This is a genomic window from Nonomuraea sp. NPDC050643, assembly GCF_040654715.1.
Classification (GTDB): Bacteria; Actinomycetota; Actinomycetes; order Streptosporangiales; family Streptosporangiaceae; genus Nonomuraea.
The window spans coordinates 1-50,877 of the sequence record NZ_JBFAIM010000093.1 but is presented as its reverse complement, the minus strand read 5'-3'; the positions used below and the strand labels follow the sequence as shown (position 1 = coordinate 50,877).

Annotated in this window: 36 protein-coding genes and 2 pseudogenes; 28 read left to right on the top strand and 10 right to left on the bottom strand. The window is 72.6% G+C overall.

What is annotated here, in order from left to right; genetic code table 11:
* From AB0I15_RS60490 to AB0I15_RS60475, 4 genes are all read left to right on the top strand, one after another.
* Positions 1 to 1,744, top strand: a 1,744-nt coding sequence (locus tag AB0I15_RS60490; RefSeq protein WP_358118390.1) for a glycosyl hydrolase family 28 protein, incomplete at its 5' end; no start/stop codon positions are given.
* Positions 1,741 to 3,783, top strand: coding sequence for a glycosyl hydrolase family 28 protein (locus tag AB0I15_RS60485; RefSeq protein ID WP_358118389.1), 2,043 nt, complete (start codon positions 1,741 to 1,743; stop codon positions 3,781 to 3,783). The genes AB0I15_RS60490 and AB0I15_RS60485, both read left to right, overlap by 4 nt.
* A gap of 13 nt (positions 3,784 to 3,796) precedes the next feature.
* On the top strand, positions 3,797 to 5,938 hold the full coding sequence (locus tag AB0I15_RS60480) for a discoidin domain-containing protein (RefSeq protein ID WP_358118388.1): 2,142 nt from the start codon (positions 3,797 to 3,799) through the stop codon (positions 5,936 to 5,938).
* On the top strand, positions 5,935 to 7,665 hold the full coding sequence (locus AB0I15_RS60475) for an alpha-galactosidase (RefSeq protein WP_358118387.1): 1,731 nt from the start codon (positions 5,935 to 5,937) through the stop codon (positions 7,663 to 7,665). Before AB0I15_RS60480 ends, AB0I15_RS60475 begins: the two co-directional genes overlap by 4 nt.
* Before the next feature lie 103 nt (positions 7,666 to 7,768).
* Here AB0I15_RS60475 and AB0I15_RS60470 read toward each other — a convergent pair whose 3' ends face one another.
* Positions 7,769 to 8,545, bottom strand: a complete 777-nt coding sequence (locus AB0I15_RS60470; RefSeq protein ID WP_358118386.1) for an SDR family oxidoreductase — start codon at positions 8,543 to 8,545, stop codon at positions 7,769 to 7,771.
* On the opposite strand from AB0I15_RS60470, the gene AB0I15_RS60465 reads away from it, so the two are divergent.
* The 15 genes and pseudogenes from AB0I15_RS60465 (at position 8,529) to AB0I15_RS60395 (ending at position 27,197) form a co-directional block, all read left to right on the top strand.
* The gene (locus tag AB0I15_RS60465) at positions 8,529 to 8,669 is read left to right on the top strand and encodes a hypothetical protein (protein WP_358118384.1); all 141 of its coding nucleotides are present in this window, start codon (positions 8,529 to 8,531) and stop codon (positions 8,667 to 8,669) included. The genes AB0I15_RS60470 and AB0I15_RS60465 overlap by 17 nt on opposite strands.
* Positions 8,670 to 8,753: 84 nt before the next feature.
* Positions 8,754 to 9,488 (top strand): GntR family transcriptional regulator, encoded by a 735-nt coding sequence (locus tag AB0I15_RS60460; RefSeq protein WP_358118383.1) that lies wholly within the window; start codon positions 8,754 to 8,756, stop codon positions 9,486 to 9,488.
* Between the two features lie 77 nt (positions 9,489 to 9,565).
* Positions 9,566 to 10,693, top strand: a complete 1,128-nt coding sequence (gene solA / locus AB0I15_RS60455; RefSeq protein ID WP_358118381.1) for an N-methyl-L-tryptophan oxidase — start codon at positions 9,566 to 9,568, stop codon at positions 10,691 to 10,693.
* Positions 10,690 to 11,742: an ABC transporter substrate-binding protein gene (locus AB0I15_RS60450; RefSeq protein WP_358118379.1), complete on the top strand. Its 1,053-nt coding sequence runs from the start codon at positions 10,690 to 10,692 to the stop codon at positions 11,740 to 11,742. Before solA ends, AB0I15_RS60450 begins: the two co-directional genes overlap by 4 nt.
* Entirely contained in the window at positions 11,739 to 12,770 is a 1,032-nt protein-coding gene (locus AB0I15_RS60445; RefSeq protein ID WP_358118377.1) for an ABC transporter substrate-binding protein, read from the top strand. Before AB0I15_RS60450 ends, AB0I15_RS60445 begins: the two co-directional genes overlap by 4 nt.
* Positions 12,767 to 13,939, top strand: coding sequence for an ABC transporter ATP-binding protein (locus AB0I15_RS60440; protein WP_358118376.1), 1,173 nt, complete (start codon positions 12,767 to 12,769; stop codon positions 13,937 to 13,939). Before AB0I15_RS60445 ends, AB0I15_RS60440 begins: the two co-directional genes overlap by 4 nt.
* Positions 13,903 to 14,787, top strand: a complete 885-nt coding sequence (locus tag AB0I15_RS60435; RefSeq protein ID WP_358118374.1) for an ABC transporter permease — start codon at positions 13,903 to 13,905, stop codon at positions 14,785 to 14,787. The genes AB0I15_RS60440 and AB0I15_RS60435 overlap by 37 nt, the downstream gene beginning before the upstream one ends.
* Entirely contained in the window at positions 14,784 to 15,590 is an 807-nt protein-coding gene (locus AB0I15_RS60430) for an ABC transporter permease (protein ID WP_358118372.1), read from the top strand. The genes AB0I15_RS60435 and AB0I15_RS60430 overlap by 4 nt, the downstream gene beginning before the upstream one ends.
* An 11-nt stretch (positions 15,591 to 15,601) precedes the next feature.
* Positions 15,602 to 16,744, top strand: a complete 1,143-nt coding sequence (locus tag AB0I15_RS60425; protein ID WP_358118371.1) for an FAD-binding oxidoreductase — start codon at positions 15,602 to 15,604, stop codon at positions 16,742 to 16,744.
* Between the two features lie 172 nt (positions 16,745 to 16,916).
* Positions 16,917 to 19,547, top strand: coding sequence for a rifamycin-inactivating phosphotransferase (rph, locus tag AB0I15_RS60420; protein WP_358118369.1), 2,631 nt, complete (start codon positions 16,917 to 16,919; stop codon positions 19,545 to 19,547).
* A gap of 167 nt (positions 19,548 to 19,714) precedes the next feature.
* A pseudogene (locus AB0I15_RS60415) lies at positions 19,715 to 19,846 on the top strand (SDR family NAD(P)-dependent oxidoreductase); the annotation flags it as partial.
* 36 nt (positions 19,847 to 19,882) lie between these two features.
* Positions 19,883 to 20,050 (top strand): annotated as a pseudogene (locus AB0I15_RS60410) (SDR family oxidoreductase); the annotation flags it as partial.
* 55 nt (positions 20,051 to 20,105) lie between these two features.
* Entirely contained in the window at positions 20,106 to 20,228 is a 123-nt protein-coding gene (locus tag AB0I15_RS60405; protein WP_358118367.1) for a hypothetical protein, read from the top strand.
* 82 nt (positions 20,229 to 20,310) lie between these two features.
* Entirely contained in the window at positions 20,311 to 27,015 is a 6,705-nt protein-coding gene (locus tag AB0I15_RS60400) for an amino acid adenylation domain-containing protein (RefSeq protein WP_358118366.1), read from the top strand.
* Positions 27,012 to 27,197: an MbtH family protein gene (locus AB0I15_RS60395; protein WP_358118364.1), complete on the top strand. Its 186-nt coding sequence runs from the start codon at positions 27,012 to 27,014 to the stop codon at positions 27,195 to 27,197. The genes AB0I15_RS60400 and AB0I15_RS60395 overlap by 4 nt, the downstream gene beginning before the upstream one ends.
* Before the next feature lie 71 nt (positions 27,198 to 27,268).
* Here AB0I15_RS60395 and fes read toward each other — a convergent pair whose 3' ends face one another.
* Positions 27,269 to 28,366, bottom strand: coding sequence for an enterochelin esterase (gene fes / locus AB0I15_RS60390; protein ID WP_358118362.1), 1,098 nt, complete (start codon positions 28,364 to 28,366; stop codon positions 27,269 to 27,271).
* A gap of 144 nt (positions 28,367 to 28,510) precedes the next feature.
* On the opposite strand from fes, the gene AB0I15_RS60385 reads away from it, so the two are divergent.
* Entirely contained in the window at positions 28,511 to 29,326 is an 816-nt protein-coding gene (locus AB0I15_RS60385; protein WP_358118361.1) for a siderophore-interacting protein, read from the top strand.
* A 221-nt stretch (positions 29,327 to 29,547) separates the two neighbouring features.
* On the opposite strand, the gene AB0I15_RS60380 is transcribed toward AB0I15_RS60385, so the two are convergent.
* Both AB0I15_RS60380 and AB0I15_RS60375 read right to left on the bottom strand, forming a co-directional pair.
* Positions 29,548 to 32,598 carry a BRCT domain-containing protein gene (locus AB0I15_RS60380; RefSeq protein ID WP_358118359.1) on the bottom strand — a complete coding sequence of 1,017 codons (3,051 nt, stop codon included), beginning with the start codon at positions 32,596 to 32,598 and terminating at the stop codon, positions 29,548 to 29,550.
* Positions 32,599 to 32,710: 112 nt separating this feature from the next.
* The gene (locus AB0I15_RS60375; protein ID WP_358118357.1) at positions 32,711 to 33,262 is read right to left on the bottom strand and encodes a DUF4440 domain-containing protein; all 552 of its coding nucleotides are present in this window, start codon (positions 33,260 to 33,262) and stop codon (positions 32,711 to 32,713) included.
* 76 nt (positions 33,263 to 33,338) lie between these two features.
* Between AB0I15_RS60375 and AB0I15_RS60370 the strand changes: the two genes are divergently transcribed.
* The 4 genes from AB0I15_RS60370 to AB0I15_RS60355 all read left to right on the top strand — a co-directional run bounded on the left by AB0I15_RS60370 (position 33,339) and on the right by AB0I15_RS60355 (position 41,714).
* On the top strand, positions 33,339 to 36,308 hold the full coding sequence (locus AB0I15_RS60370; RefSeq protein ID WP_358118355.1) for a DUF6493 family protein: 2,970 nt from the start codon (positions 33,339 to 33,341) through the stop codon (positions 36,306 to 36,308).
* Entirely contained in the window at positions 36,305 to 39,430 is a 3,126-nt protein-coding gene (locus tag AB0I15_RS60365; protein ID WP_358118354.1) for a DUF6493 family protein, read from the top strand. The genes AB0I15_RS60370 and AB0I15_RS60365 overlap by 4 nt, the downstream gene beginning before the upstream one ends.
* Positions 39,431 to 39,523: 93 nt before the next feature.
* Positions 39,524 to 40,363: an aminoglycoside phosphotransferase family protein gene (locus AB0I15_RS60360; RefSeq protein ID WP_358118352.1), complete on the top strand. Its 840-nt coding sequence runs from the start codon at positions 39,524 to 39,526 to the stop codon at positions 40,361 to 40,363.
* 121 nt (positions 40,364 to 40,484) lie between these two features.
* Entirely contained in the window at positions 40,485 to 41,714 is a 1,230-nt protein-coding gene (locus AB0I15_RS60355; RefSeq protein ID WP_358118350.1) for a TauD/TfdA family dioxygenase, read from the top strand.
* Positions 41,715 to 41,719: 5 nt separating this feature from the next.
* On the opposite strand, the gene AB0I15_RS60350 is transcribed toward AB0I15_RS60355, so the two are convergent.
* Positions 41,720 to 42,559 carry an SDR family NAD(P)-dependent oxidoreductase gene (locus tag AB0I15_RS60350; protein WP_358118348.1) on the bottom strand — a complete coding sequence of 280 codons (840 nt, stop codon included), beginning with the start codon at positions 42,557 to 42,559 and terminating at the stop codon, positions 41,720 to 41,722.
* Between the two features lie 123 nt (positions 42,560 to 42,682).
* Positions 42,683 to 43,273, bottom strand: a complete 591-nt coding sequence (locus AB0I15_RS60345; RefSeq protein ID WP_358118347.1) for a TetR/AcrR family transcriptional regulator — start codon at positions 43,271 to 43,273, stop codon at positions 42,683 to 42,685.
* Between the two features lie 167 nt (positions 43,274 to 43,440).
* Between AB0I15_RS60345 and AB0I15_RS60340 the strand changes: the two genes are divergently transcribed.
* Positions 43,441 to 44,262 carry an alpha/beta hydrolase gene (locus tag AB0I15_RS60340; RefSeq protein ID WP_358118391.1) on the top strand — a complete coding sequence of 274 codons (822 nt, stop codon included), beginning with the start codon at positions 43,441 to 43,443 and terminating at the stop codon, positions 44,260 to 44,262.
* Positions 44,263 to 44,396: 134 nt separating this feature from the next.
* Here AB0I15_RS60340 and AB0I15_RS60335 read toward each other — a convergent pair whose 3' ends face one another.
* The 4 genes from AB0I15_RS60335 to AB0I15_RS60320 form a co-directional block, all read right to left on the bottom strand.
* Entirely contained in the window at positions 44,397 to 45,041 is a 645-nt protein-coding gene (locus AB0I15_RS60335; RefSeq protein ID WP_358118345.1) for a response regulator transcription factor, read from the bottom strand.
* A complete protein-coding gene (locus AB0I15_RS60330; RefSeq protein WP_358118343.1) occupies positions 45,029 to 46,270 on the bottom strand; it encodes a sensor histidine kinase in 1,242 nt (413 codons plus the stop codon). Before AB0I15_RS60330 ends, AB0I15_RS60335 begins: the two co-directional genes overlap by 13 nt.
* Positions 46,271 to 46,336: 66 nt before the next feature.
* On the bottom strand, positions 46,337 to 47,020 hold the full coding sequence (locus AB0I15_RS60325; RefSeq protein ID WP_358118342.1) for a GntR family transcriptional regulator: 684 nt from the start codon (positions 47,018 to 47,020) through the stop codon (positions 46,337 to 46,339).
* 28 nt (positions 47,021 to 47,048) lie between these two features.
* Positions 47,049 to 47,930: a dihydrodipicolinate synthase family protein gene (locus AB0I15_RS60320; protein WP_358118340.1), complete on the bottom strand. Its 882-nt coding sequence runs from the start codon at positions 47,928 to 47,930 to the stop codon at positions 47,049 to 47,051.
* Positions 47,931 to 48,006: 76 nt separating this feature from the next.
* Between AB0I15_RS60320 and AB0I15_RS60315 the strand changes: the two genes are divergently transcribed.
* The 3 genes from AB0I15_RS60315 to AB0I15_RS60305 form a co-directional block, all read left to right on the top strand.
* Positions 48,007 to 49,317, top strand: coding sequence for an MFS transporter (locus tag AB0I15_RS60315; protein WP_358118338.1), 1,311 nt, complete (start codon positions 48,007 to 48,009; stop codon positions 49,315 to 49,317).
* Positions 49,314 to 50,345, top strand: coding sequence for a dihydroxyacetone kinase subunit DhaK (locus tag AB0I15_RS60310; protein WP_358118336.1), 1,032 nt, complete (start codon positions 49,314 to 49,316; stop codon positions 50,343 to 50,345). Before AB0I15_RS60315 ends, AB0I15_RS60310 begins: the two co-directional genes overlap by 4 nt.
* On the top strand, positions 50,342 to 50,877 hold a 536-nt coding region (locus AB0I15_RS60305; RefSeq protein WP_358118334.1), incomplete at its 3' end, for a DAK2 domain-containing protein. The genes AB0I15_RS60310 and AB0I15_RS60305, both read left to right, overlap by 4 nt.

The window sequence follows — 50,877 nt, the reverse complement described above, 5'->3', positions numbered from 1 at the left end:
GGCCGTCCCGGACGAACCGGCGGCGGCCGGCGGCGGCCTCTCCCCCTCCACGGGCACGGCCGCGGCCTCGCCCTGGGACGAGGTGCCGTCGATCCTGGCCAGGATCGTCCCGCCGGTGTTCCCCGACCGCACGTTCGACATCACCGATCACGGCGCCGTCGGGAACAACAGCACCGACTGCACCGCCGCGTTCCGCGACGCGATCGCCGCCTGCAACGCCGCCGGCGGCGGCCGGGTGCTGGTGCCGGCGGGCACGTTCCGCACCGGCAAGATCCACCTGCTGTCGAACGTGAACCTGCACGTGACCGGCACCATCCGGTTCCGCACCGACCCGGGCTCCTACCTGCCGGCCGTGTTCACCCGATGGGAGGGCATCGAGTGCTACAACTACTCGCCCTTCATCTACGCCAACGGCAGGACGAACCTCGCGATCACCGGCACGGGGACCATCGACGGCAACGCCCCGGCGGGCGACTGGTCGTCCTGGGGCGGCGGGGGAGACGACCGCGACCAGCTCCGCGAGTGGGGCGCGGCCGACCACCCGGTCGAGCAGCGCCAGTTCGGGGCCGGGCACCGGCTGCGGCCCAACATGATCGGCCTGTACGGCTGCGCGAACATCCTGGTCGAGGGCGTCAACCTGCGTAACCCCGCCATGTGGACCCTGCACCCGGTCTACTGCCAGAACGTCACGGTCAGGAACGTCACCTTCTACAGCACCAACTCCCAGGGCGACGGCTGCAACCCCGATTCCTGCACCGACGTGCTCATCACCGGCTGCAGGTTCGACACCAACGACGACTGCGTTCCCATCAAGTCCGGCCGGGACCGGGACGGCAGGAGGGTGAACCGGCCGTCCCAGAACATCGTGGTCCGCGACTGCAGGTTCTCCGGCCGCTGGGGCGGCGTCACCGTCGGATCGGAGATGTCGGGCGGCGTCAGGAAGGTGTTCGCCGAGGACTGCGTGTGCAACGCGGCCGACTTCCCCGGCCGCTACCCCGTCAAGTACGCCCTGTACGTCAAGACGAGCTTCAACCGCGGCGGCTACGTCGAGGACGTGCACCTGCGCCGCATCACCGGCCGCAACCTCGAGCGCGACGCCCTCTACATCACCATGAACTACGAAACGTCAGGCAACATCCCGCCGACGGTCCGGAACTTCACCGTCGACGGCATGACCATCGCGGGCGGGCGCTCGGCGTACGCGATCGACGGCCGGAGCGCCAGGCACATCCAGAACGTGACGATCACCAACAGCACCTTCACCGGCATGACCAATGCCGGAAATACCGCCACCTATGTTGATGATCTCCGGCTGACCAACGTGTTCCACAACGGCCGGGACATCTCCACCCAGCCCTCGACCGGGATCCGCTACGAGGCCGAGGACGCCACGATCTCCCAGGGCGCCGTGGAGTCCAACCACGCGGGCCACTCCGGCACGGGGTTCGTCAACAGCGACAACGTGGCGGGCGCGTACGTCGAGTTCGCCTTCGACCGGCCGTCGGCCGGATCGCGCTCGCTCCTGGTCCGCTACGCCAACGGCACCACGGCCGACCGCCCCTTCGACGTGATCGTCAACGGCGGCTCGGCCGGGATCCAGAGCGCACCCGGCAGCGGCGCCTGGACCACGTGGGTCTCGGCCGTCCGGGCCGTCCCGACCGTCGCGGGCCGCAACACGGTCCGGCTCACCGCCACCACCGCGGGCGGCCTGCCCAACCTCGACTACGTGGAGGTCCAGCCATGACCGCCGCCCGTTCAGCCGCCCGTTCAGCCGCCCGTTCAGCCGCCCGTCTCGCCGCCTGGGCGTTCGCGCTGACCCTCGCCGCACCCGCCGCCGCCGTGCCGACGGCCGCGCTCGCCGCGCGGGCGGCGGAGTTCAACGTCCGCGACCACGGCGCCACCGGCAACGGCTCCACCAACGACGACGACGCCATCGACCGGGCCATCAACGCGGCCAGCGCGGCGAACGGCGGCATCGTCGTCTTCCCCTCGGGCACCTACCGCGCCCGCACCATCCACCTCAAGAGCAACGTCACGATCCGGCTCGACGCCGGCGCCACGGTACGGGCCGCGAGCAGCGGCATGGACACCCCCGAGTCCAACGCGTACGACGACTACCAGGACTTCGGCCACAGCCACTTCAACAACTCGCTGTTCGTCGGCCGCGGCGTCAGCAACGTGCACTTCGCCGGATCGGGCACCATCGACGGCGACGGCAACCTGTCCACCAGCAACTCGCCGCCGTCCGGCGCCGCGAACAAGGCCATCGCACTCACCGAGTGCGCCGACGTCAGCATCACCGGCATCTCCATCCGCCGTGGCGGCCACTTCATGGCCCTGCTCAACGGCTGCCACGACGTCCTGATCGACGACCTGCGGACCTACTACGCCGAGAACGGCGTCCGCGACGGCATCAACCTGATCAACAGCTGGAACGTCACCCTCCAGAACAGCCGCATCGAATCCAGCGACGACGCCATCGCGCTGAAGAGCGACTACGCCCTCGGCCACACCTACACCAGCCAGAACATCCGGGTCAGGAACACCACGGTCTACTCCCACGAGAACAACGCCCTGCAGTTCGGCTCGGAGACCTGCGGGAGCTTCCGCGACATCCGCTTCGACGACATCACCGTGCTGGGCGGCGGCAAGGCCGGGATCGGCATGGTGTCCATGGACGGCGCGATCATCGAGGACGTCCACTACACGAACATCTCGCTGACCAGGACCACGACGCCCATCTTCATGAAGATCGGCGAACGCCGCCGCTGCCCCGGCTCACCACCCGCCGGCCGGATCAGGGACATCCACCTCACCAACGTCACCGGCACCGACCTGACCGCGCCCGAACCGTCGGGCACCACCGGCGGGCCCGAACTCACCAGCACCATCACCGGCACGCCCGCGGTCGACATCGGCCCCGGCATCACGCTCGACAACGTCCGGCTGACCGTCCCCGGCGACCATCCCGCCTCCGACGCCGACCGCGTGCCGGGCGAGTTCCTGACGACGTATCCGCCGCGCGACTACGGCACCCGCCCGGCCTTCGGCATCTGGGCCCGCCACGTGCGGGGCCTGACCGTCGGCAACGGCTCGGCCGTGCGCTTCGACGACAACGACAACCGGCCGGCGTTCATCGTGGACGACGGCTCGGACGTCCGGCTCGACGTGAGCGCCCAGCGCGGCTCCGGCAGCGCGTACGACGTGGGCGTCAGCGGCGTCACCGGCTACACCGTGACCGGCGCGAACACCTCCGGCGGCGCGCTGCGCGTGCGGGCCACCAACTCCACGCCGACCCCCGGCGACCCCGTCACCCTGTACGGCGAGGCCGAGTCGGGCGCGGTCACGGAGCCGATGCGGACCCTGGCCGACCCGGCCGCGTCCGGCGGCTCCTACGTCAGCGTTGCCCCCGGCAACGACAGCAAGTCGTCCGCGCCCGCCACCGGCCACGCCACCCTGTCCTTCGCCCTTCCCCGGCCGGGCACGTTCAGGGTGTGGGCCAGGGTGATCGCCGCCAACGACGGCGACGACTCCTTCTGGGTCCGCTCCGACGGCGGCACCTGGACCAACTGGAACGGCATCCCGCTCGGCACGAGCTGGCACTGGGCGCAACTCCCTGTCACCTACACCCTCGGCGCGGGCAGCCACACCGTCGCCTTCGCCTACCGCGAGGACGGCGCCCGCCTGGACCGGGTGGCCCTGTCCAGCGACCCGGCGTTCACCCCCTCCGACGGCCCCTCCGGCGGCTTGCCCGCCGTCCCCCTCGCCGTCACCGGCTCCTAAGAGGAGGCCGCACATGTCCCGTGCGCCCCGCACCGCCCTGCTCGCCGCACTCATGCTCGTCCTCGGCCTGCTGGTCGCCGCCCCCGCGCGGGCCGACCTGCAGCACCCCCGCCAGGCGTTCCTGCGCGCCTCCCTCGGAGGGCTGTTCCTGCACTGGGGCATGCGCACCTCGCCCGCGCACACCGGCTGCGGCGCCTGGGAGAACGCCGTCACCAGCGGCGGCTGGAACCCGGCCTACTGGGTCGACGAGGCCAGGAAACTGCACGTCCAGTACATCGTGCTGGCCACCTTCCACAGCCGCCTCGGCTACGCCCGGCCCTACCCGTCGGCCGTCCCCGGCTCCTGCCGCACCGGCAGGGACCTGCTCGGCGAGCTCATCGAGGCCGCCGACGCGCAGGGCCTGAAGGTCATCCACTACATGACCGACGACCCGCAGTGGTGGAACGAGGGGCTCGGCTCCGGCCAGTCGTGGCTCGACTCCGACGCCTTCTCCGACTACGTCGGCCACGACGTCGACCTGCACACCCGCGACGGCTTCGGCGAGTTCAGCTACCTGCAGTTCTTCGAGCAGATGCGGCGCTACCCGAAGCTGGCCGGGTTCTGGATCGACAACGACAACGCCTACTGGGAGCGCAACGACCTCTACGCCAAGATCCACCAGGAGCGTCCCGACATGACGCTCAGCAACAACAACGAAGACACCCCCGAGATGGACATGATCAGCAACGAGCAGAAGACGGGGATGACGCCGAACTACGACTACCCGCAGGCGGTCTACACGGCGGCGCCCCGGCTCATCGAGGCCGACTTCAAGCTCCCCACCAGCGGCCCCTGGTGGTACGGCGGCTCCGACCAGGCCGTCGACCGCAAGCTGACCCTCGGCCGGCTGATCACCAACGCGGGCTCGTCCATCAAGGCGCTGATGGCCGAGACACCGATGAAGGCCGGGCGCATGCCGCCCGCGCAGGAGGCGTTCAACACCTTCGCGAACGGCTACCTCGGCGCGATCGGCGAGTCCCTCATCGGCACGGAGGGCGGCGGCTACATGTACGGCGGCCTCAAACCGGGCTTCTGGAACAACGGCGCCCACGGCGTGACCACCATCGCCAAGAACGACCCGAACCGGCACTACGTCCACGTGATCACGCCGCCCTCCGGCGGCACGCTGTCGCTGCGGGACAACGGCCACCGGATCACCTCGGTGACCAACCTGCGCACCGGCGCGCCGGTGACCTTCACCCAGGCCGGCGGCACGCTGACGCTGACCGGGATCTCGTCGTGGGACCCGTACGACACCGTGTTCAAGGTCGTCTCGGCCGGCCGCGAAGGCGCCTACACGGGCGTCACCCTGTCCGCCTCCGCGTCCGCGAGCGGTCACCCCGCCGCGCACGCCGGTGACGGCGACCACCTCACCTACTGGGACGCCACGTCGGCCGGCACGGTGTCGCTCCGCTTCGACCTCGGCTCGGCCCGGCCGATCCGCTTCATCGGCCTCAACCAGCGCGAGGACTCCACCACCTACCCGGCGTCGAACTCGGCCCGCGTCAACGGCTACCGCGTCTACGTCAGCGACGACGGCAGCGACTGGGGCAGCCCGATCAAGACGGGAAACCTGCCCAACCACCGCGGCGTGCAGATCATCGACGTGCCCGCCACCACCGCCAGGCACGTGCGCCTGGAGAAGACCAGCAGCCACGGCGTCGCCCGGCTGCGGGTGGAGGAGGCGTGGGTCGGCGGCCGGTACGCCGGCGGCGGCGGCGCGGGCACCCGCCTCGAGGCCGAGGACGCGACGATCTCGCAGGGCGCGGTCGAGTCCAACCACGCCGGGTTCTCCGGGGCCGGCTTCGTCAACGGTGACAACGTCGCCGGATCGTACGTGGAGTGGACCATCCCGGCGACGGCGGCGGGAACCGCGACCGTCACGTTGCGGTACGCCAACGGCACCACCACCGGCCGCCCCGCGGCCGTCACCGTGAACGGCGGCGCCGCCCAGACCCGCGACTACCCGGGCACCGGCGCCTGGACCACCTGGGCCACCGACACCTTCACCGTCCCGCTCACCGCCGGCTCCACCACCTTGCGGGTGACCGCCACGACCGCGGGTGGCAACCCGAACCTCGACTACCTCGACGTCACGACGGGAGGCCTCTCATGAGAGCCGTTCTGGCGGCCCTGCTGCTCGCGTGCACCTGCCTGACCGTGCCGGCGGCCGTCTCCGCCGACTCCGCCGTCTCCGCCGACCCCACGGTCTCCTTCTCGGACAACGGGCTGTCGATCCGGCCCGCGATGGGCTGGAGCAGTTGGAGCTTCGTCCGCCGCTGGCCCGACGAGGCCAAGATGAGGGCGCAGGCGGACGCGCTGGTCAGCAGCGGCCTGGCCGCCAAGGGCTACGTCCACGTCAACCTCGACGACTTCTTCCAGAAGTGCGACGCCAACGGGTTCGTCGTCGACTCCTTCGGCCGGTGGGCGGTGGACACGGCCAAGTTCCCGTCCGGGATCAAGGCACTGGCCGACTACGTGCACGCCAAGGGGCTGAAGTTCGGGTTCTACGTCACGCCCGGCATCGCCAGGAACGCCGTGACGGCCAACCGCCCGATCGAGGGGACGTCGTACCACGCGCAGGACATCGCCGACACGACCCAGACGCACAAGAACTACAACTGCAAGAACATGTACCGGCTCGACCACGCGCACCCGGGCACGCAGGCGTTCATCAACTCGTGGGCGAACCAGATGGCGTCCTGGGGCGTGGACTACCTCAAGATCGACGGCGTGGACGCGACCACGGTCGCCGACGTGGAGGCGTGGGACCGGGCGCTGCGCCAGACGGGCCGGCCGATCAACTTCGCGCTGTCCAACAACCTGCCGATCGCCCAGGCCGCCACCTGGCGCCGGCTGGCCAACAGCTGGCGCACCCAGGGCGACGTCGAGTGCTACTGCGGCCCGGGACCGAACGGCAGCGGCTTCCCGCTGACGGACTGGGCGCACGTGGTGAGCCGGTTCAACTCGGCCGCGTCGTGGCAGCAGTACGCCGGCCCCGGCGGGTGGAACGACTACGACTCGCTGCAGATCGGCAACGGCGACCAGGTCGGGCTCACCGCCGACCAGCGCCGCTCGCACATGACGCACTGGGCGATGGCCGCCTCCCCGCTGCTGCTCGGCACCGACCTGACCGCGCTCACCTCCGTGGACCTGGCGATCCTGCGCAACGACCGGCTCATCGCCGTCAACCAGGACGGCGTGGCCGCGCAGCGGATCGTCAACAGCGGCGTCAACCAGGTGTGGCGCAAGCGGGAGGCGAACGGTGACTACGTCATCGCCCTCTACAACACCGGCACGTCGGGCAACTCCACGGTGAGCGTCACCTGGTCACAGGCCGGCTTCACCGGCCCGGCCGCGGTCACGAACCTGTGGTCGGGCGCCTCGGAGGGCACCGTGACCTCCTCCTACAGCGCCACCCTCCGCCCCGGCGAGACCCGTCTCATCCGCGCCCGGCCGAACGTCCAGCGGTACGAGGCGGAGGGCGCGACGATCTCCCAGGGCACCGTCGACTCCAACCACGCCGGCTTCTCCGGCACCGGCTTCGTCAACTACACGAACGTGACGGGCTCGTACGTCGAGTTCACGGTGAACGCGACCGCGGCCGGGACCGCCACCCTCACCCTCCGCCACGCCAACGGCACCACCGCCGACCGCCCGATGACGATCACCACCGGAGACACCACGCTGACCCTGGGCTTCCCCGGCACCGGCGCCTGGACCACGTGGGCGAACGCGACGTTCACCCTCCCGCTGACGGCCGGCGCGAACACCGTCCGCGCCACCGCCACCACCGACGGCGGCGGCCCCAACGTCGACTACCTCGACGTCACCCCGCCCTGACCGCCCCCACACGTCAGGCCGGCCCGGCGGGCAGGGCCGGCCTGACACCCGACCGGGGCCGCCCCGGTGACGAATCCCGCTCCCCGCGCCGGCGGGCGGCGGCTCAGGTGAAGAGCTGGCCACCGTTGACGTCGACGGTGGCGCCGGTGACGGCCTTGGCGTGGTCGGAGGCGAGGTAGATGACGGCGCGGGCGACGTCCTCCTCGGTGGCGATGCGGCGCAGCGCCATCGCGGACAGGTCGCGGGCGAGCACGTCCTCGAACGTCACGCCCTCCGCCGCGGCCCGGGCGCGCATCCACTCCTCCAGCACCTCACTGGCGATCCAGCCGGGCGCGACGCAGTTCACCCGCACGCCGTACGGCCCGAGCTCGTCGGCCAGGCAGTGCGACAGCAGGTGCGCGGCGGCCTTGCCGGCGGCGTAGTCGCTGCGGCCCGCGTAGCCCGTGCGGGACGACATGGACGTGAGGTTGACGATCGAGCCGGAACGCCGGGCCACCATGTGCGGCGCGATGAACCGGCAGGCCAGCAGCGTGCCGTAGCCGCCCGTCTCGACGGCCTTGCGCCAGCCCTCCAGGTCGCCGGCGGACATGTCGAGCACGTTCCGGCGGTGCGACCCGGGGAAGGCGGCGTTGACCAGCACGTCCACCCGGCCGAACCGTTCGATCACGGTGCCGGCGAGCCGGCGCACGTCGTCGATCCTGGTCACGTCGGCGGGGACGGGCACCACCCCCGGCACCTCGGCGGCGATCCTGTCGATGACGGCGGCGGTGCGGGCGGCCACGACGACCTCGGCGCCCTCCTCGCTCAGCAGCGCCGCCAGCGTCCGCCCCAGCCCGGGACCAGCCCCCGTGACGACCGCCACCTTGCCCTCCAGCAGCACGCACCGACTCTACCAAGCCGCGATCGCGCTGCTCGGCGTCATGAGCATCGCGCTGTTCCACGCGCTGGTGCTGGCCGAGCGAGTGCTGCTGCCCTGGGTCTGGGAGAGCGCCGCGGTCCGCTGAGCGGAGGCTCTCACATGAGGAAGACGGATAAGTTATGTGTAATCGCCTATTGACATAACTTAATGCCACAACCAGTATTTTGGCATGTCAGAACGTGACCTCTTGCTTCATGTGCAGATCCGCAGAGCGCTGGAGGCACGTATCCGCAGCGGCCAGTGGGGCCCTGGAACCCGGATCCCCACCGAGGTCGAGCTCTGCGAGGAGTTCGAGGTCTCGCGCATCACCGTGCAGCGGGCCCTGCGCGACCTCGCCGACGCCGGTCTCATCGTCCGCTTCCGCAAACGCGGCAGCTTCGTCGCCCAGGCCGTCGGCCAGCACAACCTGCTCCGCTTCACCGGTCTGCTGATCCAGGGGCCGGAGACGCACGGGGACCACCGGGTCGTCTCCGCCCAGGTGCTGCCCGCCCAGGCGGCGCGGCTGCGCCTGCCCGGCGTGCCGGACGAGGAGGCGGTCATCGAGATGGAGCGCCACAAACTCGGCCACGACGGCCACGTCCTGAACACCGAACTCCACGTGCTGCCCTTCCGGCTCGTACCCGACCTGCTCGACCAGCCGTTAGAACCCCTCACCACCCATGCCTACCTGCGCGACCGCGGAGTCGAGCTGGTACGGGCCAGGCTCTACGTGGAGCCGTACACCCTGGACGGCGCCGAGGCGGAGCTGTTCGGCCTGCCCGCGGGCACGCCGGTCTTCCGCTGGCGCCGGGAGACCTGGACCCGCCGCGGCGAGATCGCGGAAATCCTCGAAATGATCGTCCCACCCGGCTCCGAGCGCTTCTACGTGGAGACCGACCTGAGCGGCTCCTCCGACCACAGCTGAACCCTTCTCTCATCCCCGCGCGGACCGGGTCTCCGCCGCGCGGTGATCCCGCCATGCCTTGAAGGAGCGGATCCCCCATGACCTCTGTCGCCGTCGTCGGCACGGGCGCCGTCGGCTCGATGGCCCTGTGGCGGCTGGCCGAGCGCGGTATCCCCGCCGTCGGCTTCGACGCCTACGCGCCCGGCCATGACCGTGGCGCGGCCGGCGGTGAGTCCCGGATCTTCCGCACCGCGTACAAGGAGGGCCCCGAGTACGTGCCCCTGCTCCGCGAGGCCCGCGACCTGTGGACCGACCTGGAACGTTCCGCCGGTCGCCGGCTGTTCGCCCCCGTCGGCGGCGTCACGGTCGGGCCGCGCGAGCATCCCAAGGTCCGGGCGGTGCTGGAGACCGCCCGCGTCCACGACCTGCCGGTCGAGCTCCTGACCGGCAAGGCCGCCCGTGACCGGGTCCCCGAGCACCCGTTGCGCGAGGGCGAGGTGATGGTCGCCGATCCCGGCGCCGGCTACCTGCGCCCCGAGCCCGCCGTGGTCGCCGCCGTGGCGGCGGCCGAGCGGCGGGGCGCCCGCGTGCACCGCTACACCCCCGTCAGCGAGGTACGCGAGGACGCCACCGGCGTCACCGTCGTCACCGCGGACGGCGAGCAGCGCTTCACCCACGCCGTCCTGGCCCCGGGCCCGTGGGCCGGGAGCCTGCTGCCGCAGGCGCCCATCCAGGCGCCCGTCGTCGCCAAGGCCATCATCTCGACCTGGTTCCCGCGCCGGGACGAGGCGCTGTTCGGGCCCGAGCGGTGCCCGATCGCCATCCGGGTCGGCGAGCCCGCCTACTCCTGCTTCCCCTCGGTGGACGGCACGGGCGTCAAGGTCAACCTGCACGTCCCGTGGCAGGAGATCGGCTCGCCCGACGCGCTGGCGCGCAGCGCGCCCGTCGCGTACGTGGAACAGGTCGCCCGTGCGGTGGCCGCGACCCTGCCGGGGTTGCTGCCCGACCCGGTGCGCGTGGCCACGTACGCCGACGCCTTCACCCCCGACGGCCACGGCCTGCTCGGCAGGCAGGGCCGTACCGTGCTCGCCGCCGCGTTCAGCGGGCACGGCTTCAAGCTCGCCCCCGTCTTCGGCGACATCGTCGCCGACCTGGTCGAGACCGGCGTGACCGCACGCGGGATCGGCCATCTAGCCCCGAATCGCCCCCTTCGGAGGTCGCCATGACACCCAGATCGCTGACCATCGGGCTCCTCGCCGGTGCCCTCACCCTGACCGCCTGCGGGGCCCCCACCCCGTCGGCGGCCCCCGACACGCTGGTCATCGCCGGGTACGGCGGCTCCTACGAGGAGGCGTTCAAGCAGTCGGTCATCCCCGGCTTCGAGAAGACCTGCTCGTGCAAGGTGACCTACATCGCCGGCAGCTCCACCGACACCGTCGCCAAGCTGAAGGCCCAGCAGGCCGCCCCGCAGATCGACGTCGCGCTCATCGACGACGGCGTGCAGAACCAGGCCGTCCAGGCGGGGCTGCTGGCCAAGCTGGACCCGAAGGCGGTCACGAACCTCGCGAACGTCATCGACATCGCCCGCCTGCCCGACGACGTGGGCGTCGGCTTCTCGCTCAACGCGACCGGCATCGCCTACAACACCGACTACTACGCCAAGAACGGGCTGCCCGCTCCCAAGACGCTGGCGGACCTGGAGAACGCCAAGCTCAAGGGCAAGCTGGTGATGCCGTCGATCACCCAGACGTACGGGCTGGGCGCCCTGCTCATCGCGGCGAAGGTCGGCGGCGGCTCCGAGCAGCGGATCGACCCCGGCTTCGCGGGTGTGAAGAAGGTGGCGGCCAACGCCGTCACGTTCGACACCACGGCCGACGTGTCCAACTACTTCCTGCAGGGCCAGGCCGTGGCCTCGGTGTGGGGCAACTCGCGGGTCCAGATGCTGGCCAAGAAGGGCTTCCCGATCGAGTTCGTCTATCCCGAGGAGGGCGCGCTGCCGCTGGTCGCCACCGTGAACGTGGTGAACAAGGCGCCGCACGCGGACGTGGCGCAGAAGTTCGTGAACACGCTGCTGGAGCCGGCCGCCCAGAAGGCCATGGCCGAGTCGAACTTCAACGGCCCGACGGTCAAGGGCGTCACCCTCGACCCGGCGCTCGCGAAGCTGGTGGTCGGCCAGGACCGGGCCGGGGACCTGCGCAAGCTCGACTGGGCCGTGATCAACAAGAACCGTTCCGCCTGGACGGACCGCTGGAACAAGGAGATCGAGACCTCATGACAAGGCTGCTCGCCGCGGCGCTGGCCCTCATCGGCCTGACGGCCTGCGCCCCGCCCAGCCCGGCCGCCTCGGCGGGCAAGCTCGTGGTGGCGGGGTACGGGGGCTCCTACCAGGAGGCCTTCGAGCAGGCCGTGCTGCCCGAGTTCGAGAAGACGTGCGGGTGCGAGGTGACCTACATCGCCGGCAGCTCGACCGACACCGTCGCCAAGCTGAAGGCCCAGCAGGCCGCCCCGCAGATCGACGTGGCGCTCATCGACGACGGCCCGCAGGCCCAGGCCGTGCAGGCCGGGCTGCTGGCCAAGCTCGATCCGGCCGCCGTCACCCGCCTGGGCAAGGTGGAGAAGGTGGCCCGGCTGCCCGGGGACGTCGGCGTCGGGTTCGCGCTGACGGCGACCGGGCTGGCCTACAACAGCGAGTGGTACGCCAAGAACGGCCTGCCCGCCCCCAAGAGGCTGTCCGATCTGGCCGATCCGAAGCTCAAGGGCAAGGTCGTGCTGCCGTCGATCAGCAACACGTACGGCGTGGGCGCGCTCATGCTGGCCGCCCGTGAGGGTGACGGGTCGGTGGAGTCGGGCTTCGCCGGCATCAAGAAGGTGGCGGCCAACGCCTTCACCTTCGACACCACGGCCGACGTGTCGAACTACTTCCTGCAGGGGCAGGCGGTCGCGTCGGTGTGGGGCGGGTCCCGGGTGGAGACGCTGGCCGACAAGGACTTCCCGATCACGTTCGCGTACCCGGAGGACGGGGCGATCCCGCTGCTGGCCACCGCGAACGTCGTCGCCAAGGCGCCGCACGCGGAGCTGGCGCAGAAGTTCGTCAACGCCCTGCTGGAGCCGGCCATTCAGCGCAGGCTGGCCGCCGAGGGCTACGACGGGCCCACCGTCTCCGACGCCACGCTCGACGCGGCGCTCGCCAAGCGGGTGGTCGGCCCGGCGCAGGCGGCCGGGATGACGCCGCTGGACTGGAAGGACGTCAACGGCAACCGAGCCGCCTGGACCGATCGATGGACGAAGGAGGTCGAGCAGTGACGAGCACCACTACCGAGGCGCCGGCCGAGACCGCGGTGCGGCGCGGGCGGCTGCGCCTGGACGGCGTGCGCAAGGTGCTGGGCGGCAAGGAGGTGGTCTCCGCCGTGGACCTGGAGACCGAGCCGGGCGAGTTCCTCACCCTGCTGGGGCCTTCGGGCTGTGGCAAGACCACGACGCTGAACATGGTCGCCGGGCACCTGACCGCCGACGGCGGCCTGATCGAGGTGGACGGCCGTGACATCACCGCCGTGCCGCCGCACCGCCGTTCCATGGGCATGGTCTTCCAGTCGTACGCCCTGTTCCCGCACATGTCGATCGCCGACAACGTGGCGTTCGGCCTGCGCATGCGCAAGGTCGCGGCCTCCCGTCGCAGCAAGCGGGTGGCCGAGGTGCTGGAGATGGTGGGCCTGGACGGCATGTCCGAGCGGCACCCGCGTCAGCTCTCCGGCGGCCAGCAGCAGCGCGCCGCGCTGGCCAGGGCCCTGGTGATCGAGCCGGATCTGCTGCTGCTCGACGAGCCGTTCTCCAACCTCGACGCTCAGCTCCGGGTACGGCTGCGCGACGAGGTCTCCGCCCTGCAGCGCCGGATCGGCACCACCACGATCCTCGTCACCCACGACCAGGAGGAGGCCCTGGCGGTCTCCGACCGGATCGCGGTCATGGCCGACGGCGTCATCCATCAGCTCGGCCGGCCGCGGGAGATCTACCTGCGCCCGGCGACGGACTTCGTGGCCCAGTTCATCGGCGAGGTCAACGCGCTCGACGGCGTCGCCGCGGGGCCGGTGGCCGGCGGGCACGCCTGCACGGTGGCGGGCGCGACGGTGGCCGCCACCCCGGCCGGGGATCCACCGGCCGACGGCGCGGCCGTGCGGCTGTACGTGCGGCCCGAGGTCGTACGGATCGGCACGGTTGAACGGATCGGCACGGTCGAACGGGCCGGCTCGGTCGAACAGCCCGGCACGGCCGGGCAGACCGGCACGGGGGACGGCGACGGGCTGCGCGGGACCGTGCGCGACACCCGTTTCCTCGGCTCGCGCATCCGCTGCGTGGTCGCCACCGCGGCGGGCACGGTGACGGCGGCGCTGCCGTTCGACGCGCGGGTGCCCGGGGTGGGGGAGGAGGTGACCTGCTCATGGCGGCCGTCGGACGCCTCGCTGGCGGCCAGGTGAGCGGCGGGGCGAGCCGCCCCCGCCGGCGCACGGGCCTGTTGCTCGCGCTGCCCGCGATCGCGATCTTCGCGCTGCTGTTCCTGGCGCCGCTGTTCACGCTGGTGGCCAACAGTTTCAGGACGCAGACCGGCGCCTTCACGCTGGACAACTACGCCCGTTTCCTCGGTGACCCGTTCTACCGGGACGTCCTGTGGAACACGCTCAAGGTCGCCGGCATGACGACGATCGGCTGCCTGCTCGTCGGCTATCCCTTCGCCCTGTACATGCGGGGTCGTTCGGCCCGGGTGCGCAACTGGCTGGCGCTGCTCCTGCTGTCGCCGCTGCTGATCAGCATGGTCATCCGCGCGTACGGGTGGCTGGTGGTGCTGGGGCCGAACGGTCCCGTGGCGGCGGTCTTCGAGGCGTTCGGGCTCACCGCGCCGCAACTCCTCTACAACGACACGGCCGTGCTCATCGGCATGGTGCACGTCATGCTGGCGTACATGGTGCTGCCGCTCATGGGCAGCCTGGACCGCATCGACCCGACGCTCGTGCCGGCCGCCAAGGGGCTGGGCGCGCCGGGGTGGACCTGCTTCTGGCGGATCACGCTGCCGCTGTCGGCGCCCGGCATGCTCGCCGGGGCGATGATCGTGTTCAGCCTGACCGCCTCCAGCTTCGTCACCCCGGCGATCCTCGGCGGCCCGAAGGTGAAGCTCATGCCGTACTTCGTCTACACGCAGGCGACGACCACGCTCGACTGGCCGTACGCGGCGGCGATCGGTTTCGTGCTCGTGGTCGTGACGACCGGGCTGCTGCTCGGCTACGCGCGGCTGCTGCGCCGCGGCAACGGGGATGTGGTGTTCGGATGAGCCGCCTGACCCGCCTGCTCGGCGGCGCGTTCGCGGTCCTGGTGGGGTTGTTCCTGATCGCGCCCGTCGCGGTCACGGTGGCCTCCTCGCTCACCACGACCTCCTATGTGACGTTCCCGCCGCAGGGCATCACGCTGCGCTGGTACGCCGAGGTGTTCCAGAAGCCGGAGTTCCTGTCGTCGTTCGCGCTGAGCGCCCTGGTGGCGCTGGCGGCGGCGGCGATCTCGGCGGTGGTGGGGCTGGCCGGCGGGCTGGCCATCCACCGCTACCGCTTCCCCGGCCGGGGCGCGCTGGAGGCGGTGCTGTCCAGCGCGTTCGCGGTGCCCACGATCGTGCTCGGCATCGGGCTGCTGCAGTGGTTCGCGCAGATGGGGCTGGCTTCGAGCCCGTTCACGCTGCTGCTGGCCCATCTGGTGCTGACCGTCCCGTACGCGGTGCGGCTGGTGCTGGCCGGGCTGGCGGGCCTGGACCGGGCGGCGGAGAAGGCCGCGGCCGGGCTGGGCGCCGCGCCGTTCATGGTGTTCTGGCACGTCACGCTGCCGGCCGTGCGCGGGGCGCTGATCGGGGGCGCGTTCTTCGCGTTCATCACCTCCTTCGACGACCTGACGGTGGCGCTGTTCGTGGTCACGACCGACCTGCAGACGCTGCCCGTACGGATCTTCAACTACATGCAGTACGACTACGACCCCACGGTCACCGCCATCGGCACCCTGATGGTGCTGTTCGCCGTGGTGGCGGTCGTCGTCATCGAACGTTTCGTCGGCGTGGCCAAGCTGTTCGGCGCCGATCAGGACCACAAGTGAGAGGAGCCAGCGTGCGAGTCGTCGTCATCGGTGCGGGGGTGGTGGGATCCGCGGTAGCGGCCGGGCTCACCCGGCGCGGCGCGCAGGTCACGATCCTGGAGGCGCGTACGCCGGGGGCCGGTACGAGCTCCACCTCGGTCGCGTGGATCAACGCCAACAACAAGACCCCGAAGGAGTACTTCGACCTCAACCACGCCGCCGTCTGGGCGCACCATCAGCTCCCCGGCGACTGGTTCTTCCCCACCGGCAACCTCGAGTGCGCGGTCACGGCCGAGCACAGGGAGCTGCTCGAGGCCCGCGTCGAACGGCTGCTCGGCATGGGCTACCCGGTCGAGCGGATCACCGCGCGGCGCGCCCTGGCCCTGGAGCCCGACCTGGTGCCGCCGCCTCCCGGCGCCGAGCACGTGTTCTTCCCCACCGAGGCGTACGTCCAGCCGCTGCGCCTGCTCGGCCGCCTGCTCGGCGAGGCCCGCGACGGCGGGGCCACGCTGGAGTGCGGGGCCGAGGTCACCGCGATCGAGGCGTCGGCGTCGGGCGCGAAGGTGACGCTGGCCGATGGGCGCACGTTCGCCGGGGACGTGGTGGTCACCTGTGCCGGGCGCTGGACGGAGCAGGTCGCGGCCCTGGCCGGGGCGACGGTGCCGATGCTGGACCCGGCCGTGTCCGGCACGGTCACCAACGGTTTCCTGGTCACCACGAGCCCGGTGCCGGCCCGGTTGTCGCGGGTGCTCACCACGGCCGCGCTCAACCTGCGCCCGGACGGGGGCGGGCGGCTGCTGCTGCAGTCCCTGGGCCTGGACGGCCTGGCCGACCCGGCGCGCCCGGTGCCGGAGGAGGTCCTCACGGAGATCATGACCCTGCTGCCCGGCGTGCTGCGCGGCACGGAGGGCGCCACGGTGGAGCGGGCGGTCGTGGGGCAGCGGGCGATGCCCGGCGACGGCCTGACGGTGGCGGGGTTCTCGGACGCGGATCGGCGGGTGTACACGGTGGCCACGCACAGCGGGGTCACGCTGGCGCCGCTGCTGCTGGAGGAGGTGGGGGGCGAGCTGTTCGGTGAGGAGTCGTCCCTGCTCGCCCCGTTCCGCCCGTCGCGCTTCACCGACGGCAGCGCCCGCCCGGCCCCGGCCCCGGCCCGCCGCCCCGGCCAGCAGTAACCCCGCCCCCGGCCCACCCGCCCCCGGCTCGCCGGGCGGGTGGGCCGCGGCATGACACCCGGACCTCACGCGATCGGTCCCTGTTCACCCCATCCCCCCGGTGGAAGGGCTCGCGCATTGAGATACAGTGCTGGTCTGTATTTAATTAGTTCTGGGAGATGGGAATCCCGCCATGGGTGCATACGTGCTCGGCTTCCACGACATCGACAAGACCCGGCTCGCGCTGGTCGGCGGCAAGGGGGCCAACCTCGGCGAGCTGTCCTCGGTCGAGGGCGTGCGCGTGCCGCCCGGCTTCTGCGTCACGACGGAGGCGTACCGGGCGGTCGTCGAGGGGGACGAGGGGATCGCCGCGCTGATCGACGGCCTGTCGGGGCTGCGGGCCGACGATCGTGCCGGGATCGCCGAGGCGTGCGCCCGCCTGCGGACGGCGATCGAGACCCTGCCCGTCCCGGCCGACGTCGAGGGCGAGCTCCTGCGCCACCTCGCCGAGCTCGGCGACGGGCCGTGCGCGGTCCGCTCCAGCGCCACCGCCGAGGACCTGCCGTCCAGCTCGTTCGCCGGGCAGCAGGACACGTACCTGAACGTCCGGGGCGCGGCGGCGGTGCTGGAGGGCGTGCGGCGGTGCTGGGCGTCGCTGTTCACCGACCGGGCGGTGGCCTACCGCATCCGCGGCGGCTTCGCCCACCGGGCCGTCCGCGTCTCCGTGGTCGTCCAGCGGATGGTCTTCCCCGAGGCGGCGGGCATCATGTTCACCGCCGACCCCATCACCTGCAACCGGAACGTGGTCTCGATCGACGCGGGGTTCGGGCTGGGGGAGGCGTTCGTCTCCGGGCTGGTCAACGCCGACAACTACCGCGTCCGGTCCGGCCGCGTCATCGCCAGGAACGTCGTCACCCAGACCAAGGAGCTGCGCGCCGCGCCCGGCGGCGGCACCGAGGAGCACGACATCGAGCCCGCCCGGCAGCACGTCCAGACGCTCACCGACGAGCGGATCCTGAGCCTGGCGAGCCTCGGCCGCCGCATCGAGCGCCACTTCGGCCGGCCCCAGGACATCGAGTGGGGCCTGGTCGACGGCGAGTTCCAGGTGCTGCAGAGCCGCCCGATCACCACGCTCTACCCGGTGCCGGAGTCCTCCGACGGCAAGAACCACGTCTACATGTCCTACGGCCACCGCCAGATGATGACCGACGCCTTCATGCCGCTCGGCCTGTCGTTCTTCGCCCTGCTGCACGACCGGCTCGGCCGCTCGGCGGGGACGGTGACCGCGGGCCGCTTCTACAAGGACATGTCGCACGAGCTGTCCTCACCGGTGGCCCGCGCGGTCACGCTCAAGAGCCTCGGGCAGGTGGACGTGCTCATGGCCAACGCCCTGCGCACGGTGCTCGGCCGCAAGGACTTCGTCCGCGGCCTGGCCCGCGGCAAGACCTCGATCCTGGACTTCGGCGAGGGCGGGGTGCTGCCCATGGTCCGCCAGTACCTGAGCCTGTCCAGGCACGACGACCCGGACGTCGTGCCCCAGCTCATCGCGCAGAACGAGGCGACGGTCGAGCGGCTGCGGCGGGGGATCGACGGCAAGTCGGGCGACGAGCTGTTCCGCTACATCCTGGCCGACCACGACGTGCTGGCCGCGCTCACCTTCGACCCGCGCAGCGTGGCGGCGGCCTTCGTCGGCATCCAGTCGGTGAACTGGGTCAACAAGCACATGAAGGCGTGGCTCGGCGTCGACAACGCCGCCGACGCCATCGCCCAGTCCGCCGACCACAACGTGGTGGCCGCGATGGGCCTGGACCTGCTGGACGTGGCGGACGTGATCCGGCCGTACCCGGAGGTGATCCGGCATCTCGAGACGGCCGGCCGCGACACGCTGCTGCCCGGCCTCGACGCCTTGGAGGGCGGCGCGCCGGCCCGGCGCGCCCTCGAGGGCTACCTGAGCGAGTACGGCATGCACTGCTCGGGCGACATCGACATCACCAGGACGCGGTGGAGCGAGGACCCCACGCTGCTCGTCCCGCTTCTGCTCAGCAACGTCAGGAACCTCGAGCCCGGGGAGCGCGCCCGCAAGGCCGAACGGGGCCGCGCGGAGGCCGAGCGCACGATGGCCGACCTGCTGGCCCGTCTCAAGGCCCGGCCCAGTGGCGCTCGCAAGGCGCGCAAGGCGGCCCGCCAGATGAGCCTGGTCCGTCACTTCATCGGCTACCGCGAGTACTCCAAGCACGCCCTGCTGCAGCGGTATGAGTTGTACAAGCGCGCCCTGCTCGCCGAGGCGGACCGGCTGGCAGACGAAGGGGTGATCAAGGAGCCGCAGGACGTCTACTTCCTGTCGCTGGAGGAGTTCCGGCTGGTCGTGCGGACCGGCCGCGCCGACCACGACCTGATCGAGGAGCGGCGGGCGGCGTTCGAGGAGTACGGCAAGCTCACGCCGCCGCGCGTGATCACCTCGGAAGGGGAGGTGATCTCCGGCGAGTACGACACCGGCGCCCTGCCGGAGGGGGCGCTGGCCGGGATCGCCGTGTCGTCGGGCGTCGTCGAGGGCCGCGCCAGGATCGTGCACAGCATGCGGGACGCCGTCGTCGAGGAGGGTGACATCCTCGTCACCGTCTTCACCGACCCGAGCTGGTCGCCGCTGTTCGTGTCGGTCAAGGGTGTGGTGATGGAGGTCGGCGGCGTGATGACGCACGGCGCGGTGGTGGCCAGGGAATACGGGCTCCCGGCGGTCGTCGGCGTGCAGGACGCCACCCGCAGGATCGAGGACGGCCGCCGCATCCGCGTCAACGGCGCCGAGGGGTACGTCGAGCTGCTCTGACCTCCTGCGACGGTCCGGCCGGGCGGCGACCGCCGCCCGGCTTTCGCGTGTGAGGGCCGTGTGAGGGCCGGGTGAGGGCATTGAAACTCTCCCTTGACAGATGCGAACTTTCCGATCAAATTAGGCAAGGCTTACCTAACTTAATCATTCGGGGAGGACTTGCCGCAATGGACGGGATCGAGGGCAGGACCGCCTTGGTGACCGGCGCGGCCCGGGGGATCGGGGCGGCCGTGTGCGCCGCCCTGACCGAGGCGGGAGCCAAGGTGGCCGCCGCCGACCTCAGGGCCGGGCCGGGCGGCGAGGTGGCGGGCACCTACCTCGACGAGGCGCTCTACGCCACCCTCGCCGGCGACCCCGGCTCGTTCCGCGTCGGCATCCCGCTCGGGCGCGTGGCCGACCCGGACGACATCGCGGACGCGGTCCTGTTCCTCTGCTCGGAGACGGCCAGGCACATCACCATGCACGACCTCCTCGTGGACGGTGGCGCGACCCTGCGCGCCTGACCAGATTGGATCTTCATGCATCTGCTGACGACCGAGGCGAATCCGCCGGCGGGTCATGACCGCGCGGAATCGGTGCAAGGTCGCCGAGCGGCTGTTCGTCGAGCCGGACGAGCTCGGGCCGCACGACGACCTCGTGGAGAGGCCGACGATCGCGGCATGGGCGGAGCCGCTCGCCTGACCTCCGACCGATCCTCCGCGACCTTCCCGCGCCCCCTATCCCTGCCCAGGACCGACGTCCGGGGTCTCCTCGAAATCCGCCGATGACCATGCCGCCCACCGTGACCACGACGACGCCCCTGACCGGGGCGCAGGCCGGGATCTGGTACGCCCAGCGCCTGGACCCCGGCAACCCCGTCTACAACACCGCCGACCGCGTCGACATCCGGGGCCCGCTGAACCCCGGCGTGTTCGAGCGGGCGCTGGAGCGCTGCCTGGCCGAGGCCGACCCGCTACGGCTGCGCTTCACCGAGGGCCCCGCCCAGTACCTCAACGAGTACGACTCGCTGCGCGGCTGCCTGACCGTGCTCGACCTGCGCGGCGCGGCCGACCCCGAGGCCGCGGCGCAGGAGTGGATGCGGGCCGACCTGCGCACCCCGGTGGACCTGGTCACCGGCCGCCTGACCCGGCACGCGCTGCTGCGGCTGACCGACGACCACGCCGTCTGGTACCTGCGGGCCCACCACATCCTCATCGACGCCTACGCCCTGTCGATGCTGGTCGGGCGGATGGCGGAGATCTACACGGCCCTGGCCGACGGGCTGACGCCCGGCGCGGGGCCGTTCGGGTCGATGGCGTCGGTGCCGGCGGAGGAGGCCGCGTACCGGGTCTCGGAGCAGTACGCGGCCGACCGGGCGTACTGGCTCGGGCGGCTCGGCGGCGCGCCCGAACCGGCCGGGCTCGCGGGGACGCCCGCGATGTCGGCCCGCGAGATCGTCCGCCGGCGCGCCCCGCTCCCGCCCGCCGGGCACTGGGACGGCCTGGCCCGCGAAGCCCACGCCACCTGGGCCGACGTGGCCGCCGCCGGGCTGGCCTGCTACCTGGGAAGGCTCACCGGCACCACGGACGTGCTGATCGGGCTGTCGCTGATGAACCGCTCCGGCGCCACGCTGCGGGTGCCGTGCCTGACGGTCAACGTGCTGCCGGTGCGGCTCGACGTACGGCCCTGGCGCACGCTGGGCGAGCTGGTCGGCGACGCCGCCCGGCGCGTCGCCGAGGCGCGCGGGCACGGCCGTTACCGGATCGAGGACCTGCGCCGCGACCTGGGGCTCGGGGGACGGGCGTTGTTCGGGCCGATGCTCAACATCAAGCCGTTCGCGTCGGAGGTGAAGTTCGGCGCTGCCGTCGCCTCCGTCACCAACCTGGCCTCCGGGCCGGTGGACGACCTGGCCGTGGCGCTGCTGCTGGACGGGGAGCGGCTGACGCTGGAGCTCGACGGGAACGCGGCCCGGTACTCGGAGGAGGCGCTGGCCGTTCACACCCGGCGGCTGGCGGGCTTCCTCGGCACGCTGGCGGCGTACGGGCCGGACACGCCGCTCGGCCGCCTGCCCGTGCTGATGGACGAGGACCGCACGGCCCTGAACCTGCCACGCTCGGCCGGCGCGGACCCGGACCGGCCGGATCGTCCGAAGAAGCCCAGGGTCCGGCCGGATCGCCTGAAGGTGCCCGCTCCCCGGGCCGACCTCCTCAACGTGCCCGCCGCGCGGCCACCCGCCGACGACCTGCTGCCCGGCCGGACCGCGTGGACCGTCGTGGACGCCTTCCTCGACCAGGTACGCGCGACACCCGAGGCGACGGCGCTGACCTGCGACGGCGCGTCGCTGACCTTCGCCGAGCTGGGCGCGCGGGTGGACCGGCTGGCCCGGAGCCTGCTCGCACAGGGCGCCGGGCCCGAGCGGATCGTCGCCGTGACGCTGCCCCGCTCCGCCGAGCTGGTGATCGCCCTGCTCGCGGTGCTGCGCAGCGGCGCGGCGTTCCTGCCGATCGACCCGTCGTACCCGGCCGGCCGGCGCGAGCTCATGCTGGCCGACGCCGCCCCGTCCATCGTGCTCACCACCGCCTGGGACCCGCCCGCGCCATCGGACGTCGTGGTCCCCGCGCCTTCAGATGCCGTGTTCCCCGCGCCTTCGGACGTCGTGTTCCCCGCGCCCGAGCCGGGACACCCCGCCTACGTGATCTACACCTCCGGCTCCACCGGCCGCCCCCAAGGCGTGGTCGGCACGCACGCCGGGCTGGCCGCACTCCTCGCCGGCCACCGCGAACGGCTGTTCCCGGCGGGCGAGCGGCTGCGGGTCGCGCACACGGCGTCGTTCTCGTTCGACGCCTCCCTGGACCCGCTGCTGTGGATGATCGGCGGCCACGAGCTGCACCTGCTCGGCGACGACACCTACCGCGACCCCGAGGCTCTGACGTCCTACGTCCGCGAGCACGCCGTCGACTACCTCGACCTGACCCCGTCCCACCTCAAGGAGCTGCCCGGCCTGCTGGCCAGGCCGCCGCGGATCACCGTGGTCGGTGGCGAGGCGGTGCCGGCGCCGCTGTGGCGCACCCTGCGGGACCGCACCCTGGCCGTGGACCACTACGGCCCCACCGAGGCCACGGTCGACGCCTACACCTGGCTCGGCGACGGCTCGGAGGGCCCCACGGCGGGCACGAGCGTCCACGTGCTCGACGACGCTCTGCAACCGGCGCCGCCCGGCGTCACCGGGGAGCTGTACCTGGCGGGAGAGGGGCTGGCCCGCGGCTACCTGGGCCGTCCCGAGCTGACCGCCGACCGGTTCGTGGCCGGTCCCGGCGGAACGCGCATGTACCGGACGGGCGACCGCGCCCGCTGGGCCGCGCCCGGCCGGCTGCGGCTCCTGGGCCGGGCCGACGACCAGGTCAAGGTACGCGGCGTACGCGTAGAGCCGGCCGAGATCGAGGCCGCGCTCGAAGAGCACCCCGGCGTGAACGCCGCCGCCGTCGCCGCGCACGGCCACCGCCTGGTCGCCTACGTCGTACCCAGTGCGGAGGGCGCGGCGGAGGGAGCGGCGGAGGGCGTGGCGGCCCGGCTGGCGGAGCACGCCGCCGCCCGCCTGCCCGCCGGCATGGCGCCCGCCGCGTACGTCGCCATGGACTCGCTGCCCCGCACCCCCAACGGCAAGCTCGACCGCGCCGCGCTCCCCGCCCCCGAGGCCGACGGCGCCGGGACGGGCAGGGCGGCGGCCAACCAGGCGGAGCAGGTCATGTGCGCCCTGTTCGCCGAGGTGCTCGGGCGGCCCGCCGTCGGCCCCGACGACTCCTTCTTCGACCTGGGCGGTCACTCCCTGCCGGCCGCGCGGCTGACGGTCCGGGTGGGGGAGACGTTCGGCACGGCCCCGCCCATCAGGACGATCTTCGACACCCCCACCCCCGCCGGGCTCGTCGCCAGGCTGGGCATGACGACGGTCCCCCGCACGCCCCTGCTGGCCCGCAGCCGCCCCGAGCCCATGCCGCTGTCGTCCGCGCAGGCCAGGCTCTGGTTCCTGTACCGCGTCGAAGGCCCCGCCCCCACCTGGAACCTGCCCCTGGCCCTCCGCCTGGGAGGCGAGATCGACCGCGCCGCGCTCCGGGCCGCCCTCGACGACGTCGCCGCCAGGCACGAGATCCTGCGCACGGTCTTCCCCGAGCACGACGGCGTCCCCCGCCAGCGGATCCTGGACGACGTACGCCTCGAGCTCCCCGTCTGGCAGCCCGACGACGAGGACCAGGCCATGCGGACGATCGCCCGGCGCGGCTTCGACCTGGCCGCCGAGCCGCCGTTCCGCGCCCACCTGCTGCGGCTGGGCCCTGAGGAGCACGTGCTCATGCTCGTCCTGCACCACATCGCGGGCGACGCCTGGTCGGCGGGCCCGCTGGCCAGGGACCTCATGACGGCCTACGAGGCCCGCAAGGAGGGCAGGGCCCCGGCGTACGAGCCGCTGCCCGTCCAGTACGCCGACTACACGCTGTGGCGGCGCGACCTGCCCGTCACCGGGCTGGAGTTCTGGCGTACGGCCCTCGCCGGCCTGCCCGACCGGCTCGAACTGCCCGTCGACCGGCCCCGCCCGGCCGTGCCGAGCGGCGAGGGCGGCACCGTCCCCGTCGTCCTGCCGCCCGGTCTGATGCGGGCCGCGCGGCGGCTGGCCCGCAGCGCCCGCGCGAGCGTGTTCATGGTGCTGCACGCGGCGCTCGCGGCCCTGCTCACCCGGCTCGGCGCGGGCACCGACCTGCCGATCGGCACTCCGGTCGCGGGCCGCGGCGAGAGCACGCTGGACGGCGCCGTCGGGTTCTTCGGCAACACGCTCGTGCTGCGGGCCGACACGTCGGGCGACCCGTCGTTCGCCGAGCTGCTCGAACGTGTCAAGGCCGCCGACCTGGCCGCGTTCGAGCACGCGGAGCTGCCGTTCGAGCGGCTCGTCGAGGCGCTCAACCCGCCCCGGGCCCGCAACCGGCACCCGCTGTTCCAGGTGATGCTCGTCCACCCGGACGCCCCCGCGACCGCCGGGGTGCGGGTCGTGCACACGGGGACCGCCAAGGTCGACCTCACGCTGAACCTCGACGCCACCGGCTCGGGGTTCCTCGAGTACAGCAAGGACCTGTTCGAGCGGGCCAGTGCCCGCGCGCTCGCCGGACGGCTGGTCCGCCTGCTGGAGCAGGCGCTCGCCGACCCGTCCGCGCCGATCGGTCGGCTCGACCTCCTGGACGCCGCCGAACGCCGCACGCTCCTGGGGGACCGGCCCGGCGACATGACGACCGGACCGGCCGGCGCTCAGCTCGGAGGGCACGTCGTCGAGCCGGGCGCGACGCTGCCCGGCCTGTTCGAGGCGCAGGCCCGCCGCACCCCCGGCGCGACCGCCGTCGGCGCCCTCACCTACGCCGGGCTGAACGCCCGCGCCAACCGGCTGGCCCACAAGCTCATCGCGTACGGGGCCCGCCCCGGCGCCGTCGTCGCCCTGTCGCTGCCCCGCTCGCCGGACCTGGTGGTCGCGCTGCTGGCGGTGCTCAAGACCGGCGCCGCGTGCCTGCCGCTGGACCCGTCGTACCCGGCCGGCCGCGTGGACCGCATGGTCGCCGACGCCGGTCCGGTGTACGTGGTGGACGAGGGCCGGCTGGCGGACCTGGACGACTGGCTCGACCACGACCCGGAGCGCGACCTGCGGCCGGACGACGCCGCGTACGTCATCTACACCTCCGGCGCCACCGGCCGGCCCGAGGGCGTGCTCGTCACCCACCACAACGTGGTCCGGCTCCTGTCGGCCACCGACCGACTTTTCGGCTTCGGCCCGGACGACGTGTGGACGCTGTGCCACTCCTGCGCCTTCGACGTCTCGGTGTGGGAGCTGTGGGGCGCGCTGCTGTACGGCGGCCGCCTGGTCGTCGTCCCCCACGAGGTGAGCCGCTCCCCGGCGGACCTGCTCGCCCTGCTGGTCCGCGAGCGCGTCACCGTGCTCAACCAGACCCCGTCGGCGTTCTACCGGCTCGCCGCCGCCGACGACGGCCGCGAGCTGGCACTCCGCCACGTGATCTTCGGCGGGGAGGCGCTCGAACCCGCCCGCCTGGAGGACTGGCGGGCCCGCCGCCCGCACGGGCCCGACCTGGTCAACACGTACGGCATCACCGAGGCCGCCGTGCACGTCACCCACCTGGTGCTGGAGGCCGGCGAGCGGCACGGCGGCCCCATCGGCCGCGCCATCCCGGACCTGCGCGTCTACGTGCTGGACGACGCCCTGCGGCCGGTCCCCCCGGGGGTCGCCGGCGAGATGTACGTGGCGGGCGACGGACTGGCCCGCGGCTACCTCGGCCGCCCCGGCCTGACCGCCGAACGCTTCGTCGCCGACCCCTACGGCCCGCCCGGGACGCGCATGTACCGCTCGGGCGACCTGGCCCGCCGCCTGCCCGACGGCACCCTCGACCATCTCGACCGCGCCGCCCTGCCCGCCCTCTCGGCCACCCTCGGGGAGGGACGGCTGCCGGACGGGCCGCGTGAGGAGACCATGTGCGCCCTGTTCGCCGACGTGCTCGGCGTGCGCCGGGTGGGCGTGGACGACGGCTTCTTCGACCTCGGCGGCCACTCGCTGCTCGCGGTGCGGCTGGTCGCCCGGGTCAAGGAGGTCTTCGGGGCCGAGGTGCCGGTCGGCGCGCTGTTCGAGGCGCCGACCGCCGCCGGGCTGGCCGCGCTCCTCGACGGCGGCGCCCGCAGGGACCCGCTCAAGGTGCTGCTGCCGCTGCGCGAGCCGGGATCGCGGGAACCGCTGTTCTGCGTGCATCCGGCGGGCGGGCTGAGCTGGTGCTACGGCGGCCTGATCCGGCACCTGCCCGACCGCCCGGTCTACGGGCTCCAGGCGCGCCGCGACCGGCCCCCGGCCTCGCTGCGCAAGCTGGCGGCCGGTTACGTGGCCCAGCTCAGGATGGTGCGGCCGCGCGGGCCATACCATCTGCTCGGCTGGTCCACGGGCGGTGTCATCGCCCAGGAGATGGCCGTGCAACTCCGGCTGGCGGGGCAGGAGGTGGCGCTGCTGGCCGTCCTGGACGCGTACCCGGCCGAGGGCAGGCGCGACCTGCCTCCGTCCGATGCGGCGGAGGCGCTGGAGGCGCTGCTCACGATGGGCGGCTGCACGCCGGACGGCGAGCTCACGATCGAGCGCGTCGTGGAGATCCTGCGCCGCGAGTCCAGCCCGCTCGCCGGGCTGCCCGCCGGGACGCTCGCCGAGCTCAAGGACCTCTACCTCGGCACCGACCGCCTCGTACGCGCCCACGACACCCGCCCGTACGACGGCGACATGCTGTTCTTCCGCGCCACCGCCGGCACGATCGACGGCACGCCGGCCGCGGACGCCTGGCGGCCCCACGTGAGCGGCGCGATCGAGACGCACGACGTGGCCTGCGGTCACAAGGACATGACCCGGCCGGGACCGATCGCCGACATCGGCGCGATCGTCGCGGCCCGACTCCGGGAGCCGACCTCGTGAACCCCTTCGACGATCCGGACGGCGAGTTCCTCGTCCTGGCCGACGACGAGGACCGGCACTCCATCTGGCCGTCCTTCGCCGCCGTGCCGGACGGCTGGTCGGTGCGCTTCGGCCCGGACGTCCGGGCGGCCTGCCTGGCCTACGTCGCCGCCTGCTGGACGGACCTGCGCCCGCGCCGCTGACCCCGCCCGAGGGAGCCGGCGTTCCTGGTCATTCGCCACGGCCGGGCCCGCGGCGACGGGCGTCCGGACGCTCACAGCCAGCCCGCCGCGAGCGTCCCCAGGCCGTCGGCGAGGCCGCCGAGCCAGCAGGCGGGGTCGTGGCCGCCGTTGTACTCGGTGAAGCTCACCTCGTACCCCTTGGCGGCGAGGGTCTCGGCGAAGCGGCGGTTCTCCTCCAGCAGCGTCCACTCCAGCGCGCCGACCTCGACGTGGAAGCGGACCGGCAGGCGGGTGGCCCGCGCGTACTGCCGGGTCAGCCATTCGGGGTCGTCATCGCTCCACCGGTACGCCCCGGATTGGGACAGGACGTTGCCGAAGCGGCCGGGGGCCAGGAAGGCGGCGCAGGAGGCGGTGAGGCCGCCGAAGCCCTGCCCGGCGAGCACGGTCAGGCCGGGGTCGGTGGTGACCTGCCATTCGTGTTCGGCCCAGGGCAGCAGGTCGTGGGCGAGGTGGCGGACGAACGGGTCGTGGCAGGCCATCTCCTTGCGCCGGGTGGGCCGGTCCACGGAGTCGGGCATGAGGACGACGGCGGGCGGGATGCGGCCGTCGGCGATGAGGTTGTCCATGGTGGTGGCGATCCGCCCGGCCCACACCTCGCCGTCCAGCAGGACCACGCTCGGGTACGGCCCCGTACCGTGTCCGGGCGGCAGGTAGACCCACACGCGGCGGCCGGCCACCCACGTCTCGAGCACCTGCCCCTGGGGGACGCCGGGCCGGCGGTCCCGGTACGGCTGCGGCGGCGCCTGCGGCAGCTCCAGGAGCGAGGACGGGTGACGGCCGTGCACGCCCGGCACGGTCTCGGGGTTGCCCGGGTCGGGGACGGCGGTGCGCAGGACCTTCAGCCAGGACTCCCGGTCGGTGCCGGGCAGCTCGGTGCAGGGCAGGATCTGGTAGCCGGCGCGCAGGTCGGCGTCGAGCTCGTAGGTGAGGCGCAGGACGTCGGACCCGGGCAGGCGGGTCATCACGTGGCCCCCGATGTCGCCGGCGTGCCGGTCGCGGTCGGTCACCGTGTTGATCAGCACCACCGCCTGCTCGGCGGCGTCCCTGGCCCGCCACAGGAACGTCACCCGGCACCTGCCGGGCGCGTCCGCGGGCTCCACCAGGGGAGTGGCGGGGGATTCGAGTGTCATTCACGACCTCCGGTCAGGCAGCAGGGTCGTCCACAGCAGAAAGGAGCCGGTCACGACGCCGGGACACGGGCTTGCGTCAAGATAAGGTAAGGCTAACCTAATCTGGAAGCCTTCCTCGTCTTCTGGAGCCTCTAGGAGCCCCCTATGACCAGAGGCAACCTCGCCTCCACCCGCGTCAAGCCGCACACCTCCGAACTGCTCATCCTCAACGTGCTCCGCCGCGAACGCCTGTCCCCGCACTTCGCCCGCGTCACCCTCGGGGGCGGCGACATCGAACGGTTCGTCCCCATGGGGTACGACCAGTGGTTCCGCCTCTTCCTGCCCGTCTCGGCGGACTCGCTCTCCCGCCTGCCGCCCAGGCTCACCACCCTCAGCTACGCCAAATACCTGACGATCTCCAAGACCTCCCGACCGGTGCTGCGCAACTACTCGGTACGCGCGTACCGGGCCGAGGGCCCGGAGATCGACGTGGACTTCGTCCTGCACGGCTCGGCCGCCGACGGCACGGCCGGCCCCGCCGCCACCTGGGCCGAGACCTGCGAGCCCGGCGACAGCGTGGCGATCATCGACGAGGGCATCGGCTTCAACCCGCCGCCCGGGACGCGGCGGGTCGTGCTGGCCGCCGACGAGAGCGGCCTGCCCGCGCTCTCCGGCATCCTGTCCTGCCTGCCGCCGGACGCCGAGGGCCACGCGCTCATCGAGATCCCCTCCCCGGAGGACCGCCTGCCGCTCGACGCGCCCGAGGGGATGGAGGTCACCTGGCTCGCCCGCGACGACCACGCCGCCGCGCCCGGCGCCCGCGTCCTGGCCGCCGCCCTGGAACTGCCCCTTCCCTCCGAGCCGTGCTACGGCTGGGTGGTGGGCGAGTCCGCGCTGCCCGCCGCCCTGCGCCGCCACTGGGTCCGCAACGGCGTGCCGAAGGAGCACATCATGTTCTGCGGCTACTGGCGCAGGCGCTGATCCGCCGGCGCCCGGCGATGTCGCCGCCGGCCTCGGCGTCGGCCCGGGGGAGGCGGTCCGCATCGTCGAGGAGGCCCTGAGACCGGCCGGCCCGATGGCGACCGCCTCCCCTCAATGACGCTTCCCCGGACGTGGACCCGGATCGGGACCCGGACCCCGGACGCGGACCCGGACCCAGACGCGGACCCAGGCAGTGCGGTGTCCGGGGCTGTGGTGGTTGGTCACCACACGTCGACGTCCACGCCGATCGCGATGGTCCGCAAAGCGCTGAGCGCGACCCAGGTGCGCGTGTTGCTGTCGAGCCCGTACTGCTTGACGTCGCTCGTCCCGGGCAGCAGGTCGAGCACGGCGCTGATGTGGCCGCACTCCGCCGCCCTCTGGGCCACGGTCGCGTGCTGGCGCCGCTTCGCCGCCTTGGGGAGTTTCGCGAGCTCGGCGTGCAGGGCGGTGAGTTCGGCCAGTTGGCCGGGGTCCGGGCCGGTGGGCGGCCCCTCGGCCGCGATCCGTTCGGCCTGCGGCAGGTGGTCTCGTATCGAACCCCCGTTGGTGTCGGCCCACAGCCGCAGCAGGTCCGGCTGCCCGTAGACGGTCAGCGCGCGGGCCGCCGACCAGTCGTCGAACCAGCGCACGCCGTACGAGTGCGACCGGTTCGGCTCGCTGCGTTCCCCGAGCAGCTCGCGCACCAGCTCGGTCTCACCCCGCCTGAGCAGGCAGACCAGCCAGGGCACGCCGGCGCGCCAGGTCGGGGCGCCCACGCCCGCGTCCAGCACGGCGCGGGCCTCCCGCTCCTGGCCGCACTCCATGAGCGCCCAGACCAGCGGCAGGCGGAGCGCCCATGCCGAACGGTCGGCGTCGGCGGCCCGGCGCGCGGCGGCGAACCACCGCTCGGAGCGTTCACGCCGCCCCAGGACCGCGCAGGCCCCGGCGAGCGCCGCCATGTCGGCGGCCATCTCCCCTCCCACATTTCTTGCGCCGCTCACGTCCGCGGGCGGGTCCTCGACCTCGGCGATGACGGCGGCGGCCGCGGCGTCGAAGCCGGCGGCGCCGAGCGTGAGCGCGATCCGGGCGAGGTGCCTGGGGCGTCGCAGGTGTTCCGGGATCGCGAGGGCCAGCTCACGGGCCTCGGCGGCGTCACCCCGCCGGGCGTGGATCATCGCGAGCTGGTGGAGCGTGGTGGCGATCCACTCGCCTTCGACGTCGGGGTCCTCGATGGTCAGTTCGGTGAGCGTGCCCCGGACCACCGTGATCAGGTCGGTGACGGTGGCCGTGTCGGGCGGCGGCCACGTTCCCGCCGCCTCCGCCGTGCTGCCCCGCCCCCGGAACGGCGCCAGCAGCCGCTCGATCTCCGGCGAGGCCGCACCCACACCCGCTCCCGCGTGAGCCGGATCGGGGAAGATCGTCCGCTCGCCCCAGCGCCACGGCCAGGCGAACCGGCGGGCGACGGACCAGCAGAGCCGCTCGTCGAGATCGTCGTCCCGGCCGGGCCGCGCGATGACCGTGCCGTCCTCGAACGCCACCGCCCAGGTGTCATCGTCCAGCGCGAACGTCGGGTCGATCCGCAGCCGGTCGCCGAGGTCGCGGCCGGTGAGGAAGAGCGGGCGGCGTACGGCCGGGGCGTGGTGGAAGGGGTGGTCGGCCACGATCTCGCCCGTCCCGGGGCGCAGGAAGCGCACCGCGTGCGGGCCGATCGCGATCAGCACGTCGTTCGCGGGCCATTCCAGGCCGAAGCCGTACTCCGTCTGACCGGTGGAGCGCCTGACGCCGTCGAGGACGCGCAGCCGTTCGGGGCGGTCACCGAGCGACCAGATCTCGATCCGACCTTCGGCGGTGACGCAGGCGGCCCGCTCGCCGTCCGGCGACCAGGCCCACGCCCGTGCGTCCCAGCCGCGCGGGTTGGAGGTGCCGGCCTGGACGGTCAGGTCGTAGCGGTGCTCGCCGGCCGTCGCGTCGACGATGCCGACGGTCCCGGCCGCCGGGTCCACGACCGCCAGCCGGCCGCCCGGTCCCCAGGACAGGAGGTCGGCGCCCGGGTAGCCCGGCAGCTCCGACGTCGTCTCGCCCGTCAGCGCGTCGGCGATGACGAGCCTGCCGTCGCGTTGATGCGCCAGGAGGCGCTCGTCCAGGCTCCACTCGGGCGCGGCCGCGTCCTGGTCCTCCTCCAGGCCCAGGATCCAGGAGATCCGCCGTGTCGCCACATCGAGCGAGATCGCCGCGTACTCGTCCACCGCCTCCCCGTAGATCCGGGAGCCGTCGCGCGACCAGAACGCCCGGTCGAGAATGAGCCCGGGCTCCTCGCCCCAGGTCTCCTGGAACCCGGCCGGCAGCGGCCCGCTGAACTCGATCGGGTTCGTACCCTCCGGAAGGCCGTCCGGCGGTCCGGTGACCGACCCCTCGTGCATCGCCACGATGACGTTGCGCAGGAGCTCCGACCCGCCTCCGTACACGAACGCGCGCCTGCCCTCGGGCGCGAACGCCATGCCCAGCGGCCGGCCGGAGGCCAGGAAGAACGCGTCGGCGACCGGCTCGCAGGCGGTGCCGAACACGTCCCAGACGCCGGTCGCGTTGGTGTTGTACTCCAGCGCGATCCGCCTGCCGTCCGCCGACCACTGGAGGCTGCGGGTGTAGTCGCCGAAGCCGACGCCGCCCATGATGCCGTCGATCGCGTGGACGCAGCGGCCGGTGGCCACCTCGAAGATCTGCAGGACGCCGCCCCGGTCGTAGTCGTCGCCGGTCCCGCCACCGACCGCGAGGTGGCGGCCGTCCGGGCTGAGCGCGTGGCCGTTCAGCTCGCCGCGGTGCACGTCGGAGTGGCGCAGCAGCGCGCCCGCGTCGCGGAGCCGGGCGGTCGCGAGGCGATGCGCGGCGATGACGCCGTGGCCGCGCTCCAGAGCCTGAAGGGCCTCCCGCAGCGGTACGGTGTCGCGCTCGGGGGAGAACGCGGCCCAGTCGGCGTTCTTGAGGCGATCGAGCGCCTCACCGGGCCCCATCCCCTCATCCGGGACGCCGGTGAACGGCGGGGACGGCGGCGCGGTGCCGGGCTCCCGGCCGTCGAGCACGGCCACCAGCGCGTCCTCGTCGAGGATCGGAACGCCCCGCACCGCCGCAGGACCCGCCTTGGCCCCCGACTTCGCGCCGGCGAAGACCAGGTCGGTCTTCGCCGAGACCGACGCGGTCACCTTCGCGCCCAGCGCCTCCAGGGCGCGCTGGGCCTCGTCCTTCGACATCCGGCTGAACCGCCCGGCCAGCACGACCTGGCATCCACTGATGATCATGTCAAGCGACCGTAGTGGACGCGACCGACACTTCGCTTCCGGCATTGCGTTCGGGCGCGGGCGACGTACCGCTCAGGTGAGCTCGTCCGGTCCTCCGGCTGTTCGACGGCCGTCACCCGCGTGGCCCGGAGCCGGGATCCGCGCGCCGCGCCAATGGGTTTCTTGGCATCTGCGGTGGTGTGGCGGTTCCGTGAGGGTTGTCGATGACGTAACGCCATCGGCCGTCCGCGCCGCGCCTGGCGACGTCGGTGGCGGTGCCGCTCAGGTCGATCTCGGTGCCGTCGCGGGCCGTGCCGCGCATCGACCAGTCGACGATGAGCAGGGCGATGTCGCCGGAGACGTACACGTGGCGGGGGCGGGCCTCGATCGGCAGGCCGAAGCTCTGCAGATGCCGGTTGGCGGCCACCCGGGCGGCGCCGGTGACGGGATGACCCGGTACGGGCACCAGGACGGCACCGTCTTCGTAGACGTGGTCGAAGGTGTGCGGCTCGCCCGTGTCGGCGGCGGTGTCGCCCGCGTTCGTACCCGTGTTCACGGCGGCGTTCGCGGAGGTGTTCACGGCGGCGTTCATGCCTGCGTTCATGGCGGCGACGAAGCGGGCGGCCAGGCTGTCAGGGTCGTCGGCGAGGACTGCGCGGGCCGGCGGAATGTCATGACTCTTCATGACCTATTGATCGTATCACATTCTGAGACATCCTCATGATCGGGAATTGTCGGAGGCGCTCGCTAGGGTCCCGGCCATGGTTGACGTGGTGGCGGCGCACGCGAGCGCCCGATCTTCTACCGACCCCTGGGAGGAGACTCTCCGGCGGGTCAGGTCCGGTCCCGTGGCCGGGATGGCGGCGTTCCTGCTCAGGCTGGACGAGCCGGGGCGCAGAGCGGTCGCGGCGCGGCTGCCCGAACACGTGCGGGCCGCCGCCCGCGCACGCCGGTCCTGGGACACCCTCGGCCGCCAGATCGAGCCGCTGCGCCTGGCGGGCGCGGCCTGCTTCGGCGGCGCGGCGGAGGTCGCCGCCTGGCTCAACCGGCGCGACCTGCGTCTGTGGCGCGGTCACGAGACCGACGCCGAGCTCCTGCTCACCGTGCTGCGCGCACGCGAGCCGGCATGGCGGGCCGACCTGGCCCGCCGCCTCGTCGAACGCCTGCGCTCGACCGGCGAGTCCGGCTCCACCAAGGTCCTGGGCGAGCCCGGCTGGCACCTGGCCGCCGGGCTGGTCGCGGAGACCGGCATCGACCCGCCCGGCAATGACGCGTTCGTGCTCGGCTGGGTGTGGGCGTGGAACGGCCGCCTGCGCCCCGGGAAGATCGAGCCCGCCGAGTGGGCCACCGCGCTGGCCGCCGACCCGCTGCTCGACGTCATGGTGCCTCGGCTGCTGGCCGCGCAGCGGGTGGAGGTGGCCCTGCGCTGGGACGAGCGCCAGCCCTGGCCCGGCATCCTGTGCGAGCTGGCCGCCCGTGGGCGGATCGAGCGCCGTGTCCTCCTGGACGCCTGTGTCTCCCGGTTCATCGCCGGCGGTGACGAGCGGGAGCTGCGACCCGCCGCCCAGCTCTACCGCCTGCTCGGCACCGAGCCCGCCGAGATCGCCGTCCGCGACCTGGTCCGGCTGCTGCCGGTGCTGCCGGGCGCGGTGGCCCGGCTGGCGGCCGACGAGATCGAGCGCGCCGACTCGGCGGGCCGGCTGAGCGACGAGCTGTTCGGCGAGGCGGCCGGCGCGCTGGCGTTCCGGGCGGAGAAGACGCTGGTGAAGAAGGGGCTGGCCTGGATCGCCAAGGCCGGGTCCGACCGGGCCGCCGAGTGCCATCCGGCGCTGGCCGCCGCGTTCGGGCAGGACGATCACGCGGTGCTGGAGCGGGCGGTGAAGCTGGCCGTCAAACTCGCCCCGGCCGCCATTCCGGCCGGGGCCGAGGCGGTGCGAGAGGCCGCCGCCGGGCTTCCCGGGGCGTTGCGGGAGCGGGTCGTGGCGGCGTACGGGGAGGTGGGGGAGCAGCCGCCGGAGGAGGCGCCCGCCCTGCCCGCGCCCCCACCGCCGCCGCGTCCCATCACGCCGCTCGCCGGGGTGGCGGCCGTGCTGGCGGAGCTGGGCACGTGGGGCCGGGCGGATGAGCCCGAGCACGTCGAGCGCGTGCTGGCGGGGCTGGTGGAGCACGCCTGCCGCGAGCCGGAGGCGGTGACCGCCTGGATGAAGACGGCCTGGCCGAACGGCTATCCGTGGGGGGCGTACACACGGCCCAGAGACCTGCTGTTCGGCGCGGCGGCCGCGATCATCAGCCCGGCCTCCTACACCGGCGACCCCTTCAGGGACACCGCGCCGGTCGGCGTGCAGGGGCTGGTGCTGCGACGGCTGCACGAGGTGGCGCTGATGTTCCGGCAGGGCCTTGCCATCCCCGTGCTGCTGGCCACGCCGACGCACTCCAGCGGCCACGTCGATCCGTCGGTGCTCGTCTCCAGGATGGAACGCCTGGAGGCCGCCGGCGCCGCCCCCCTTGCCGCCGACTTCGAACAGGCACTGCTACGCCTCCCCGAGCGCATCGACCCGGAGGTGGCCGCCCGCGCGCGGGGGCTGACCTCCGCGGCGGGCCGGACGCTGGCGGGATGGCTCGAACGAGGCGGGCTGCCGCAGCCGGTGGGCCGATGCGAGATCGCCGACGTCGCCATGCCGTCCTGGGGAGGCCCCTACGGCTGGCTCGGCAACCGCCCCGCCTCCCAGGCCCGACGCCCCCGCGCGACGACCTCGGCCGACATGCCCGGGCCGTGGTCGCTCGGAGCCGGTGCGCCTTCCTGGGAGGAGCCGGTCGATGGGGATCTGGGTGGCTCTGCCGTTCTCGATGGCGAGATCGTCACGCCGGAGTCCGGGGCGGCTCGTTCCGGTGGCGAGGCCAAGGGGCGAGAGACGGATGCGAGAGAGGCCGCCGCCGGAGCGGGCGGTGCGGGAATCGGTGGCAGCGATCTTGTGCGTGAGCAGGGCGAACTGGACACCGCGCGAGGAGCCGGTGCTGCGGTACCGAGCCATGGTGGGGCCGGAGTTCGCGGGACCGGAAGTGAGGGCCGGTCGGTTCTGGGTGGATACGCGCCCGGTGTGCTGAACGTGACCGGGCGGGAAGGGAGTCTGCAGCTCGCGGAGTGGTGGGCCTGGACGTTGCCTTCTCATGCCGAGGTCCAAGCCGCTCTCATGCTCTCCGCCCTGATCACGGAGATGGACGAGGCGCGCGGCTATGTCACCGCCCTGACCGGGATGGCCCAAGCCGACGGACGGCACGGACCGGCCGCCGCCCACGCGCTCGCCTGCGCGCTGGCCTTCAAGAAGCCCGACGACCGTTTGCAGGCCGTGGAAGCCCTGCTGACCCTGGCCGCCCGCGACCGCCTGCCCGCCACCGAGCTGGGCCGGGCCGCGACGGCGCTGATCACGGCAGACCTGTTCCCGCTCGCCCGCATCACCACCTCGCTCGCCGAAGCCACCCACGCAGGTGCGCACCGTCACGTGTGGTCCGCCATCGAGGCCATGCTTCCCGGCCTGCTTCCCGGCCTGCTTCGCGAGCCCGGCGAGAAACCCCGCACAGGGCTCTCGGATCTGCTCGCCCTGGGAGTCAAGACCGCCACCCACACCGGGGCCCGAGCCGTCATCCCAGGCCTGGCCGAAGTGGCCGCTCGCACCGGATCCAGCCGGTTCGTCCAGGAAGCGCGCCGTCTCCATCAGGAGATACAGGGGTGAGCGCGTGGGATGACCTGCTCAAACACGTCAGAGCCGGCGACACGGCGGGCACGATCCGCTTCGTCACCGAACTGGACACGACCGACCGGAAGAAGATCGCGGCGGAACTACCCCGATACGTCACCCGGACCGAGCCCAGCACGAGCTGGTGGGAGTGGCGCACGCAGGTGCCGCCGCTGCTGATGGCGGGCGCGGTCTGCCTGGGTGGCGCGGCGGCGGTGACGACATGGCTGTTCAGGCGCGAATTCCGGCGCGACAACGTCTTCGACGGCGACCTGGGCAACGGCCTGATCAGCGTTCTCAGTGGCGGGCCCGACGGCGCACCCGGCGGCGCGGCCAGTAGTGCTCCCAGTAGTGCTGCCTACGGTGCTCCCGGCGGTGCGGCCAATGGTGCTCCTCTCAGCGCCTCCGCCAGCGCTCACGGTGCTGGACATGAGGTCGGGTATGGCGTTGGTCCTCGCGCTATTCACGGCCACGGCGACGGCGATGGGGCTCTCGGGTGCCTGCTTGGGTTGTTGCGTCGGCGGCCGGTGGTGTGGCAGGAGGACGTGGCTCGTCGGATGGCCGGGCGGTTGCGGTTGCCGGAGGTGCGGTATTGGGGGTTGGTGGCTCAGCTCGTACGGGAGACGGGCATTGAGCCGCCGGACGGTCAGGCGTTCATGGCGGGCTGGCTGCGGGCGCTGCGTCCGGGCACGGCTGCGGGCGATCCGCTTTTCATGGCGTACAAGCGGCGCATTTTCGAGATCGACGGCTTGGACGAGAGCGACCTCTGGCAGGCGGTCGAGGCGATCATGCGGCTCGTCGATGATGGGCTGATCGAGCGCACGGCCACCATCGACGGGGTCGTTGGGCGGCTGCTGCGTGATGGGCCGTCGGCGCCGGTGCCGTTCGTGGGTCTGCACGATCGGCTCGACCTCGACATCGACGAGTCCGCCGCACGGGCCAGGCACTACACCAGGCTGCTGCCCGCCGGGCCGGTCGCGGTGGTCGATCTGGCGTTGGCGCAGTTGCGGCGGCTGGAGGAGGCGGGGCGGCTGGAGGAAGAGCTGTTCGCCGAGGCGCTGGGGGCGCTGGTCTACCGGCCGGAGAAGAAGCTGCTGCGGGCGGCCCTGTCGTGGGCGGGCGACGCCGTACTGCGTGACGCGGGCCGTACGGATGTGGTGCTGGAGGCCGTGTCCACGTTGTTCACGCAGGACACGTTGGCGCTGCAAGAGCGGGCGGTCCGGCTGGCCGTCAAGCTGGCCCCCGGAGCGGGGCAGGCCGGGCATGACGCCGTACGGAATGCGGCCCCGGAACTGCACGGTGACCTGCTGGAGAAGGTCTCGGCCGCGTACGGAGGTGGCATCGCGGCAGCGGAGCCTCCCGTGGCAGCGCCGCCGGCAGCCGTGAACGTCCCGCGAATGCCACCGCCCATCGCCTCACCCGAGGAACTGGTACGCGAACTCGCCGCCTTCACCTGGCCACTCGACGTGCACACCTTCGAACGCCTCCTCGCGGGCCTGGCCGAATGGTCGTACCGGGACCCTGACACTCTTCGCGAGGCTCTGCACGCCCAGCGGTTCGAGCCGGACGTCTACGGCGATTACCGGCAAGTGCTCCATGAGGGGCTCCCCGAAGTGGTCCATCGGGCCTTCCTGGCCTTCGCCTCGCCTGACGTCAGCAGACGCCTTTCGAGCGGCAGGCGAACGCGGCATCCGACGGCGATGGGACCGCTGGACAGGCTCTACGTTCGCCGGGCCAGGGAACTGGTGACGCCGTTCGAGGACGGCACCGGCTACCCGGTCCTTCTGGCCACCCCCACGATGGGCACCGGCCACCTCGACCCGGCCACACTGCTCGACCGCCTCGAACACCTGGAGACCGCCGGAGTGGAGGCCCTGCCCGCCGACCTGGCACAGGCCCTGTTGCGGCTGCCACGTACGTTCTCGGAGATGGACGCCGAGCGGGCGCGACGGCTGACCTCGGCGGCGGGGCGTACGTGCGCGGCGTGGATGCGAGGTGGAGGGCCACCCGACCCGAACGTGACCGTCTCCTGGCACCGCCACCGTGATCCTGCGGGCTGTTCGCGGCGACGCATGCACATCGAGCTCAACGAGCCCAGCGATGAAGGGCTCAGCCGCAGTGACCTCCGCGGTGACCTCCGCAGTGACATCGGCAGCGACCCCGGGGATGACACTGCGCGGGGTGAAGGTGTGCGCGGCGATGGTGTGCAGGGCGGTGGTTTGTGCGCTGATGGGATGCGACGCGATGGGAGGAGGGCTGAGGGGGCGCAGGGTGGCGTCGTGCGTGGGGGCGTCGTGCGTGGCGGTGGCGTTCATGGTGAGGGTGTGCAGAGCGGCGGCGCGGTGCGTGGTGAGGGTGTGCAGGGCGGTGGTGGGGCTGGTGGAGACGTGTGCGCTGATGGGATGAGACGTGGCGGGGTGTTGGGGGGTGGGGTGAAGAGTGGTGCTCTGCCCATCGGCGATGGCGGGTTCGGTGATGACGTGGGTGAGGTGGTTCGGGGGTTCTTCGAGATCGGGCCCTGTTATGCGTACGACCTGGCCTGGTGGCCGCTCGTCATGCCCGCTCACCGCGAGATCGTGGCCGCGCACCTGGCCGGGCAGTTGCTCGACACCCTCGACTCCGGCAGCCATTCCGCACAGGTTCTGGCCGGGCTGGCGCACGGTGACGGGCCGCTCGGGTACGGGATGGCTTACGCCCTGGCCTGCGGGATGGGGCATGCGAGCGCCGCCGATCGGGCCGCTGCCACCGATGCCTTTCTCACGCTGGCGGTTCGGGGTGAGGTGCCGGTGCGGGAGTTGGGTGAGGCGGTGGCGACGCTGGCCGGCAGGGAACTGGTGAAGTTGCACCGAGTGGTCTCGGCGCTGGACGACGCCACGCAGGCCGGGGCGCAGGAGGCGGTGTGGGCGGTGATCGTACAGGCGTTGCCGGGGCTGTTACCGGAGGAAGGGGAGCGGCCGCGTGCCGGGGTGGCGGATCTGGTGGCGGCGGGGGCGCGGGCGGCCAGAATCGCGGGTGCTCGGGGTGAGTTGCCCTGTGCGGCGGTGATCGCGGCGCGGAAGGGTTCCAGCAGGCTGATACTGGAGGCGAGGCGGCTGATGCGGTTGATTCGTACGCCTTAGGAATCTACTTTGTAAAGGCGCCGGAGGAGAGAATCCGGTATGCGCGGCGCGCGCGAGAACCCCTGATGTGGAGTTACCTTGACGCTTCCTCCTGTGCCACGGCTCGACGTGCAGCAGCATCTGCGTGAGTTGCCGGTGCCGTTGGTCTATGAGGGGCCTTGCCCTGGGGGGCAGGTCGGGGCGGCGTACGTGCGCTGGCCGGATGGGCGCCGGTCGGTGCTGACTCGGGGGCCGGACGTGCGTGAGTTGCTGGCGGTGGCCCGGGAGGCGGGCATTCCGGCGCCGGCGTACGAGCTGGTGCGTACGCCGATCGTGGTGCAGGAGCTGCTTCCCGGTGTCGTGGCGCGGCAGCCGTCGGCGGTGACGGTCGAGTCGATGGTGGAGATCAACCGGCGGTGCCGTGGGCTGTTGGCGGGGCGTACGGATCTGCCGGCGTTGCGGCTGTACCTGCGTGAGGACGGGCCGGGCTTCTGCCTTCATGGTTCGCTGCGTGACTATGACGGGCGTACGCGGCGGTTGCTCGGTGAGGTGGAGGAGATCGGCCGGGCCTTTCCCGACACGCTCGAGGGTGATGATCTGGTGCACTCCGACTTCCATCCGGAGAACGTGCTGGTGGACGCCGAGGGGCGGGTCAGCGGGGTGATCGACTGGGATGGCGCTGGGCGGGGGAACGCGGACTTCGACCTGTGCACGCTGCGCTTCGATCTGGCGAGGCGTGCGCCGGAGCTGCAGGTGGAGGTTCCGGAGTCGGTGGTTTCAGCGGAGGTGGGGAGTTCGGCGGACGTGATGGAGCCGGTGGAGGTGAAGGAGTCGGTGGCATTGGTCTGCTGGGCGCATATGAGCCTGCGGCTGGTTGATTGGGCGATTCGTCATTTCGGGGCCGCTGATGTCACGGCCTGGCTTGAGGTGGCGCGCCGGCTGCGGCCTCGGTAGCACGGTGGGTTTCTGCTGTGGGTGAAGGTGTTCCGCCGTGGGCGATGACGGGGTGCGGTGGGTGGCGGGGCACGGGAGGGTGGGTGAGAGGAGGCCGACCGAGACGAGGGGCGGTGGCGTGATGGCGGACGCTGAGGCGGCGGGGTCGCGTGAGTGGTGGGCCGATGCTGCGGTTGCGGGATTAGGTGAGCGGCGGGCGGACGCAGGGGCGGTGGGGGAGCGGAAGCCGGATGCGGGGGCGGCGGGGGAGTGGTCGGCGGATGCTCGGGTGGTGGGGTCGGGGGAGTGGCTGGCGGCCGATGTTCGTGGCGACGACGGCTGGAAGGTGCGGTTGGGGGAGGGGCATCGGCGCGAGGTGCTGGAGGCCGTACGAGCGGTGGCGGTGCGGGAGTCAGGGTCGGTAGCGGCGGGGGACCTTGGGACGGTGAGGGTTGGGTTGCCAGCGGCTGGGTTGCCAGCGACTGAGTTGCCGGGTGCTGAGTTGCCGGGTGCTGAGGCGGCGAGGTCGAAGGCGGTGGGGGTTGGGTTGGCGGGGTTGAAGGCGGGAGGGGATGAGAGGGCGGGGGATGGGGCGGCGGAGGGCTTGTGGGAGGGGTATTGGTTGCCGACGTTGGGGCCCGTGCTGCGTCAGGTTCGGGAGGAGCTCGTGGGCGGGCGCGGGTTTGTGCTGCTCCAAGGGGTGCCGGTCGAGGAGATGAGTGAGCGGGAGCGTGAGATCGCGGCGCTCGGGCTCGGCTGTCATGTCGGCGGGATCGTTGCGCAGATGGCGGGCGCGCCGGTGATGCACGTGCGTGACACGGGCGCCGACCCCGCGCAGGCCCGGACCCGCAGTTACGAGCACAGCGGGCGGCTCGGCTACCACAGTGATCCGACGGACGTGGTGGCCTTGCTCTGTGTACGCCCGGCGAAGTCGGGTGGCCTGAGTGCCATCGTCAGCTCGGTGGCGGTGCACAACGAGGTCGCACGTACGCGTCCCGACTTGCTGGAGGTGCTGTATGAGCCGTGGTGGCACGATCGGCGCACCGGTGACGAGCCGGACAGCTTCTACACCAAGCCGATCTGTGTGCGGAGGGAGGGTGGCGGGGTGTCGGTGGCGTACGGGCCCGACTACATTCGCTCGGCGCAGCGCGGAGCCGTGGTGCCGCCGTTGAGCGCGGCGCAGCGGGAGGCGATGGAGTTGCTCGATCGGCTGACGAACGACGCGCGGTTCGTGCTGACCATGGATTTACGAGAGGGGGACATGCAGTTCCTGAACAACCACGTGGTGCTGCACAGCCGTACCGCTTACGAGGATGATCCGGAGCGGCGGCGGCATCTGCTGCGGCTGTGGTTGACGGTCAGCCGCCCGTGAAACGGTCAGCCGCCCGTGAAGGGGAGCCGGGTGGGGTTGTCGCCGTTGAGGAACTGGGTCGTGCGGTGCCGGATGTGGTCGTCGAAGTCGTGGTGGGTCAGGACGTAGAAGCGTTGTTCGCGGATGGCTTGGAGCACGTGCCCGCCGATGGTCCGTGGGCTGGCGCCGAGTTCGAAGGCCTTGCGGGCGGCGTCGAAGTCCCAGTCGGCGGGGAACGGGCCGGCGTCGGGGAAGCGGGCGGGGCGGTTGCGGTGGGAGTCGGCGATGTTGGTGTCGACGAGGCCGGGGCACAGGACGGAGACGCGGGGTTTGAGCCCGCCGTCGACGAGTTCGAGCTGTACGGTCTCCGACAGCGTGAGCACGCCCGCCTTGGTGACGCCGTAGAGGGAGCCACCGGTCATGAGGCCGGCCAGGGAGGCGGTGTTGACGATGTGGGCGTCCTCGTCCTGCTCGATCATGATGGGCAGGAAGGTACGGATGCCGTGGACGACGCCCATGAGGTTGACGCCGAGGATCCAGGCCCAGTCGTCGAGGGTGCTGTCCCAGCTCGGCCGGCTGCCGGTGTGGACGCCCGCGTTGTTGCACAGCACGTGGACGGCGCCGTAGGCACCGAGTGCGGCCTCGGCGAGCGCGGTGACGTCGCCGGCCTGTGACACGTCGGCGGCCACGGCGTGGACGTCGGCGCCGCTGTCGCGCAGGGTGGCCGTGGTGGCGTGCAGGGCGGGCTCCTCGACGTCGCTGAGCACCACGCGCATGCCCGCCTCGGCGAACGTCTCGGCCATGCCGCGGCCGATGCCGCTGGCGGCGCCGGTGATGACGGCGACTTTGTGTCGCAGGTGTTCCATCGTGCCTCCGGATGATGCCGGGACCTGGTCAGGCAGACAGACTAGGAAAGGAGCGGCCGGACGACATCCGTCTGTGAGCCGATGTTTTCCGGCGCCCGCGCGGTTACCGTGAAAATGGCGGCGTCAGCGGGTCCAGGTGTCGGCCAGGTCGGCCAGGGCGTTGAGGGCCGCTTCGACGCGGTCGGTGTCGCCGGTGGTCAGATAGTCGATCTGCAGGCCCGCGTAGGCGGCGTTGAGCAGGGTGGCGTTGCGTAGCGCGACCTCTTCGGGCACGCCGTGGGCGCGCAGCACGCCGGCGACGAAGCCGGCGCGGTCGCCGAGCATTCTGGGCACGTACGGGCCGGTGAGGCGGCCGGCGGCCGACAGGCCCTCGATCTCGTGCAGCAGCCTGACCATGGGCAGGTCCTCGTTGATGTGCCAGGCCCATGAGGCGCGTACGACGTCGCCGAGACTGCTCCCCGTCGCGGTCCCGGTCGCGGTGCTGGTGTCGGGCAGGGTGCGTAGGCGGGTTTTCTGGCGTTGGTCGAGGTGGGCGAGCACGGCGCTGATCAGCTCGTCCTTGCCGGCGAAGTGGTGGGTGAGCACGTACGTGCTGTGGCCGAGGGCCTTGGCCAGGGGGCGCAGGGAGAGCTGGGCGATGCCGTGCTCGGCCAGGTAGTCGACGATCGCGTCGAGCAGTTCGGTACGGCGCTGCGGATCGCGGGGCCTGGCCACGTCGTCCCCCCTTCTCGGACGAGCCCGCCTGCCGGGCCGTTCCCGCAGGTGAGCCTATTCCCATGACGACTGTTTTGCTCCGTTTACATGACAGTCGTTATGCTAACTCTCCCAGCTGACCCTGCACGGCGGTGACCTGCGCCCCGGGAAGGACACCCGTGACCACCATGACCGAGAGTTTCGCGACCGTGCGCGGCCTGCGCCTGGCCTGGCTCGACTCCCGCCACACCACCACGTCGGGCACGACAGGCACGTCGGGCACGACGGTCCTGGCGTTGCACGGCCACTTCGGCCGGGCTCGCGCGTTCGCGCCGCTCGCCGCCGCCCTGGCCCCCGATCACCGAGTGATCGCCCTCGAACAACGCGGGCACGGTCACAGCGAGCGCGGTGACGGCGACTTCAGCCAGGACGCCTACGTGGCCGACGCCGCCGCGTTCCTGCGCGGGCTCGGCGTGGGTCCCGTGGTGGTGCTCGGCCACTCCATGGGCGGGGTGACCGCGTACCTGCTCGCCGCCCGCCACCCCGACCTGGTCCGCGCGCTGATCGTGGAGGAGGGCGGCGCGCTCAACCGGCGGCCCGAGATACCGCACCCCGTCCTCGACGTAAGCGGCTGGCCCCGCCGCGCCGCCACTCTGCACGAGCTGCGCCGAGCCATCGAGGCCCGTGGCGTCCCCGACGCGAGCTACTTCCTGGAGAGCGCGGTCGAGCATCCCGACGGCTGGGGCCTGCTGTTCGACTACGACGACATGATGGCCTCCCAGCAGGCCCTCGTCGGCGACTGGTGGCCAGGCTGGCTCGCCTCCACCTGCCCGGCCCTGCTCGTGCACGGCCTGGACAGCTTCGTCCTGCCCACCACCATGGCCAGGGAGATGGCCGCGCGCCGGCCGGGCACGGTCCTGCGCGAACTACCCGGAGCAGGGCACTGGGCGCACGACGACGCCCCCGCCGCCTTCGCGACCGCCGTCCAGGAGTTCCTCGACAGCCTGTGACGGTCGCCGTGCGAGACGGCCCATGACGGCCGCCGCACGAGCCGCCCGGGACGGTCGCCGAATGAGACGGTCTGTGACGGCTGCCGTGCCAGACAGCCCGTGACGGTCGTCGTACCCGAACAGGGTGTGGTGGGTCAGGTGCTGTCCAGGTAGGCGAGTACGGCGAGCACCCGGCGGTGGCCGCCTTCGGCGGGTGGCAGGCCGAGCTTGGAGAAGATGTTGCCAACGTGCTTGTGCACGGCGTTGTCGGTGATGAACAGCCGCTGGCCGATGTCGTTGTTGCCCATGCCCTGGGCCATCAGCGTGAGCACCTCCCGCTCGCGCGCCGTGAGCGCGTCGACCGCGTGGGTGCCGCCGCCGGCCAGGAGCTGGGCGATGACTTCGGGGTCCATGACGGTGCCGCCCGCGGCCACCCGGCGCAGGCCGTCGACGAACTCGCTGACCCGGCTCACCCGGTCTTTGAGCAGGTAGCCGACGCCGCCCCGGCCGTCGGAGAGCAGCTCGCGCGCGTAGACCTTCTCGACGTACTGCGACAGCACGAGCACCGGCAGCCCCGGATGCGCGCGCCGGATCTCCAGCGCGGCCCGGATGCCCTCGTCGCGGAAGGACGGCGGCAGCCGGACGTCGACGATCAGCGCGTCGGGCCGGTGCCGGTCCACGGCCTCGACCAGGCCGGGATGGTCGATGACGACGGCGGCGACGTCGATGCCCTTGGTGCCGAGGAGGAGTTCGAGCCCGGCGGAGAGCAGGACGTTGTCCTCCGCGATCACGACGCGCACGGCAGCTCCACCGATACGGAGGTCGGGCCGCCGGGCGGGCTGGTGACGATCATGATTCCGTCGAGGGCGGCGACCCGGCGCCGGATGCCGATGACGCCGGTGCCGCGGCTCTCGTCGACGCCGCCGATCCCGTCGTCGGTGACCTCGACCAGCAGCCTGCCGCCGTCGCGGGTGATCCGTACGCGTACTTCGGTGGCGCCGCTGTGCTTGGCGGCGTTGGTGAGCGATTCGGCCACGATGAAGTAGGCGGCGGCCTCGGCCGCGGCGGGCAGGCGGCCGAGCTCGCCGAGATCGAGCGAGGCGGGCACGCCGGCGCGGGCGGTGAGCGCGGACAGCGCGCCGGGCAGCCCCCGGTCGGCGAGGATCGGCGGATACATGGTACGGATCACGTCCCGCAGCTCCGTCATGGCCTCCTCGGCGCCTTCGTGGGCCTCCCGCAGCAGGTCGGCCAGCGCGCCGGCGTCGTCGGGCAGCGATTCTCTGGCCACCCCCAGCCGCATGGCGATGGCGACCAGCCGGGCCTGTGTGCCGTCGTGCAGGTCTCGTTCGATGCGGCGCAGTTCGGCGCCGTGGGCGTCCAGCACACCCGCGCGGCTCTCGGTCAGCTCGCCGACCCGCTCGCTCAGCCGGTCCTGCTCGGAGGGTTCGAGCGCGGCCAGGCAGGCGTTGGCGTGGAAGGCCGCGAGCCGGGGCACCGCCCAGTACGCCAGCGCCGCGAACCCCCCGCCCTGGACGACCACCATGGCCACCGCGCTGCCCCACCCGGTCACCGGGACGACGCCCAGCAGCCGCAGCGGCGCGTCGGCGGGGAACACCCACCACAGCGGGCCCGCGAGCACGGCGTACACCGGCATGCCGAGGCAGGCCAGCGCGGCCAGTCCCGCCGGGATGCCCGTCACGATGTTCCGGAGCGTCCAGCGCAGGTCACGCCTGGTCTGCGGGGCGCGGAGCGCCTGGCGCCAGCGCGCGAGCGTCCCCTCTCCCAGGTCCAGGGGCCGGGGGGACACCGGCCGGTCCAGGAGCGCGGCGGCGCGGCGGCGATGCCACTCGGCCCACCACCGCAGCCCGCCCACCGCCCGGGGGAACAGGACGAGCCCGAGGCCGCCGAGCCCGGTCGACAGCGCCGCCGCCGTCAGCAGCGGCGGGACCAGCAGGGTGGCCATCGCGGCGGGTAACCCGGTCAGGAGGTAGCGGCCGCCCCGCCACAGGTTCTGGAGTCGTTCACGCACGGGACCAGTGTGGCCCGCCGTGACCGGTGGGCGCACTACAGCGGGCTGTAGTGGGCCGGAGGGGGATCAGGTGGTGATGGCCTTGGAGTCCATGTCGGCGATCGTCCACTCCTCGACCTCGTCGAGGTGCACGGCCGCGGCCTGCTGGGCGGTCGCGCCGTCCCTGGCCGCCATGGCGTCGAGGATCTCCAGGTGGCGCCGGGTGGATCCGGCGATGCGGTGCGGCCCGGTCGCGCCGAGCACGCGCAGCCACTGCACGAACGGCTCGGTGGAGGAGCGCGCCCTGATCAGGCGGGCGTTGCCGGTGGCCGCGACGATCTCGTTGTGCAGGCGGCTGTCGCTGGCGAAGAACGGCTCGTAGTCGCCCCGCTCGGCCTGTCGCAGCGCCTCGACCGCCTCCGCGCGCAGGTCGGCGATCCGCTCTTGGGGCATCGAGCCGGCCGCGATCCCGGTGGCGACCCACTCGATGCCCTTGCGGAGCTGGCACACCTCGTGCACGTCGGTGACGCCCGGCCGGGCCACGAAGGTGCCCGACCGGGGGCGCGTCACGATGAGCTGGTCGTGTTCGAGGCGGGCCAGTGCCTCGCGTACGGGAGTGCGTGAGACGCCGAACTCCGTCGCGACCGCCTGCGGGTCGAGCCGGGATCCGGGCGCGTACGTCCCACCGGTGATCCTTTCGCAGAGGATCCGGTAGAGCTGCTCAGCGATCGACTCCACGACCAGGGACGAGCCCTTCGTCAGAGGCGGCACTATGTCTCCCTTTGCGGATGTGTGACGGCTAGGCGATCAGATTAGCCGCGCGCAGCGCCGTGGCGATGCGCTCGCGGGCGGCGGGATCGGCGGGCGCGAACGGCTTGCGCGGACGCCCGCCGTCGCGGCCCTGCAACTGCAGCGCGGCCTTGAGCGTGGCCGGCAGGTTGGGGCCGTCGATGGCCCGCCACACGGTGAGGATGCGCTCGTGCAGCCGCCGCGCGAGGTCGTGGTCGCCGGCCTGGACGGCGTCCCACAGCTCGACGCTGAGCCGGGGGGTGACGGTGGGGATGGCGGCCAGCGCGCCGTGGGCGCCGAGCATGAACGCCGGGTAGTGCAGGTCGTCGAGGGCGGCCAGGATCGTGAACCGGTCGCGCACCCGGGCCAGCAGGTCGACCAGCAGGTGCATGTCGCCGCCGCTCTGCTTGACGGCGACGAGCTGCGGCACCTCGGCCAGCCGCTCGATCGTCTCCACCGGCACCAGGGCCCACGGCACCACGTTGTAGAGCACGATCGGCAGCCCGACCCGCTCGCCGATCTCCCGGTAGTAGGCGACGGTCTCCTCGGCCGAAGGGGAGAAGACGTAGTGCACGGGGGTGATCTGCAGCGCGTCCACGCCCGCCTCCTTCAGCGCCAGGGAGTAGCGGATCACCTGGGCCGTGGAGTTCTGGATCACGCCGGCGATCACCGGCACCCGCCCGGCGACCTCCTCGACCACCGTGCGGCAGATGTCGACGCTCTCCTCCAACGACAGGGTCTGGCCCTCGCCGGTGCTGCCGCACGCGCAGATCGCGGTCACGCCCGCGTCGAGCAGGTATTTGACCTCCGCGCGCAGCAGCTCGAGATCCACCTGGTCGTCGTCGTCGAACGGCGTGACGACGGTCGAGATCATCCCGTGCAGATCCAGCATGAAGACTCCAGGTCCTTGATGTTGCGGTGTTGTTAAATCTAGTGTCTGATATATCAGACTACCAGAAGGGAAGCCGATGGACAGCTCGATCAGCGACGCCGCACCACCACGGGCGCCCGGCCGCACGCCGCTCAAACGCGTCGTGTGGGCCAGCGCCCTGGGCACGACCGTGGAGTACTACGACTTCACCCTGTACGCCACCACCGCCGCCCTCGTCTTCAACGACGTCTTCTTCCCCGCCGAGACGCCGCTGGTCGGCACGCTGGCCGCGTTCGCCACGTTCTTCGTCGGTTACCTGGCCCGCCCCCTCGGCGGCCTGATCTTCGGGCACTTCGGCGACAAGCTGGGCCGCAAGAACGTCCTGATCATCACGATGCTCATGATGGGCGCCGGCACGTTCGCCATCGGCCTGATCCCCTCCTACGACTCCATCGGCGTCGCCGCGCCGCTGCTGCTGGTGCTCATCCGGCTCGTGCAGGGCCTCGGCATGGGCGGCGAGTACGGCGGCGGCGTCCTCATGGCCCTGGAGTACAGCCCGCGCGAGAAGCAGGGCCTGTCCACCTCGCTGGTGCACATCGGCACCCCGGCCGGCGTGCTGCTGCCGGTCGGCCTGGTCACCCTGCTCGACACCTTCCTGCCGGAGGGCACATACGAGGCGTGGGCCTGGCGCCTGCCGTTCCTGGTGAGCATCGTGCTCATCGCGGTCGGCTTCTACATCCGGCTGCACCTGAGCGAGAGCCCGGAGTTCGTCAAGATGCGCGCCGAGCGCGACGTGCACACCGTGCCGGTCAAGGAGCTGTTCGGGCGGCACGCGGGCGACGTGGTGCTGTCCATCCTCGCCAAGATCGCCGAGAGCGGCCTGTTCAACGTCTACTACGTGGTCGCCATCGCCTACGTCACCACCGAGCTGGGCCAGCCGCGCGGCCCCGTGCTGCTGGCCGTGCTGATCGCCTGCCTGGTGGAGTGCCTCACGCTGCCGCTGTTCGGCGCGCTGTCGGACCGGATCGGGCGGCGCCGCGTCTACATTGCGGGTGCGGTGTTCCAGGCGGTGCTGGCCGTGCCGTTCTTCCTCATGGTGCAGACCGGCGACTTCGCGCTGACCACGATCGCGATGGTGCTCGGCCTGGCGGTGGGGCACGGAGCCATGTACGGCGCGCAGGCCGCGCTGTTCGCCAACCTGTACCCGGTCCACGTGCGCTACACCGGGCTGTCGGTCACCCAGCAGGTGGGGGCCACACTCGGGGGCGGCCTCGCGCCGCTGGCGGGCACCGCGCTGCTGGCCGCGGCGGGCGGGCACTGGACGTGGCTGGTCGCGTACATGATCGGGGTGGCCGTCCTGTCCAGCCTGGCGGCGAGCCGCCTGCACAGGGGCGAGGTGACGGCATGAGCGCGCTGTTCGTCCCCGGCGACGCGGTCACCCCGGCGCTGCGCGGCTTCGCCCGCGCCCACGCCGGCCTGGTGGAGCTGCGCGAGGACCCCGTCCACCTGCGCGCCCGCGAACGCGACCCGCGCCGCGTCGTCGGCCTGGTCTCCGGCGGCGGCTCCGGCCACGAACCGCTGCACGCCGGCTTCCTCGGCCGCGGCATGCTCGACGCGGTCGCGCCCGGCCAGGTGTTCGCCTCCCCGCACAACCGGCAGGTGCTGCAGGCCAGCCTGGCCGCCGCCGGGCCCGAGGGCGTCCTGCACATCGTCAAGAACTACACCGGCGACCGCATCAACTTCGGCATCGCCGCCGAGCGCCTGCGCCATGAGGGCGTCGAGGTACGCCGCGTCCTCGTGGACGACGACCTGGCCACCGACGACGCCCACAGCGCGACCGGGCGGCGCGGCACCGGGGCGACCGTCGTGGTGGAGAAGCTGCTCGGCGCCGCCGCCGACGAGGGGCGGGGCCTGGAGGAGCTGGCCGGGCTGGGCGCCGCCGTCGCCGCGGCCTCCCGCAGCCTGGCCGTCGCCGCGCGCGCCCAGACCTCCCCGCACACCGGCGGCCCGGCCTTCGAGCTGGGCCCGGACGAGCTGGAGTACGGCGTCGGCATCCACGGCGAACGCGCCGCCACCACCATCGCCCGGCCGCCCCTGGACGAGCTGCTGCCGCGCATGGTGGACGAACTCCTGGCCGGCCTGCCGCCCGGCCCCGGCGACCTGCTGGTCCTGGTCAACGGGCTCGGCGCGACCACCCAGCTCGAGCTGTACGGGATCTTCGAGCAGGTGGCCGGCGACCTCGAGGGGCGCGGGCTCGGCGTGCGGGAGTCGCTCGTGGGGACGTACGTGCCCGCGCTGGACATGGCCGGGTTCTCGCTCACGCTGACCCGCCTGCACGAGGGGTGGCGCGAATGGTGGCACGCCCCGGCCCGTACGCCCGCTTTCCCGTCCCCGGAGACCGCCTGCCGGCCGACCGACGCCCAGGAGACACGATGACCGCGCCCGCACTGCGCCGCTACGCCGAGGCCGTGGACGCCGCCCACGGCGAGCTGACCCGTCTCGACCAGGCCAGCGGCGACGGCGACTTCGGCGACAACCTGCGCGCCGGCCTGCGCCGCGTCCTGACGGAACTGGACGCCGCACCGGACGCGGCATCGGGCGCCGCACCAGACGCGGCACAGGGCCCGGCACAGGGCCCGGCACAGGGCCCGGCACAGGGCCCGGCACAGGGCCCGGCACAGGGCGCGACGGAGGGCGCGGAGGCGGCCGGGCATGGGTTCGACGTGGCGGGCCGGGTGTTCCTCGACGAGGTGGGCGGCACCAGCGGCCCGCTGTTCGGGCTGCTGTTCACCGAGCTGGCCCGTGCCCTGGACGAGGACCCGCGGACGGGCTGGGCGCGGGGGGCGGCCGCCGGGCTGGCCGCCATCCAGCGGGTGGGGGAGGCCGAGGTCGGCGACCGTACCCTGGTGGACGCGCTCGCCCCGGCGGTGGCCGCGCTGGAAGGCGGCGCCGGTCTCGCGGACGCCGC

What these genes read in the sequence shown, in the direction of transcription:
- AB0I15_RS60355 (WP_358118350.1), top strand. Translation starts at nt 40,485, where the DNA reads ATGGCGGACGCTGAGGCGGCGGGGTCGCGTGAGTGGTGGGCCGATGCT.
- AB0I15_RS60320 (WP_358118340.1), bottom strand. Translation starts at nt 47,930, where the DNA reads ATGCTGGATCTGCACGGGATGATCTCGACCGTCGTCACGCCGTTCGAC.
- AB0I15_RS60405 (WP_358118367.1), top strand. Translation starts at nt 20,106, where the DNA reads ATGACCGCGCGGAATCGGTGCAAGGTCGCCGAGCGGCTGTTCGTCGAG.
- AB0I15_RS60430 (WP_358118372.1), top strand. Translation starts at nt 14,784, where the DNA reads ATGAGCCGCCTGACCCGCCTGCTCGGCGGCGCGTTCGCGGTCCTGGTG.
- AB0I15_RS60445 (WP_358118377.1), top strand. Translation starts at nt 11,739, where the DNA reads ATGACAAGGCTGCTCGCCGCGGCGCTGGCCCTCATCGGCCTGACGGCC.
- AB0I15_RS60435 (WP_358118374.1), top strand. Translation starts at nt 13,903, where the DNA reads ATGGCGGCCGTCGGACGCCTCGCTGGCGGCCAGGTGAGCGGCGGGGCG.
- AB0I15_RS60340 (WP_358118391.1), top strand. Translation starts at nt 43,441, where the DNA reads ATGACCGAGAGTTTCGCGACCGTGCGCGGCCTGCGCCTGGCCTGGCTC.
- AB0I15_RS60385 (WP_358118361.1), top strand. Translation starts at nt 28,511, where the DNA reads ATGACCAGAGGCAACCTCGCCTCCACCCGCGTCAAGCCGCACACCTCC.
- AB0I15_RS60460 (WP_358118383.1), top strand. Translation starts at nt 8,754, where the DNA reads ATGTCAGAACGTGACCTCTTGCTTCATGTGCAGATCCGCAGAGCGCTG.
- AB0I15_RS60370 (WP_358118355.1), top strand. Translation starts at nt 33,339, where the DNA reads ATGGTTGACGTGGTGGCGGCGCACGCGAGCGCCCGATCTTCTACCGAC.
- AB0I15_RS60400 (WP_358118366.1), top strand. Translation starts at nt 20,311, where the DNA reads ATGACCATGCCGCCCACCGTGACCACGACGACGCCCCTGACCGGGGCG.
- solA (WP_358118381.1), top strand. Translation starts at nt 9,566, where the DNA reads ATGACCTCTGTCGCCGTCGTCGGCACGGGCGCCGTCGGCTCGATGGCC.
- AB0I15_RS60450 (WP_358118379.1), top strand. Translation starts at nt 10,690, where the DNA reads ATGACACCCAGATCGCTGACCATCGGGCTCCTCGCCGGTGCCCTCACC.
- AB0I15_RS60480 (WP_358118388.1), top strand. Translation starts at nt 3,797, where the DNA reads ATGTCCCGTGCGCCCCGCACCGCCCTGCTCGCCGCACTCATGCTCGTC.
- AB0I15_RS60315 (WP_358118338.1), top strand. Translation starts at nt 48,007, where the DNA reads ATGGACAGCTCGATCAGCGACGCCGCACCACCACGGGCGCCCGGCCGC.
- AB0I15_RS60310 (WP_358118336.1), top strand. Translation starts at nt 49,314, where the DNA reads ATGAGCGCGCTGTTCGTCCCCGGCGACGCGGTCACCCCGGCGCTGCGC.
- AB0I15_RS60485 (WP_358118389.1), top strand. Translation starts at nt 1,741, where the DNA reads ATGACCGCCGCCCGTTCAGCCGCCCGTTCAGCCGCCCGTTCAGCCGCC.
- fes (WP_358118362.1), bottom strand. Translation starts at nt 28,366, where the DNA reads ATGACACTCGAATCCCCCGCCACTCCCCTGGTGGAGCCCGCGGACGCG.
- AB0I15_RS60350 (WP_358118348.1), bottom strand. Translation starts at nt 42,559, where the DNA reads ATGGAACACCTGCGACACAAAGTCGCCGTCATCACCGGCGCCGCCAGC.
- rph (WP_358118369.1), top strand. Translation starts at nt 16,917, where the DNA reads ATGGGTGCATACGTGCTCGGCTTCCACGACATCGACAAGACCCGGCTC.
- AB0I15_RS60475 (WP_358118387.1), top strand. Translation starts at nt 5,935, where the DNA reads ATGAGAGCCGTTCTGGCGGCCCTGCTGCTCGCGTGCACCTGCCTGACC.
- AB0I15_RS60375 (WP_358118357.1), bottom strand. Translation starts at nt 33,262, where the DNA reads ATGAAGAGTCATGACATTCCGCCGGCCCGCGCAGTCCTCGCCGACGAC.
- AB0I15_RS60380 (WP_358118359.1), bottom strand. Translation starts at nt 32,598, where the DNA reads ATGATCATCAGTGGATGCCAGGTCGTGCTGGCCGGGCGGTTCAGCCGG.